Annotated in this window: 45 protein-coding genes, 1 tRNA gene and 1 pseudogene (1 of these 47 running past the window's edge); 17 read left to right on the top strand and 30 right to left on the bottom strand. The window is 70.5% G+C overall.

Annotation, left to right across the window (positions count from 1 at the left end; genetic code table 11):
• The 3 genes from ACFWV8_RS23430 to ACFWV8_RS23420 all read left to right on the top strand — a co-directional run.
• On the top strand, positions 1-1729 hold the 3' portion of the coding sequence (locus ACFWV8_RS23430) for an FtsX-like permease family protein (RefSeq protein WP_384205801.1). It extends 1691 nt beyond the left edge of the window; the window shows 1729 of its 3420 coding nt (coding positions 1692-3420); the start codon falls outside the window, past its left edge; it ends in the stop codon at positions 1727-1729.
• A gap of 133 nt (positions 1730-1862) precedes the next feature.
• Positions 1863-4667 (top strand): ABC transporter permease, encoded by a 2805-nt coding sequence (locus ACFWV8_RS23425; protein WP_384205939.1) that lies wholly within the window; start codon positions 1863-1865, stop codon positions 4665-4667.
• On the top strand, positions 4664-5704 hold the full coding sequence (locus ACFWV8_RS23420; protein WP_384205794.1) for an ATP-binding cassette domain-containing protein: 1041 nt from the start codon (positions 4664-4666) through the stop codon (positions 5702-5704). The genes ACFWV8_RS23425 and ACFWV8_RS23420 overlap by 4 nt, the downstream gene beginning before the upstream one ends.
• 59 nt (positions 5705-5763) lie before the next feature.
• Here the strand turns inward: ACFWV8_RS23420 and ACFWV8_RS23415 are convergent, their stop codons facing one another.
• The 7 genes and pseudogenes from ACFWV8_RS23415 to ACFWV8_RS23385 all read right to left on the bottom strand — a co-directional run bounded on the left by ACFWV8_RS23415 (position 5764) and on the right by ACFWV8_RS23385 (position 14676).
• Positions 5764-6456 (bottom strand): hypothetical protein, encoded by a 693-nt coding sequence (locus tag ACFWV8_RS23415; protein WP_384205787.1) that lies wholly within the window; start codon positions 6454-6456, stop codon positions 5764-5766.
• Entirely contained in the window at positions 6453-6878 is a 426-nt protein-coding gene (locus tag ACFWV8_RS23410; protein ID WP_329387570.1) for a thioesterase family protein, read from the bottom strand. Before ACFWV8_RS23410 ends, ACFWV8_RS23415 begins: the two co-directional genes overlap by 4 nt.
• Position 6879: 1 nt before the next feature.
• The gene (ettA, locus tag ACFWV8_RS23405) at positions 6880-8544 is read right to left on the bottom strand and encodes an energy-dependent translational throttle protein EttA (RefSeq protein ID WP_189107073.1); all 1665 of its coding nucleotides are present in this window, start codon (positions 8542-8544) and stop codon (positions 6880-6882) included.
• 280 nt (positions 8545-8824) lie between these two features.
• A complete protein-coding gene (locus ACFWV8_RS23400; protein ID WP_384205774.1) occupies positions 8825-10249 on the bottom strand; it encodes a Cys-Gln thioester bond-forming surface protein in 1425 nt (474 codons plus the stop codon).
• 358 nt (positions 10250-10607) lie between these two features.
• Positions 10608-11045: pseudogene (locus tag ACFWV8_RS23395) on the bottom strand (single-stranded DNA-binding protein); the annotation flags it as partial.
• A 170-nt stretch (positions 11046-11215) separates the two neighbouring features.
• Complete coding sequence (locus ACFWV8_RS23390; protein ID WP_384205769.1) at positions 11216-13078, bottom strand: GTPase; 1863 nt, start codon at positions 13076-13078, stop codon at positions 11216-11218.
• Positions 13079-13083: 5 nt separating this feature from the next.
• Positions 13084-14676 (bottom strand): dynamin family protein, encoded by a 1593-nt coding sequence (locus tag ACFWV8_RS23385; protein ID WP_384205932.1) that lies wholly within the window; start codon positions 14674-14676, stop codon positions 13084-13086.
• Positions 14677-15002: 326 nt separating this feature from the next.
• Here ACFWV8_RS23385 and ACFWV8_RS23380 point away from each other — a divergent pair.
• Positions 15003-15078, top strand: a tRNA-Arg gene (locus ACFWV8_RS23380).
• 409 nt (positions 15079-15487) lie between these two features.
• Here ACFWV8_RS23380 and ACFWV8_RS23375 read toward each other — a convergent pair.
• The 6 genes from ACFWV8_RS23375 to ACFWV8_RS23350 all read right to left on the bottom strand — a co-directional run bounded on the left by ACFWV8_RS23375 (position 15488) and on the right by ACFWV8_RS23350 (position 22214).
• Entirely contained in the window at positions 15488-16810 is a 1323-nt protein-coding gene (locus ACFWV8_RS23375) for an MFS transporter (RefSeq protein WP_384205766.1), read from the bottom strand.
• A gap of 115 nt (positions 16811-16925) precedes the next feature.
• Positions 16926-17759 (bottom strand): APH(3'') family aminoglycoside O-phosphotransferase, encoded by an 834-nt coding sequence (locus tag ACFWV8_RS23370; protein ID WP_384205926.1) that lies wholly within the window; start codon positions 17757-17759, stop codon positions 16926-16928.
• A gap of 127 nt (positions 17760-17886) precedes the next feature.
• Entirely contained in the window at positions 17887-18537 is a 651-nt protein-coding gene (locus tag ACFWV8_RS23365; RefSeq protein WP_384205763.1) for a hypothetical protein, read from the bottom strand.
• Positions 18538-18862: 325 nt separating this feature from the next.
• Positions 18863-19405 (bottom strand): DUF6630 family protein, encoded by a 543-nt coding sequence (locus tag ACFWV8_RS23360; protein WP_384205760.1) that lies wholly within the window; start codon positions 19403-19405, stop codon positions 18863-18865.
• A gap of 247 nt (positions 19406-19652) precedes the next feature.
• Positions 19653-20876 (bottom strand): DUF4032 domain-containing protein, encoded by a 1224-nt coding sequence (locus tag ACFWV8_RS23355; RefSeq protein ID WP_384205757.1) that lies wholly within the window; start codon positions 20874-20876, stop codon positions 19653-19655.
• A gap of 72 nt (positions 20877-20948) precedes the next feature.
• Positions 20949-22214, bottom strand: a complete 1266-nt coding sequence (locus tag ACFWV8_RS23350) for a damage-control phosphatase ARMT1 family protein (RefSeq protein ID WP_384205754.1) — start codon at positions 22212-22214, stop codon at positions 20949-20951.
• 152 nt (positions 22215-22366) lie between these two features.
• Here ACFWV8_RS23350 and ACFWV8_RS23345 point away from each other — a divergent pair, with 152 nt between their 5' ends.
• Complete coding sequence (locus ACFWV8_RS23345) at positions 22367-22840, top strand: PaaI family thioesterase (RefSeq protein WP_384205751.1); 474 nt, start codon at positions 22367-22369, stop codon at positions 22838-22840.
• Positions 22841-22885: 45 nt separating this feature from the next.
• Positions 22886-23758, top strand: coding sequence for a class I SAM-dependent methyltransferase family protein (locus tag ACFWV8_RS23340; RefSeq protein WP_384205748.1), 873 nt, complete (start codon positions 22886-22888; stop codon positions 23756-23758).
• Here the strand turns inward: ACFWV8_RS23340 and ACFWV8_RS23335 are convergent.
• Positions 23739-24212, bottom strand: a complete 474-nt coding sequence (locus ACFWV8_RS23335; RefSeq protein WP_384205744.1) for a DUF1772 domain-containing protein — start codon at positions 24210-24212, stop codon at positions 23739-23741. The two genes, ACFWV8_RS23340 and ACFWV8_RS23335, sit on opposite strands and share 20 nt — an antisense overlap.
• Before the next feature lie 183 nt (positions 24213-24395).
• Positions 24396-26030: a von Willebrand factor type A domain-containing protein gene (locus ACFWV8_RS23330; protein ID WP_384205741.1), complete on the bottom strand. Its 1635-nt coding sequence runs from the start codon at positions 26028-26030 to the stop codon at positions 24396-24398.
• Between the two features lie 297 nt (positions 26031-26327).
• On the opposite strand from ACFWV8_RS23330, the gene ACFWV8_RS23325 reads away from it, so the two are divergent.
• Positions 26328-27275 carry a DNA-binding response regulator gene (locus ACFWV8_RS23325; RefSeq protein WP_384205738.1) on the top strand — a complete coding sequence of 316 codons (948 nt, stop codon included), beginning with the start codon at positions 26328-26330 and terminating at the stop codon, positions 27273-27275.
• A 14-nt stretch (positions 27276-27289) separates the two neighbouring features.
• Here the strand turns inward: ACFWV8_RS23325 and ACFWV8_RS23320 are convergent, their stop codons facing one another.
• Together ACFWV8_RS23320 and ACFWV8_RS23315 are read right to left on the bottom strand one after the other, a co-directional pair.
• Positions 27290-28162 (bottom strand): ABC transporter permease, encoded by an 873-nt coding sequence (locus ACFWV8_RS23320; protein WP_329387517.1) that lies wholly within the window; start codon positions 28160-28162, stop codon positions 27290-27292.
• A complete protein-coding gene (locus tag ACFWV8_RS23315) occupies positions 28159-30804 on the bottom strand; it encodes an alpha/beta fold hydrolase (protein WP_384205735.1) in 2646 nt (881 codons plus the stop codon). Before ACFWV8_RS23315 ends, ACFWV8_RS23320 begins: the two co-directional genes overlap by 4 nt.
• A 177-nt stretch (positions 30805-30981) precedes the next feature.
• On the opposite strand from ACFWV8_RS23315, the gene ACFWV8_RS23310 reads away from it, so the two are divergent.
• Positions 30982-31398 (top strand): GNAT family N-acetyltransferase, encoded by a 417-nt coding sequence (locus ACFWV8_RS23310; RefSeq protein WP_384205920.1) that lies wholly within the window; start codon positions 30982-30984, stop codon positions 31396-31398.
• Here ACFWV8_RS23310 and ACFWV8_RS23305 read toward each other — a convergent pair.
• Positions 31395-32246 (bottom strand): class I SAM-dependent methyltransferase, encoded by an 852-nt coding sequence (locus ACFWV8_RS23305; RefSeq protein WP_384205730.1) that lies wholly within the window; start codon positions 32244-32246, stop codon positions 31395-31397. The two genes, ACFWV8_RS23310 and ACFWV8_RS23305, sit on opposite strands and share 4 nt — an antisense overlap.
• Positions 32247-32463: 217 nt before the next feature.
• Here ACFWV8_RS23305 and ACFWV8_RS23300 point away from each other — a divergent pair, with 217 nt between their 5' ends.
• Both ACFWV8_RS23300 and ACFWV8_RS23295 read left to right on the top strand, forming a co-directional pair.
• Complete coding sequence (locus ACFWV8_RS23300) at positions 32464-33399, top strand: aldo/keto reductase family oxidoreductase (RefSeq protein WP_384205723.1); 936 nt, start codon at positions 32464-32466, stop codon at positions 33397-33399.
• A gap of 109 nt (positions 33400-33508) precedes the next feature.
• Positions 33509-33880: a hypothetical protein gene (locus ACFWV8_RS23295; protein WP_384205718.1), complete on the top strand. Its 372-nt coding sequence runs from the start codon at positions 33509-33511 to the stop codon at positions 33878-33880.
• A 4-nt stretch (positions 33881-33884) separates the two neighbouring features.
• Here the strand turns inward: ACFWV8_RS23295 and ACFWV8_RS23290 are convergent, their stop codons facing one another.
• From ACFWV8_RS23290 to iolC, 5 genes are all read right to left on the bottom strand, one after another.
• The gene (locus ACFWV8_RS23290; protein WP_384205711.1) at positions 33885-35384 is read right to left on the bottom strand and encodes a CoA-acylating methylmalonate-semialdehyde dehydrogenase; all 1500 of its coding nucleotides are present in this window, start codon (positions 35382-35384) and stop codon (positions 33885-33887) included.
• A 24-nt stretch (positions 35385-35408) separates the two neighbouring features.
• Positions 35409-37295: a 3D-(3,5/4)-trihydroxycyclohexane-1,2-dione acylhydrolase (decyclizing) gene (gene iolD / locus ACFWV8_RS23285; protein ID WP_384205706.1), complete on the bottom strand. Its 1887-nt coding sequence runs from the start codon at positions 37293-37295 to the stop codon at positions 35409-35411.
• Positions 37292-38272, bottom strand: a complete 981-nt coding sequence (gene iolB, locus ACFWV8_RS23280) for a 5-deoxy-glucuronate isomerase (RefSeq protein WP_384205700.1) — start codon at positions 38270-38272, stop codon at positions 37292-37294. The genes iolD and iolB overlap by 4 nt, the downstream gene beginning before the upstream one ends.
• A gap of 80 nt (positions 38273-38352) precedes the next feature.
• Positions 38353-39234 (bottom strand): deoxyribose-phosphate aldolase, encoded by an 882-nt coding sequence (locus ACFWV8_RS23275; RefSeq protein WP_384205693.1) that lies wholly within the window; start codon positions 39232-39234, stop codon positions 38353-38355.
• Entirely contained in the window at positions 39231-40343 is a 1113-nt protein-coding gene (iolC, locus tag ACFWV8_RS23270) for a 5-dehydro-2-deoxygluconokinase (RefSeq protein WP_384205688.1), read from the bottom strand. Before iolC ends, ACFWV8_RS23275 begins: the two co-directional genes overlap by 4 nt.
• A 126-nt stretch (positions 40344-40469) precedes the next feature.
• Between iolC and ACFWV8_RS23265 the strand changes: the two genes are divergently transcribed.
• Complete coding sequence (locus ACFWV8_RS23265) at positions 40470-41381, top strand: sugar phosphate isomerase/epimerase family protein (protein WP_384205684.1); 912 nt, start codon at positions 40470-40472, stop codon at positions 41379-41381.
• 252 nt (positions 41382-41633) lie between these two features.
• Positions 41634-41831 carry a MerR family transcriptional regulator gene (locus tag ACFWV8_RS23260; protein WP_329387496.1) on the top strand — a complete coding sequence of 66 codons (198 nt, stop codon included), beginning with the start codon at positions 41634-41636 and terminating at the stop codon, positions 41829-41831.
• A gap of 114 nt (positions 41832-41945) precedes the next feature.
• On the opposite strand, the gene ACFWV8_RS23255 is transcribed toward ACFWV8_RS23260, so the two are convergent.
• The gene (locus ACFWV8_RS23255; RefSeq protein WP_384205675.1) at positions 41946-44246 is read right to left on the bottom strand and encodes an MMPL family transporter; all 2301 of its coding nucleotides are present in this window, start codon (positions 44244-44246) and stop codon (positions 41946-41948) included.
• Between the two features lie 154 nt (positions 44247-44400).
• Here ACFWV8_RS23255 and ACFWV8_RS23250 point away from each other — a divergent pair, with 154 nt between their 5' ends.
• Both ACFWV8_RS23250 and ACFWV8_RS23245 read left to right on the top strand, forming a co-directional pair.
• Complete coding sequence (locus ACFWV8_RS23250; RefSeq protein WP_384205669.1) at positions 44401-45144, top strand: TetR family transcriptional regulator; 744 nt, start codon at positions 44401-44403, stop codon at positions 45142-45144.
• A 144-nt stretch (positions 45145-45288) separates the two neighbouring features.
• Positions 45289-45543, top strand: a complete 255-nt coding sequence (locus ACFWV8_RS23245; RefSeq protein ID WP_384205666.1) for a heavy-metal-associated domain-containing protein — start codon at positions 45289-45291, stop codon at positions 45541-45543.
• A gap of 590 nt (positions 45544-46133) precedes the next feature.
• On the opposite strand, the gene ACFWV8_RS23240 is transcribed toward ACFWV8_RS23245, so the two are convergent.
• The 5 genes from ACFWV8_RS23240 to ACFWV8_RS23220 all read right to left on the bottom strand — a co-directional run bounded on the left by ACFWV8_RS23240 (position 46134) and on the right by ACFWV8_RS23220 (position 53459).
• Positions 46134-47423 (bottom strand): citrate synthase, encoded by a 1290-nt coding sequence (locus ACFWV8_RS23240; RefSeq protein WP_329387488.1) that lies wholly within the window; start codon positions 47421-47423, stop codon positions 46134-46136.
• A 223-nt stretch (positions 47424-47646) separates the two neighbouring features.
• Positions 47647-49881: an ATP-dependent RecD-like DNA helicase gene (locus tag ACFWV8_RS23235; RefSeq protein WP_384205657.1), complete on the bottom strand. Its 2235-nt coding sequence runs from the start codon at positions 49879-49881 to the stop codon at positions 47647-47649.
• A gap of 322 nt (positions 49882-50203) precedes the next feature.
• Positions 50204-50995, bottom strand: coding sequence for a sugar phosphate isomerase/epimerase family protein (locus tag ACFWV8_RS23230; RefSeq protein ID WP_384205913.1), 792 nt, complete (start codon positions 50993-50995; stop codon positions 50204-50206).
• Between the two features lie 86 nt (positions 50996-51081).
• Positions 51082-52311, bottom strand: coding sequence for a dihydrodipicolinate synthase family protein (locus ACFWV8_RS23225; RefSeq protein WP_384205652.1), 1230 nt, complete (start codon positions 52309-52311; stop codon positions 51082-51084).
• Complete coding sequence (locus ACFWV8_RS23220; RefSeq protein ID WP_329387479.1) at positions 52308-53459, bottom strand: Gfo/Idh/MocA family oxidoreductase; 1152 nt, start codon at positions 53457-53459, stop codon at positions 52308-52310. The genes ACFWV8_RS23225 and ACFWV8_RS23220 overlap by 4 nt, the downstream gene beginning before the upstream one ends.
• A gap of 124 nt (positions 53460-53583) precedes the next feature.
• Here ACFWV8_RS23220 and ACFWV8_RS23215 point away from each other — a divergent pair, with 124 nt between their 5' ends.
• From ACFWV8_RS23215 to ACFWV8_RS23205, 3 genes are all read left to right on the top strand, one after another.
• Positions 53584-54645: a LacI family DNA-binding transcriptional regulator gene (locus tag ACFWV8_RS23215; protein WP_384205644.1), complete on the top strand. Its 1062-nt coding sequence runs from the start codon at positions 53584-53586 to the stop codon at positions 54643-54645.
• Between the two features lie 179 nt (positions 54646-54824).
• Positions 54825-55793 (top strand): GNAT family N-acetyltransferase, encoded by a 969-nt coding sequence (locus ACFWV8_RS23210; RefSeq protein ID WP_384205637.1) that lies wholly within the window; start codon positions 54825-54827, stop codon positions 55791-55793.
• A gap of 13 nt (positions 55794-55806) precedes the next feature.
• Positions 55807-56607, top strand: coding sequence for a sugar phosphate isomerase/epimerase family protein (locus tag ACFWV8_RS23205; RefSeq protein ID WP_384205630.1), 801 nt, complete (start codon positions 55807-55809; stop codon positions 56605-56607).
• Between the two features lie 28 nt (positions 56608-56635).
• Here the strand turns inward: ACFWV8_RS23205 and ACFWV8_RS23200 are convergent, their stop codons facing one another.
• Positions 56636-57310, bottom strand: coding sequence for a class I SAM-dependent DNA methyltransferase (locus ACFWV8_RS23200; RefSeq protein WP_384205624.1), 675 nt, complete (start codon positions 57308-57310; stop codon positions 56636-56638).
• Between the last annotated feature and the right edge of the window lie 361 nt (positions 57311-57671).

Here is a 57671-nt window from a genome sequence, read left to right as displayed (position 1 = left end):
CTTCAGGACCGGCGCGTCGCTGCGGGTACTTGCGAACCGGCCCGGGGACCCCGGCCAGGCGGGGATCTACGCCGCGCTGCCGGGGGTACGGGAGGCGGCACCCGCGCACCGGGCCACCACCGAGTTGTCGGCGGACCGGACGGCGACCGTCCTGGCGCTGGACACGGGTCAGGCCGGCGAGCGGATGCTCCTGCGCGACGACCTGGCCGGCGGGGGCGGGGACGGCGAGGACCGGAACGACGACGGCGCGGCCCCGCTCCTCGACGCCGTACAGCCGCCGAAAACGGCGCGGCCGGGCCTCCTTCTGCCGGACGGGACCCGGCAGCTCCGGGTGACGCTGCGGATCACCGACACCTCGGCGGGCGACGGGGTGTCGCCGGCCGGCGGGGCTCCGTTCACCACGGTTGTGGTCGAGGACCGTTACGGCATCGGCTACCGCATGCTCGCGGGCGAGGTGCCCGTCGACGGCCGCCCGCACACCGTCACACTCGATCTGACCGGAGCCTCGGACTCCGTACGCGGTCCCCAGGCGGCGAGCACGCCGCTCACCCCGGCGGAACCGCTCACGCTGACCGGCCTCGTACTCGACACGAACGCCCCTCAGGGCCGGAGCGAGACCCACCGCCTCAGTGTCGACGCGCTCCAGTCCTTGGACGCCGAAGGCGCCGCGCGTACGGTGCGCGCCGACCCGGACTTCGCGTGGCAGGCGACGCGCCTCGGGTCGCTGGACGGCGAGGCCGACCCGGCGGTGCCGTTGAAGCCGGCCGTCTCGGCGACAGCGCCCCTGGTGCTCACGTACCGGACGGGGGTCAGCCCGCAGGCCGGCAGCTCCTACGACCCGGCGCGGAGCATCAGCGTCCAGGTGGGCGTGGAGCGGCCCGATCCGCCCGCCGTGCTGCCCGCGATCGCCACCGGGACCTTTCTGCGTGCCGCCGGTGCGAAGACCGGGCAGAGCCTGGACGTCCAGGTCTCGGGCAACAGGGTCCGGGTCAGGATCGTGCGCGCGGTCGACCAGTTGCCCACCACAGGTCCCGGCGCCCTGAGCGCGCAGGCCGCGACCGAGACCGCCGACGGCGGCCGTACGGGCGACGGCGGCGGGCTCCTGCTCGATCTGCGTGCCGTCAACCGGACGCTCGCCGACCGGCGGGAGCCGTCGCTGGCCCCGACCGAGTGGTGGCTGAGCGCGGCGCCCGGCCGCGCGCCGGAGATCGCCGAGACGCTGCGCAAGCGGTCCGACGTCGACCCGGCGCAGGTGATGGTGCGCGACGAGACCGCTGATGAGCTGCTGAGCGATCCGCTGGGTGTCGGCCCGCAGTCGGCGCTGCTGGCCGCGGCCATCGCGGCGGCGGCGCTGGCGGCCGTCGGCTTCGCGGTGAGCGCGGCGGGATCGGTACGCGAACGGGGCGCCGAATTCGCCCTGTTGCGGGCCCTGGGCACCCCGCGCCGCCAACTCGCGCGCCTGCTGGCCGCCGAACAGGGGTTGCTCCTCGCTGTCGCGCTCCTGGTCGGCCTCGCCCTCGGCGCCGTACTCACCAGGGCGGTCGTCCCTCTGGTCGTACTGACCGGCCAGGCAACCCAGCCGGTGCCGCACGTCCTGGTCGATCTGCCGGCCGGCCAGGTCGCCGCGCTGCTGGCGGGGGTGTCCGTGCTTCCGCTGCTGCTGATCGTGTACTTCACCCTGCGCCGTACGGACCCGGCGGTCACGCTGCGCGAACGGGGAGGCAACTGAGATGCGCGCCGGCTCGTCCCGTCCATCCCGTCCGTCTCATCCGTCTCATCCGTCCCGTCCGTCCCGTCCCGCGCGGGTCGTCGCGCCCTGGGTGCGGACACGGTTGCGGACCGCGCCCGGGGCCGCCGCGGCGATGGCCGTGCTGGTCGTGCTCACCGCGTACCTCGCCGCCGCGTTCCCCCGCTCCGTCGACGCCTACGAGACGAACGGCCTGCGCCACGACATCCGTACCGCCACGGCTGCCGAGAGCGTCCTGGAGGTCACCTCGGCGCCGCCCGGCCTCGGGATGCCGCAGCCGGAGCGGGAGAAGACCCTGCGCGCCGCCTGGGTGACACAGGCGCAGCGGAACATCACCCGGAGTCTGCCCGCGCCGATACGGGCCGACGACGGCAGTTCGGCGTACGGCGTACGGACCTCCGAGCCGGTCGAGGGCACCGACCCCTGGCTGCCCGCGCCGGACAGTCTGCCCCCGATGCTCACCCTCGCCGCCCAGGCCGTCCTCGACCGCCACTCCACCCTCCGCGAGGGCCGGCTCCCGCGCGCCGACGGCCCAGTGACGGCGGTCACCGGGGAGGTGGAGGCGGCGGTCACCGCCGAGACCGCGAAGTCGCTGCGGCTCAAGGTCGGTTCGGTGGTGCATGTGCCGGGTGTGGACCGGGACGAGCTCGGCGTACGGATCACCGGAATCATCGCGCCACGGCAGCCCGACAACAGCTACTGGTCCGTCGAGACCACACTCGGCTCCCCCGCCCTGGTCACCAAACCGACCAACGACCGCCCCCAGCCCCGCTACTGGCGCGCCTCCCTCCTGCTGGCCCCGGACGCCGCGCCCGTACTGCTCGGCACCACCGGAGAACCCCGGCTGTACTGGCGCATCGCCCCCGACACCACGGCGCTCACCGCCCGCGACGCACCTCAACTGGCCTCCGGCATCGCCTCGTTGGAGAACGGCCCCGAGCTGACCGAACTGCGCGCCCCGACCGTCGTCGGTCCCGCGGCCGTGGTGGCGACGGGACTTGACGAGATCGTCGCCGGGCACCGCTCGATGCGCGCGGCCATCGCTCCGGTCGTCGCGGTCGCCGCGCTGGGGATCGGCGCGGTGGCCGGTGTCGTACTGGTGATGGCGGGCGGCCTGACCGCGGCGCGGCGGCGGTCCGAACTCGCCCTGCTGCGCTCGCGCGGCGGCTCGTTGCCGGGGATCGGCGGCCGGCTTCTCGCCGAGACGGCGGTGATCGTCGTACCGGCGGCGGCCGTCGGTCTGCTGCTGGCCGTCCTGACCGTCCCGGAGGCCCGGCTGGGGCCCGCCGTGGCCGCCGCGGGCGGAGCGGCTCTACTGGCGTGCGCGGCGCTGCCGGTCCGCGCCGTGGTGGCGCACCGCAGGCCGCAGGCGCGCGGAGGCCGGGAGGATCTCGTACGGGCCAGGCCCTCCCGCCGCCGCACGATCGCCGAACTGACCCTGCTGGCGCTGGCCGTCGGCGCGGTGGTCGCACTGCGCCGGCGCGGCGCGGGCGGGCCTGCCGACGCGGCCGGTGTCGACCTGGGTGACGCGGGTGGGGCGGGCGATGTGGACTATCTCGTCAGCTCCGCGCCGGTGCTGGCCGGGCTGATCGCCGCGCTGGTCCTCGTACGGCTCTATCCGCTGCCGCTGCGTCTGGCAGGCCGTCCCGCCGGCCGGCTGCGCGGCGCCGTGGGCTTCCTCTCGCTGGCCCGCGCGGGCCGCGCGCCGACGTCGGGGGCACTGCCGCTGCTCGCCCTGCTGATCGCGCTGACGACGGCGGCCTTCGGCGGCTCCGTGCTCGCCGGGATCGACGGCGCGAGAGAGCGGGCCGCCGTGCTGGCGACGGGCGCGGACGCCCGGATCAGCCTCGTCGGTTCGTCGCCGGTGCTGCCCGACGGGCTGGCCGAGGCCGTGCGGAAGAGCGCGGGGGTCCGGGATGTCACCGCCGTACGGGTCGAGTACGGCGTACCGCTCCCGTCCGACAGCAAGGGGTTCCGGACGGCGCTCGGCGTGACCATGATCGGTGTGGAGCCGAAGGCGTACGCGCGGCTGGCGCGGGAGACGGGACTCGGCGAGTTCCCGGCCGCCGGGCTGAGGTCCGTGGGCGGGGGCGGGGTACGCGACGGCGGGTCCGACCCGGGGCGAGTGCTGCCCGCGATCGCGTCGCCCGCCGTCGCCGAGCGGCTCGGCGACGGGCCGCGCGACATCCAGTCGGCGGCCGGGGACTTCAAGGTGCGGGTGGCGGAAGTACGCCGGCACACCCCGGCGTCCCCCAGCGACGACTACCTTCTGGTGAACGCCGCCGATCTGACGCAGCGGGCGCCGACCACCCTGCTGGTCACCGGTGCGAAGCTGGACGGCGAGGCGCTGCGGCGGACGGTCACCGGATTCGGCGAGAGGGCCGGTGGGACGGGCGGTGGGACGGGCGGTGCGCCTTTCTCCGTGAAGCTGCGTACCGAGGAGCGGAAAACGTTCGTCAACACGCCCATGCAGGAGGGCGCCGAGCGGATCTACGCGGCGGCGATCGCGGCCGGCGCGGGCTACGCCCTGCTGGCCCTGCTGCTCTCGCTGTCGCAGACGGCCCCGGAACGTGTCACGTTGCTGGCGCGGCTGCGCACCATGGGTCTCACCAAGCGCCAGGGCCGCCAGCTCCTGGGCCTGGAGGTCCTTCCACAGGCGCTGCTCGCCGCCGTGGGCGGGGCTTTTGTCGGCTGGGCGACTGTCGTGCTGCTGGCGCCCGGGGTGGATCTCGTACGTCTCGCGCTCACCACGACGTCGGACATCCCGCTGGACGGGGCGCCCCTGCGGGCCGACGCGTGGTCACTGGTACTGCCGGCCGTGGGGGTGCTGGCGCTCGCCGCCGCGGTGTCGGTGGTGCAGGCGTGGTGGGCGGGGCGGCAAGGATCGATCAGCGAACTCAGGGCAGGAGACAGCCGATGACATCGTCGACCGGGTTCGGTGCGGGGGCCGATCGTTCGGCCGGGACGACGCTGGAGCAGTTGGAGCTGCGGGCGGGCAGCCATCGCGACCGGCCCTCGTACGGGCACGACGCGCTCATCGCCTGCGACCGGCTGGTACGGATCTTCACCGCCGACGGGGTGGAGGTACAGGCGCTCCAGGGCCTCGATCTGCTGGTGGCAGAGGGCGAGTTGATGGCTCTGGTGGGCGCGTCCGGCAGCGGCAAGTCGACGCTGATGAACATCCTGGCCGGCCTGGACGTGCCCACGGCCGGGGCCGCGAAGGTGGCGGGCCGCGATCTCCTGGGCATGGACGCGAAGGCGCGGCTGCGCTATCGGCGTGAGGCGGTGGGCTTCGTCTGGCAGGAGACCGGACGGAACCTGCTGCCGTACATGACGGCGGCTCAGAACGTCGCTCTGCCGATGCAGTTGAGCGGCCGGGGCGGCGGGGGTGGCCTGAGCGTTCGTGGCCGGGGCCGTGGCCGTCGGGCGGAGCGCGCCACGCGGGCCGAATCGCTGCTGACGATGCTGGACGTGGCGGACTGCCGCGACCGCCGCCCGCACCAGATGTCCGGCGGCCAGCAGCAACGGGTGGCGATAGCCGTCGCCCTCGCCAACTCCCCTTCCGTACTGCTGGCCGACGAGCCGACGGGCGAACTGGACTCGGCGACCGGGGAGCAGGTGTTCGCCGCGTTCCGCCGTGCGAACGAGGAGCTGGGCACGACGATCGTGATCGTCACCCATGACCAGGAGGTCGCGGGCGAGGTCCGCCGGACGGTCGCCATCCGCGACGGCCGCACCTCGTCGGAGGTCCTGCGCCGCAAGGAGGTCGACGCGACGACGGGCCAGGAGTCGGTGGTGGCCCGGGAGTACGCGATGCTCGACCGCGCGGGCCGCCTCCAGCTGCCCGCCGACTACACGAAGGCACTGGCCCTGGAACACCGCGTCCTGCTGGAACTGGAACAGGACCACATCCAGATCTGGCCCGACACCCAGCGGTCGGAGACCCGACCCGAGTGACCCGGGCCTCTTCGGACGCCCCGTCTCTCAGGTCTACGTCACTCCGGTCCCCGGCGCGCTCAGGTCGGAGTGACGCTCAGGGCACCGATGCCGCCGGTGCCCGTCTCCCGTACGGCGATGGAGCCGTACGGCGTCCGCAGGCGCAGCCAGCCGGCGGCCCGTAGCAGCGCCACCGGGGCACTCTCGGGCATCGGGCGCAGGAAGCCCACCGACTGCGCGGCGTGTACGGCGCGCAGCGGCAGCCCCGTGTCCCCGACCGTCCGGGACCAGATCTCGCGGCCGATCCTGTCCCGCTCGGCGCGGTCCCGGTGCGCCGCGGGCAACGCCTCGTCGCGCGTGCGGAATTCGGCGACCGCCGCCGCGACCGCCTCGCGCAGCGCGGCCGGTCCCGGCAGGCCGGGCACCCGCTGCCAGCCGCCGCGCGGTGGCAGCACCCCGGTCCACGGCGGCCCGGTGACGGCGGCGGGCAGTGCGAAGGCGCCCGTCAACTCGTCGATGGATTCCAGGAGTTCACCGGCGGACACGGTGACGTCGAGCCGCACCTCCGCCGCCTCCTCCCGCAACCGAGCCGTACGGATCGCGAGGACCTCCAGCGCCGGCGGCCGTCCGAACACCGCCACCGCTCCGGCGCCCACCTGGAGGCGTACCGCGGCGGCCCGGTCGTAGCGGATCAGCCGGCCGAGGAAGGCCGCCAGATCGGCCGCCTCCGCCGTGTCGGCGAGCCGCAGCGCCCGCACGGTCGTCGCCGTCATGCCGCGAGCGCCTCCGCGTCGTCCAGGTACTTCACCAGGAAGGACTTCTCCTCGGCCGTGATCCGCCGCGGCCTGCCCGCCTCAAGGTCGTACGGCACGACGACCGTCGAGGCCCGTACATACACCTGGTCCTCGTCCTTGATCTCGTACGCGATCGTGAGCGTCGCCGCGCCGATCTTCGTCACCCACAGCTCCACGGTCACCGGCTCGTGCCGGTGGACCAGCGGCAGCTTGTAGTCGATCTCGTGCCGGGCCACGACGGAACCGCCCGCGAAGGACGGCGACCCCTCCCCCGGCGCCAGCCGGAACATGAAGTCGATACGCGCTTCCTCCAGATAGCGGATGAAGACGACGTTGTTGACGTGCCCGAAGGCGTCCATGTCCGACCAGCGCATGGGGCAGCTGTAGTGGTGGCGGGCCATGTCAGCCTCGGGTCAGCTTCTTGTACGTGGCGCGGTGGGGCCGGGCGGCGTCGGCACCGAGCCGCTCCACCTTGTTCTTCTCGTACGACTCGTAGTTGCCCTCGAACCAGAACCACTTGGACTCGCCCTCGTACGCCAGGATGTGCGTGGCGACACGGTCGAGGAACCAGCGGTCGTGGGAGATGATCACGGCCGCCCCGGAGAACTCCAGCAGCGCGTTCTCCAGCGACGACAGCGTCTCGACGTCGAGGTCGTTGGTCGGTTCGTCGAGGAGCAGCAGGTTGCCGCCCTGCTTGAGCGTCAGCGCCAGGTTGAGGCGGTTGCGCTCACCACCGGAGAGGACACCGGCCGGCTTCTGCTGGTCCGGGCCCTTGAAGCCGAACGCGGAGACGTACGCCCGCGAGGGCATCTCGACGTGCCCGACGTTGATGTAGTCCAGCTCGTCGGAGACGACGGCCCACAGCGACTTCTTCGGGTCGATGTTGGCGCGGCCCTGGTCGACGTAGCTGATCTGGACGGTCTCGCCGACCTTGATGTCGCCGGAGTCCGGCGTCTCCAGGCCCTGGATCATCTTGAAGAGGGTGGTCTTGCCGGCGCCGTTGGGGCCGATGACACCGACGATGCCGTTGCGCGGCAGCGAGAAGGACAGGTCGTCGATCAGGACCTTGTCGCCGAACGCCTTGTTCAGGTGCTCGACCTCGACCACGACACTGCCCAGCCGCGGCCCCGGCGGGATCTGGATCTCCTCGAAGTCCAGCTTCCGCATCTTGTCGGCCTCGGCCGCCATCTCCTCGTAACGGGCCAGCCTGGCCTTCGACTTGGCCTGGCGCCCCTTCGCGTTGGAGCGGACCCACTCCAGCTCTTCCTTGAGCCGCTTGGCGCGCTTGGCGTCCTTCTGGCCCTCGACCTTCAGACGGGTCTGCTTGGTCTCCAGATACGTCGAGTAGTTGCCCTCGTATCCGATGGCACGGCCGCGGTCGAGCTCCAGGATCCAGCCCGCGACGTTGTCCAGGAAGTACCGGTCGTGGGTGACGGCGACGACGGTGCCGGCGTACTTGGCGAGGTGCTGCTCCAGCCACTGCACGGACTCGGCGTCCAGGTGGTTGGTGGGCTCGTCCAGCAGCAGCAGGTCGGGCGCTTCGAGGAGCAGCTTGCAGAGCGCCACGCGGCGGCGCTCACCGCCGGACAGGTTGGTGACGGCCCAGTCGCCGGGCGGGCAGCCCAGCGCGTCCATGGCCTGCTCCAGCTGGGTGTCCAGGTCCCACGCGTTGGCGTGGTCGAGGTCCTCCTGGAGCTTGCCCATCTCGTCCATCAGGGCTTCGGAGTAGTCGGTCGCCATCAGCTCGGCGACCTCGTTGAACCTCTTCAGCTTGCCCATGGTCTCGGCGGCACCGTCCTGGACGTTCTCCAGCACGGTCTTGCTCTCGTCCAGCGGCGGCTCCTGGAGCAGCATCCCGACCGAGTACCCGGGCGAGAGGAACGCGTCGCCGTTGGACGGCTGCTCCAGCCCGGCCATGATCTTCAGCACGGTGGACTTACCGGCGCCGTTGGGGCCGACCACACCGATCTTCGCACCGGGCAGGAAGCTCAGCGTCACGTCATCGAGGATGACCTTGTCGCCGTGCGCCTTGCGCGTCTTGCGCATCGTGTAGATGTACTCAGCCAAGAGAAACCGTCCGGCAATCGAGAAGGGCCAATGTGCGGCTCCGCCGCGTGAGGGCAGATAGAGCCATCTTGCCGCACGTCCCTCCCTGGGGAGAAACCGATAGTCCAGGCCTCGGACACCCCGTCCCGGCCTGCGGGCCCCGCGGGCACGCGTGCCGGTCCGCACGCGGCCCCGGCGCGCGACCGGATTCGTCTGCGCGTCGGAGCCGCAGTCAGTGACGGCCGGTGCCTGACCGGTCGGTGCCGACCCGGTGGGTGGGACGTGCGATTCCCGGGGCGGGTCAGTCCTCGGTGGAAGGGTCTTCCTTCTTACGGAAGAAGAAGACCGCCGCGCCGCCCAGCACGACCAGCCCGATCGCGACGCCCGCGATCACCGGGGTGGCGTTGGAGGCACCCGTCTCGGCGAGGTCGAGCCCGTCCGTGCCGACGGTGCCGCCGGCCGTCGCGGGCGCCAGCTGGGTGGTGGTCCCGTCGGTCGGCGAACCGGGGTTCCCGCTGGTCCGGCAGTCGAGAACGCCCTGGAAGTTCTTGGCGAGGCCACCGGGCCCGGTGATCGTGAAGTCGTACGCCTGGTCCTCGGCGACGGGCACGGTGACGATCCTGGACTTGCCCGCCTCGACCGTGTACTCCTGACCGGCGAGCGTGAAGGTGAACGGCTCGTCGCCCCTGTTGACGGCAGTGACGTCCACGCCGCCCTTCGCGCAGTTCTTCTCGGCGGATATCGCCGGCATCGCGCCCTTCGCGGCCCAGGTGGCGGTGGCCGTGGCCGAGACCGTGGACTCGCTGGAGCCGGCCAGGATCTGCGTCTGGCTCTTGGTGACCCCGGCGAACGCCCTGCCCACCGGCACCGATGTGGCTGTCTGCACGCTCAACGCGGCCGTGCCGTCGGCGGCGTCCTCGGGTATGTCGAAGAAGAGCTGGGCGCCGTCGGCCGCTTCGGTGACGGGCTTGCCGTTCTTGTCGGTGATCTTGATGCCCATGGCGGCGGCGTCGGCCGGCGGGGACACCGCGACACTGTCCGCGTCGGTACGGACGGTGACCGGCCCGAGACGCTCCCCGCTCCGCCCGGAGACCGCGCCCGGCTCCAGGGTGAGTGAGGCCTTGGGCTCACCGAGATGGTCGGCGCTCCGCTCCAGCCAGTCCGCCAGCTTCTCGGCCTGCGGGTCCACGGCGTCGACGTCCGCGTTGTCGGAGTGCCGCCAGATCGCGACCTGCGTACCGGCGGCGGCCGTCTGCGCGGTGAGCGGCCCGGTGCCCGCGCTCTCGGCGAGAGCCGCGAGGTCATCGACCTGAGGGTAGGAGTTCTGGAGGATCCAGCGGATCTTCCCGGCGTTCTTGTTCGCGCCGAGCGAGGTCTGGGCCCAGGGGGTCTCCAGGTACTTCGCCTGGTCCTGGGTGGGGTTGTGGATGTCGATGCAGTACGTCTTGAGCTTGCCGCCGCCGTCCACGGTCATCTCGAAGAGCCCGGCGGGCAGTTCGTGCGTCTGGCCGTCCGAGTGGAGCACGGCCTTGTCGTACGTCATGAGGCCGTCGAGCGTGGCGGTGGCGCCACCACGGTGCTGGAGGGTGTCGTCGGCAACAGCCGCACCAGCACCGGCCAGGGAGCCGCCCACGACGAGGCCCGAGGCGACGACCGAGACGGCGAGACGGGCGGCGACCCGCCTACGAGCGGTTGGAGCGAAGAACTGATACAGCGCAGACAACACAGATTTTTCCCTCCGTGCGAGGTCCTCCGCGTGAGACGCGTGGGGGGATTGCCTCGCCAGCAGACTCAAGTGCCCATGAGTACCTGGGAATCCTATGGACGGCGGAGAGCGCCGATGCCCGTTCGTACGTTCCGATAACCGTTCCGAATCGGAATCGTTATCGCGCGTACCTTCGAGCCTGTTCCTCTATCGACAAATCTGCACAACTCCCCTGTCAGAGGGGCCCGGCCGACGCCGCGACCGCACCGGCCCGCGCCGTCGGCTCGTCCTGTTCGGTCAGCCACGGTTGCGTATGCACCGGTTTGCCGACCGACCGCGTGTCCCCATCCGTACCGGCACCGCTCCCCGAGGCGGCGTTCGCGGCCGAAGCCGCTGCCGAATTCGCCGCCGAAGTCGCTGCCGAGGCGTCCGCCGGACGTTCCGTCAGCGCGGGGTTCGCTCGTGCCACCCGTTTGAACGCCGAGGTCCCCCATGTCAGATCGTGACCGATCGACACCGCGTCGATGTCCACGAACGTCCTGCGCTGCCCGTCCTTCGCCTCGTCCCGCACGCGCAGCTTGCCGTGCACGACCAGCGGATCACCGACATTGACCGACGCGGTGAGATTCGCCCCGAGATTCCGCCACGCGCAGACGGTGTAGAAGCTCGTACTCCCGTCCGTCCAGACCGAATTCCGGCGGTCCCACCGGCGGGGAGTCACCGCGAACCTGAACCGCGCCACCCCGCCCGTCGGCGTTTCCCGGTATTCCACCCCCGTCGCCGCGTTTCCCACCAGCGTCACCACGGTGTCATTCATGACGGCTCCCCACTTCTCCGGCTCATCGGCCCCGTCGACCGACCACTTCATGCTGGACCGGACGGGAAATTCCTGCCGACGCCTGTGGATTACTCGCCAGTTGTGAATAACTTCGCCACCCGTACGTGGTCCTCCGCTTCCAGCCGCCCCGCGCCGGGGCCCCGGGGGAGCTACCTCGTCACGCCGGACACCGTCGAGTACTGCTCCCGCACCTCCCGGTACCGCATCAGCTCCGCCGAGATCGGATCGAGCACCTTCGCCCGCCCGCACCCGGCCGCCGCCTCGCGCAGCCGACGCTCGGCGTCCTGCCCGTACCGTCTCGCCGGGCCCCGTGCCGCCGCCGCGCACGCCCACTCCACCAGCGGCCCGCCGACGATCCCGGCCAGCATCACCAGCACGGGCGGGACGATGCCGGGCTGAACCACGCCGATGATCTGGCCGACCAGCCAGAGCCCGCCGTAGATCTGAAGCAGCGTCATGGCCGCCTGCGCGAGCACCGCGGCCGGCCACCAGGCGGGACGGGCGGGGCGACCGCTCGGCGGCGCCGCCGACACGGCCAGCTCGTCCAGCGCCTCCGGCAGCCCTCTGGCGCCGCGTACCGCCGCCTCGCGCACCGCCTGGGCCCATGGCCTCGGCAACCCGGCCGCCGCGTCCTCCGCGACCGTACGGACGGCCTGCTCGACCCGCTGTCTGGCGGTGAGTTCGTCCTCCACGAGCACCTCGGCGCGCCGCACGCCGCCGCCGGGCGTCCGGGTGCGCTCGTACCAGCGCCACAGCCGCAGCCACGGCGTCCCGCACGCGCGCCCCGCGTTCCGGCGCCACTCGCGCTCGGCCGCCTCGCCCGTGGCCACCGCGCCCACCGCCCAGGCGAGCCGCTCGGCGAACTCCTCGCGGGAGCGTTCGCCGAGGCCCGTGCGTCCGTCGGCGACGTACACCGAGCGCAGCCGCGACGCGGCGGCGTCCACGTCGGCGGACAGCCGCCGGGCGGCGGCGTTCCGCTCCTGGACGAAACGGCCCAGCAGCTCCCGCAGTTCGCCCACACCCTGCCCCGTGAGCGCAGAGATCGGCAGCACGGTGGCGCCCGGCTCGCCGTGCTCGCCGAGCGCCATGCCGTCCTCGTCCAGCAGTCTGCGCAGATCGTCCAAGACCTGATCGGCGGCCTCCCCGGGCAGCCGGTCGATCTGGTTCAGGACGACGAAGGTGATCTCCGCGTGGCCGGCGAGCGGTCGCAGGTAGCGCTCGTGCAGGGCGGCGTCGGCGTACTTCTCCGGGTCGACGACCCAGATGACCGCGTCGACCAGCGCCAGTACGCGGTCGACCTGGTCCCGGTGCGCGACGACGGCGGAGTCGTGGTCGGGCAGGTCGACCAGGACGAGACCCTGGAGTTCCTCGTCCCCGTCACCTCCCGCCAGAGGCCTGCGACGCAGCCTCCCAGGGATGGCGAGCCGGTCGAGCAGCCCGGCGGCGCCCTCGGACCAGACACAGGCGATGGGCGCGGATGTGGTCGGCCTGCGCAGCCCCGTCTCCGAGATCGGCACCTCCGCCAGCGCGTTGAACAGTGCCGACTTCCCACTGCCGGTGGCGCCCGCGATGGCGACGACGGTGTGGCGCGACGAGAGCCGCTGCCGCGTGGAGGCCTCGTCCAGCACGCGTCCGGCCTCGGCGAGCGTGGTCCCCTCGATTCGGGTCCGGGACAGCCCCACCAACTCGCGCAGGGCGTCGAGCCGTACCCGTAGCGGACCTTCGTAGGCGCCCCCGATGGGCTGGTGGGCATCGGCCGGGGTCGCCGCCGTTCCGTCCTCCCCGTCGATCCCCTCGACGCCGACGGTGACGGCCACGCCGGACGCGCCCTTGCGCCCGGCCGCGTGCCGGGCGATCAGCCCGTCGTTCCAGCGCCGGCCCGTACCGCCCGCACCACGACCCCTGCCGCCCGCGTCAGCCCCGCCGGCCTCTGCCTGCCGGGCGCCTGTCCGCCCCGAACCGGTCTCACCGGGCCCGTCCGCCAGCGTCGTCACGTCCGTCGCGTCCGCCATGTCGGTCACATCTCCCTCTGCAGTACGGAAAGCGCGGCGATGAGCTCCGACTGCGGCTCCGGCGCCACTTCGAGCGCGTCGAGGGGAGCCAGCCGCCGGTCCCGTTCTCCGTGCAGTACGTCGTCGATGTACGTCGCCACCAGGTCACCGCCCTTGTCGCGCAGCCGTAGCGCACCTTGCGCCCCGATGCGTTCAGCGAGCCGCTCCCCCGCGACCCGGGTGCGGTGCCCGCCCAGGAGGACGGCGCCCAGAAGCGCGGCGACGGTCTCGGGGTCGGGCGCTGCGCTGCGTTCGAGGAGCCGTACCTCGTCCTCGGCCAGCTCCTCCAGGACCCGGCGCCACCGCCGTACGGCCATCCCGATCCGCTCGGACACCTCCCGGTCCGGCCCGGATGTCAGGACGGCCGCAGCGGAGGGCTCGCGCCGCCACGCGTCGGTGACCTGCTCGTCGGCGGCGGCCACTGCGCACTGGAGGAGCGCGGCCAGGCTCTCGACCAGCGAGTCGAGCAGTTCGCGCGCCGAGCTGTCCCTCGGGTATCCGCGCCAGCGTGTCCGCGCGTCCCCCGCGAGCACGGCCCCGGCCTTGAGCCGCTTGCGCACCCGCTCGCGCTCCTTCGCGTACGCCTCCTCGACGGCGCCCGTGAGGCGTACCGCGGCGGCGTACTGCGCAGCGACGGCGCCGGCGAGTTCGGGCATCCGTACGTTGAGCGAGCCGATGACACCGGCCGCCGTACGGACGACGGCCTGCTGACGCGCCGCCGGGTCCCGCACCCGGTGCGTCAGCCAGGTGAGCAGCGGTGCGACGGCCGTGGTGGGCAGCAGGCCGCTGCCGCCGCCGGCCGACTCGGGCAGTTCGGGGATGGTGAAGCGGGGTACGTCGCCGAGGCCCGCCTTGGTGAGCAGCGCCGCGTACTGACGTGACACCTCGTCAATCATCTGGTGCGGCACCCGGTCCAGGACGGTCACGAGCGACGCGTCGTACTCCTTCGCCGTACGGAGCAGATGCCAGGGCACCGCGTCGGCGTACCGGGACGCGGTGGTCACCATCACCCACACGTCGGCGGCGCAGATCAACTCGGCGGCGAGGACGCGGTTCCGCACGACGAGCGAGTCGATGTCCGGCGCGTCCAGGAGCGCGAGGCCGCGGGGCAGCGCCACGGAGGTGTCGATACGCAGCGCGTTCTCGTCGTCCCCGCTCCAGGCCCCGGCCGCGCCGTCCTCCTCCTGTTGCGTCATCCAGACACGTGTCAGCTGTGGCAGGACGCGTACGCCGTCGAACCAGTGGCAGTCGTCGGGGTGGCACACCAGCACGGGGGTACGGGTCGTCGGCCGCAGCACGCCCGCTTCGCTGACCCGGCGCCCCACAAGGGAGTTGACGAGGGTCGACTTCCCGGCCCCGGTCGAGCCCCCCACCACCGCGAGCAGCGGCGCCTCCGGGTCCCGAAGCCGTGGCACCAGATAGTCGTCGAGCTGCGCGAGCAGCTCCTCCCGCGTCTGCCGGGCGCGCGGAGTCCCGTCAAGGGGGAGTGGAAGACGCACGGCGGCGACACGGTCGCGCAGCGCGGAAAGTGCGTCGATCAGCTGAGGCCGTACGTCCAAGGTCACCACATGCGAAGAATGCCCAACTTTGGAGCCTTTTTGAAGCGTATAGCCATCTCCTGCGCGCCGGTCAGGGGCGGGGGACAGACGGGACGAGTGGGGCACAGGCATAACGAGTGCACAACACCCGCAGCTTCAGGCGCGAAAAGCACTGCACGAATCGCACCTGCCTGCGATTATCGGTTCGCTTCACTGAACCTCCACATCGTGCCACGCAGGTGAAGCAACCGGGCCAGGGTGAGCGGAGCCCTATCCTTGTCCCGACACAGGTCGCGGACCGCACGGACTGCCCCACCGGCACTCCGGGCCCCCGAGGCCACGTTCCGGCCCCCGTAGCTCAGTGGATAGAGCAGGCGCCTTCTAAGCGCTTGGCCGCAGGTTCGAGTCCTGCCGGGGGCGCCACCGACACTTCGTCGGACGGCCCGCGTTGCCGCAGGTCAGAGCGGATGAATCCGCTCCCCGCCAAGAAATCGGACTCCTTCCTTCCGCCAGCGCGAAAGCCCGGCCGAAGTCCGCCGGATGTCGCCCGGAATCAGCGCTTCCGCAGGCCACGCGGCAGTCCCCCACTTCTCCCCCGTGGGCCACCGATAAGGTCCGGACCGGCGCGAACGGGACGTCCTCCTTGGGAGGCGGCCGGGGGCTATCGCCGTCGTGCGCCGCGCACGCGCCGGTCGGATCGAGATCGGCGCCGGGCCCCCCTGTTGACAGCCGAGCACCGGCCCCAAGAATTTGAAGATCACATTCCATTTGTGAAGAGAGGCGCCAGGAGGGGCGGACGGACAGCGATCAGCCGTCTCACAGGGCACACGGGTCACCGGGGGTCATTGGGCGTCGGAAGCTCCTTCCCCAGGCGGGCGAGGGGTGAGAGCGCCATGAACACCGGAGAGAGAACCAGACCGATGGCCGCCACCAGCAGGCTCGTTCGCGGATCCCATGTCGCGGTCAGAAAGCCGCCGAGGAGCGAGCCGAGGGGTGTCAGGCCCATACCGACGAAATTGATGGTCGCGACGGTTCGGCCCTGTATCGCCGGCGGCGTGATCGACTGGCGAACGGCCATGACCGTGACGTCGACCAGCTGGCTGAAGACGCCGAACACGAAGTTGACTGCCATGAGGCAGGCGATCGTGCGGGCGGTCGAGCCGTGCAGTGCCGGTACGAGAAGCATCACGCCGTCGGCGAGCGCCGCCGAGAACACGAGCACCACGCCGTACCCGAATCTCTTCGGCATTCCGGCGGAGAGTACGGAGCCGACGAGCGCTCCCGGGCCCATGGCCGCGAGCACCAGCCCCACCTCGGCGCCGGACAGATGCAGCGTGCGGGGCAGGAAGAGCAGATAGACCGTCATCAGGGCGGCGAAGGAGAACTGGAAAATGGCCGAGGCGAGCCCCACGGCCCGCAATGACGGATCGCCGGCGACGAAGCGGAGACCTTCGAGGATCTGCCGCCGCATGCGGGCTGGCCGAACTTTCGCGGGTTGAACTTTCGCGGACTCTGTTGTCGTGGGCCGGGCGATGTCCGGCGACAGCGGCTCACGGTGACGTATTCGGCGGATCGACAGGAACGACACGGTGAAGAAGAACGCGCCCGCGACGACGGCGATCGGCGCCGACAGGAGCGACACCAGTGCGCCACCGAGCGCGGGCCCACCGATCTGCGCCGCGGATCTGCTGCCCTCCAGCGCACTGTTTCCCTGCGCCAGCTGATCCCGTTTCACCAGCCTTACGAGAGCGGCCTGGTAGGCCACGTCGAAGAACACCGTGAGTACGCCGACGAGGAAAGCGAGGACGAGCAGCAGCGGCATGCCGAGTACGCCGAGGAGAAAGGCGACCGGAATGGCGGCCAGAGCCACCGCCCGGCCGAAGTCCGCCCGCACCATCACGTCGCGGGAGCGCCAGCGGTCCACCCACACGCCGACGAAGATCGAGAACAGCAGGATAGGGACCTGCTGGGCCGCGCGCAGGGCACCGAGTTGGGTGGCGTCGGCGTTCAGCGCCACCACGGCCAGGAGCGGAAGGGTCACCTGACCGGCCTGCGCCCCGAACTGCGAGGCGGTCTGGCCTGCCCAGAGACTGCGGAAGTCGCGATCACGCCACAGGCTCGGCGGGCGCGACGGATCGGAGGGTACGGACGGCACAGAGGCCCCTTGGCTCGCCGGGGGAGGAAACCCGCCTGAACAGGGCGGGGAAGGTTTCGCTGTGCCGCAGTTGGAAGAGCAGCACGCGATGACGGGTCGGTCGCGACCTACGACGTCAACGCGCGCTCGGGTGACCGGGCATCTCAACTCCTTCGCCCCAGGTGAGAGGGTCGAGATGGAGATAGAACGCCTCCCGGTCACGGTCGAGCACGATGCCGTACCGCTCGGCGAAAGCCTCGTCCGCGGCGCTCGCCCGCCGGTCGTCGGCCCAGGTCTCACGGGAGTTGGCGAGGAGCAGAGCGATATCGGCGTACGGGTCGGCCCGGCCGAGTCGGCCGAGATCGATGAAGCCCGCCACGTCCAGGGTCTCCGGGTCGAGGACGATGTTGGGCAGGCACAGGTCCCCGTGACAGACGACGGCCTCGGCGGCCTCCTGAACGAGGCGCTGTTCGAGCTGGGGGGCGAGGCGCGCGAGCAGTTCGGTGGGCGGCGTTCGCTGCTGGTCCTCCGGGAGGAACTCCGGATTGACCGCGCCGCGCGCGACGACATCGCGCGCGGTCGCGAACATCCGTGTGAGGTCGCGGCTGAACGGGCACGTCCGCACGGGCACGTCGTGCAGTCGGCGCACCGCGTCCGCGATCTGCCGCCACGCCGCCCGGAGTTGGGGAGCCGTGACCTGGTCGGCGGGGACTCCCACGACCGTGCTCGTCACCAGGCAGGCGGCATCGGCGGTCACGCGCCAGTCGAGGACGCGCGGTCCGGGGATGCCCTGACCGCTGACCCAGTCGACGCGGTCGCGCTCTTCCTCCAGCGAGGCCGCGGAGGGGGCGGGCACGCACTTGGCGTACCGCGAGCCGTCGGCGGAGCGGAAGACACTTGCCTCGGACTCGCCGTCCGTGACGGGCTCCCAGCGGCCGTCGTGAGCGGCGGCCAGCAGCGTCCGGAACATCGCGTCGATCACAACGACAGACCCTAGCCAGCGCGGCCCTCACCGGACCTCGTATTAAACGCGGGGCGGGGTGGTACGTGGCCGGGGCCCTCCCCCCGTGGAAGAACCCCGGCCACAGTCTGAGGGTTCACGCCGTACGCAGCGCGTCCGTCGCCATCCCGCGTACGCGCTCGTCGCCGACCGCGAGCATGTACGCGCCGAGCCGCCGTACTTCCGGCGCCCCGGAGCGGTGCAGCACCGTGACCGCGTGCACCAGCGCCCGCCGTGAGGGCTCGACCTCCAGGACGGTCGTGGCGAGCCGCGCGGCGAGGGCCCCGTCGACCAGCGCGACCGCACCCGCGAGATCGACAAGCTGAGTGGCCAGGTCGAATCTCGGCCGCACGTCGGCCGCCCCGGTCAGGGAACCGACCCCTCTGTCCACCGTCTCCGCGATGTCCGTGAGCAGCAGACGCACCGTCGATTCGTCCATGAGATCGCCGAGTTGGTCCTCGAAATACTCAGTGTCGGCAATTCTCACGAGTGCCTGGAAAGCGGAATCCCGGTGTGTGACCGTCCCTTTCTCCTCCGCCATCTCCCTGCTGTCGCCCAAAGCGACGGCGAGTTGGGCGAAGGTGCTGTCCACCGAGTATTTCCGGTCGACGAGAACGTCGTACCAAGGAGCCCGCTTACCGCATACGGCGGCCTCGACCACCGCCTGATATCCGGCCGGCTCCCCCCACGTCGTCAGGGCCACGCAGGCCAGGAAGCGCTCCTTGCCGGGTGCCGCCCGATCACCCATGACCGCGATGAGCCCCGGAACCCTCTCCCGGTGCTCAGGGTGGTCGAGTCCCCCGTAAATTATCTGGTCTGTGTCGGACGTCGGACGATGGTAGAAATCAGTACCGAGAAACTGGTCCAACCGCGCCATCGCCGACCTCCTTCCGTAAAAGACTCCGCTTCCTCGACATCCCCGTCATCCCCGATCTCCCGAACGCTCTTTGTGCGTCAGCGAATTGGCCAAAGTCACAACACGTACACGTGGAGCACCACGCACATTAGGCCGGGCCCCGGGCCCAGAGACAGGGCTCAAGGGCCCACGGGGGGCCCAGGGCCGGGAGGGCGCCCTAGGCCTTGGGGACGCCCAGCGGCCAGACGGCGAAGCCCGCGCCCTTGGCGAGCGATATCAGCTCGTCGGCCCGCCTCGCGCGCACGCACGCCACCGGGTAGCAGTCCGACTCGATGTCGAGCACCACGAGCGCCGCGCCGACCTCGCGGTAGTGCCGGCCGCACGCCTCAAGGAATTCATAGGTCGGCAGGTCCGTCTCGCCGTCCTCGAAGAGCACCCAGGGGTCGACGGACGGACGCGACGCCAACTCGCCCAGCCCGCGCCGGATCTCGTCCGCGTCCTCCTTCCAGTCGAACTCGGCGAGCCGCTTGTGCTCGGTGAGCGCGTCCACGAGAGCTATCCACGGGAGACCCGGGAACGGCTCGTCGATGCCACGGTCGTCCAGCCGGTCCGCGTACGTACTCACGTAACCCTCGGGGTCGGTGTGCGCGCGACGCGTCTGCTCGGCGACGGCGGGCTGGTCGGGCGCCAGCAGTGCTGCCACCGCTGTCAGGGAGTCAAGGACTCCGCCGGCGTCGGGACCGGGTCCGGGACCGGACATGGGCGTGCTCCTCCTGCGGCCAGGGATCAACGAGTAGCGAGGTGCGCGTCGTTCGGCACCTGAAATCACCTTGCCACAGGGGTACGACAACGGCCCTCGGCCGCGGAGCTGTCACCGCGGAAGTCCACGAAGAAGTACCGATGGCGACAAGTGGCCCCCGCCACACGAATCCTCAGGTGTAACCCGCGAACCGCAGGGCATTCGCACTCCAGGTCCCGCCGCGTTTCCCCCGTCGCGGCGGGGCCGCTCACTCCACCGGCCGGCCCGGCTCACCCGGCAGTACGTTGGCGACGTAGTCCTCGATGGTCGTATCCAGCCCCACGTCGTGCCCGGCGCTCTCCGACAGGTACCACCGGTGTTCCAGCAGCTCGTGGTAGATCTGCGCCGCGTCCGTCGTGCGCCGCAGCTCCAGCGGGACGGCCCGTACGGTCGGCCGGAACACATCGCGTACCCACCGGTGCGCCAGGACCTCGGGGCGGGCGCCCAGCGGGTCGCCCGGCGCGTAGTCGTCCTGGCCGGCCATCCAGCTCTCCAGGTCGTTGAGCAGGCGCCTCGACTGGTTCTCCTCCGCGTCCAGGCCCGTCAGCCGCAGCAGTTGGCGCTGGTGGTGGCCCGCGTCCACCACTTTCGGCAGAAAGGTGACGGTGTCGCCCTTGGGCGACCGTTCCATCTGCATCTCCGCGACGTCGAAGCCCAGTTCGTTGAGCCGACGTATCCGGCGGTCGATGTAGTGGCGCTTGTCGACCGGGTAGACGGACTCCCTCGTGAGCTCGTGCCACAGATCCTCGTAGCGCCGTACGATCGCCGCCCCGAACGGCACCGGGTCGACCGACGGATGCAGCGAGCCCGCGGCCTCCAGGTCCATCAGCTCCCCGGCGATGTTCACGCGCGCCAGCTCTATGTCGTAGTCGCGCTGGCCGGCGCTGAGCGTCGGCTGGATCTCGCCGGTCTCGGCGTCCACCAGATACGCGGCGTACGCGCCCGCGTCGCGCCGGAAGAGCGCGTTGGACAGCGAACAGTCGCCCCACGCGAAGCCGGTCAGATGCAGCCTCACAAGGAGGACGGCGAGCGCGTCCATCAGGCGCCTGACCGTGCTCGGACGCATCGTGGACTCGAACATCGAGCGGTACGGCAGCGAGCCCTTGAGGTGCCGCGTGATCAGCGCGGACTCCAGCGGCCTGCCGTCCGCGTCGACCCGACCCGTCACCACCGCGACCGGGTCGACCGCCGGTATCCCCAACCGGTGCAGATCCCTGAGCAGACCGAACTCCCGCACCGCGGGGCGCTCGGCGATCTCCTTGACCGCCAGCACCTCGGACCCTGCTGCCGCGAAGCGCACCACATGGCGCGAGATACCGCGTGGGAGCGCCACCAGACAGTCGTCGGGCCACTCTTCGAGCGGGATGCCCCAGGGCAGGTCGAGGAGCACGGCCGGCTGCTCCGGGTTGGTCGCGCTGATCTGGAGCGCCATGCCGCCTGCCTCCGAGGTCCGTTCCTGAGTTTCTGAGTTCCTGGGCTTGTGGGCTTGTGGGCTTCTGATTGCCTACGTTCCCGCGTTGCCCGGCGCGACCTGGACGAGCGCGTGCGTCCCGCTCGTACGCCAGGCGCCCCCGCTCGCGCCCTGTTCTTCGAGTCGTGCCAACGTGCGCGGGTCGAGGCCGACGATCACATCGGACTTCAGGGTACGCAGGGCCGCCGCCGGCCCCGGAAAGTGGGCCGTTCGCTCCGCGAACGACGTGGTCGGCGGCCAGAGCCGGTCGCCGACGAGGCGGCGGTAGTTGAGGTCGCCCTTCACGATCGTCAGGGCGGCCCCCGCGAACTCGCGCCGGAGATCGGCGGGCATCTCGCTGTACGGGAACGGCGCGCAGTAGAAACCGTGCGCACGTACGTCGAGCCGCCCGTCGCCCATCGCCGCCCAGAGCCGCTTTCCCGCCTCGCCCGCGCTGCCGGACGCCTGGGCGATACGGCGCGCGCAATCGACGACGTCGGCCATGGTCGCGTCGGAGACGTAGTACGGATACGGCTTGACGTGCAGGACGGCCTCGTCCGCGCGACCGGTGGTCAGGAGATGGTCGATGAGGACGAGGTCGGGGATCAGCTCGCGGCCGGAGTTGTCCGCGATGACATGGACGGTCCGCGCGGAGCCGGACGAGCCACGGCGGGCCAGCCTCTCGGCGGGCGTCCCCTCCGTAGGAAGCAGCGACCACAGCACCTCGCTGTCGTCCGCCACCAGAGGCCGGGGATCGTCACCCCGTGTCGCGCCCGCCGCGCCGACCGTGGGCGCCGCGCCCGGGGAACCGACCGCGAAGCCGAGGTCCGCGCGGTTGCCCCAGAGCGAGGCCTGGAGGTACGCGGCGGCCCGCTCCTCCACCGGCCGTTCGGCGAGGGCGTCGAGCGCGGAGAGTTCGTCGTCGACGAGCGAGCCGCGCAGCTCCGCCCGCTTGAAGGGCGCGAACGGGTCGGTGCCGTGCCAGGGCCCCGGCGCGAAGTAGCCGACCGCTTCGAGGAGTCGGCGGTAGAAGTAGCTCTCGGACCAGAGGAACGGCACGTCGAACCACGACCTGCCGAAGTACTCACCGCCCCACGCGTCCCACTGCTCACGGTCGTGCGCCCCACGATCCAGCGGTTCGATGACGCCCTCCGTACAGGAGCGCAGCAGCGCGTCGAGCGCATGGTGCCGCTCCGGGGACCACGGGAAGGCGTCCCGTACCTGCTGGATGAGGGCGGGGTGGCGCTCGGCCAGCACGCTCCGCGCGAACGAACCGGGCGTGCTGCTCACGATCACGGGCGCGTCATCCACTTCGGGCATGGTTTCCCTGTCCTCCGGAGCCGGTCGGTGTCGCCTCGCTGTCGCCGCCGGTCACAGGAGCGGCCACCGTCGCACCGTACCCTCCATGATTTCGCCCACTCGTCATGTCACCGTCGCCCCTCTCGGACCCCAGTCGGGCAGCCTGGTTCGCTGTGGATGTCACCGAGCAGGCCCGCGCCCTTCTGGAGCCCGTACCGGCCCATCGGACGGCCGGTATCGAGGTGCTGCGTGCGGCCGACGGCGCGGCGGAGGTCGCGCTGACCACGCCCCACGAGCTGACGAACGTGATCGGCTCGCTGCACTCCGGCGGGCTGGCCGCACTGATCGACGCGGCCGGACTCGCCGCGATCATCGCCGCCGGGGAGAGCGAGGACGCGTTCCAGGGGGACGTACCGCTCGGCGCCCACGCCTCCTTGGAGTTCCTCGCGCCGGCGCGCGGCAGGCTCGTGGCGACGTGCCGCCTGGACGACGAGGCGTCGCGCGCGCTGCGTCCGGTCCTCGCCCGTGAGACGGACAGGGCCCGCCTGACCACACACACCGAGGTCGTCGACTCGGCGGGTGTGCCGGTGTGCCGGGGCAGTTTCGAGTGGAGCGTACGCAGAACTACTCACGCGCCGCCCGAGTAGCCGCGCGGATACCGAGGCCCGCGCTCCGGGCCGACGCTGTTGCGCATGACGAAGACGAGCACGACCCAGGAACCTCAGAGCCACCCGAACCTGACCCCTCGCCAGCGGACCGGTCCGCTCAACCGCGCGCGGTGGGCAGCGATGCGCGTACTCCTCGGCACCGTCGGCCGGGCGAGCGCAGGGATCCGCATCGGATTCCGGCACGGCTTCGACAGCGGATCGATGCTGGACTACGTGTACGTCAACAAGGCCGGCGGATTCCCCGTCGTGGGGCACCTCATCGACCGCGTATATCTGAACGCCGTCGGATGGCGCGCGATCCGGGCCCGCCGCGAGCTGCTGAAAGATGTCCTCCGTAAGGAGATCGCACGGCGCGGCGGCGCCGACGGTGGTGCGAACGGCGGTCTGCGCGTACTGGACGTGGCGTCGGGGCCCGGACGCTACCTCCAGGACCTGCTCGCCGAGTACGCGCCCGGCTCCCTGCACGTCGAGTGCCGCGACCTGGACCGCGCGGGTCTCGCGCAGGGAGAGCGACAGGCGGCCGAGCGAGGGCTGACAGGGATCTCGTACGTCCATGGAGACGCCCTCGACCCGGCCCCCGGCTCCCACGCGCCCGACGTCATTGTCGTCTCGGGTCTCTACGAACTGCTGCTGGACGACGCCGTCATCGCCGCGTCCGTGGCGCGGCTGCGGGAGTTGCTCGCACCGGGCGGCGTGCTGGTCTTCACGACCCAGACCCACCACCCTCAGCTGGAGTTCATCGCGAACGTGCTGCCGAACCGTGAGGGCGTTCTGTGGGAGATGAAGTGCCGGCCCGTGGAGCTGGCCGAACAGTGGGCCGCTCAGGCCGGGTTCACGGAGGTCGCCAGTCGGCGGGAGTCGGTGGGGCTGTTCACCGTCACGACAGCGAGGCGCTGACGAGCAGCGCGAACCCCGCGACGGCGAAGAGGGTGCGGACGGCGTGGAAGCGGTTCCAGCGGCTCTCGAAGGCCTCGCGGACGGCGGAGTCGGGGTAGGTCTCGGGTGCCGACTCCGAGGACGCCAGGGCGTTGTTGAGCGGGATGTTGCCGGCGATGGTGACGAGGTGGTTGACGACCACGCAGACCAGCCCGGCCACCAGCAGCCACAGCTGGGTGTCCGAGCGGTCGTCGACGGGGACGGCGAGCGCCGCGATCGGGAAGGCCACCTCGGCGAGGAACACGAGCAGGAACAGCCCGCGCGGGACCTCCTCGTTGAGCCTGCGCATGGCCACGACGAACTGCCCGTCCGTCAGCCGCGCAAACGCGGGCATGATCCCGGTGAGGAAGATGAGCATCATCCCGGCGTACAGACCGGTGAAGATGACGGCGAGCGCGAGCAGGACAGAGGCCATGCCGCACATCATGGCGCGTCGCGAGGGGCGGCGCAGCACCGTTTTCGCGGGCATTCCACGGAGGTCTCACCGCGCCGCCGCGCGACTTCCGCGGAGCCACTCCGGGACTTGCCGCAGGGCGCTCCCGCGGCGGTTCCCAGGGCCGGACCTCCGGCGGCCCCCGGCCCTGGGAACAGCGCGTGTTCAGCCCCGCGCGCGGCTCGCCTGACCGATCGCCTCCGCCAGCTCCTTCACCGATCCGTCCTCCGTGGAGGCGGCCAACGTCCGCGCCCGCTTCTCCAGTTCACCGAGACCGGGCGCGCCGGGCAGACCTCCGTGGGACATCGCGTCTCCGCCCGAGGACTCTCCCCGAAGGGACTCCGCGAAGTACGCGGCGACGGCCGTGACCTGAAGGCGCGGCTCGGCGTCACCCCAGAGCCGGGCGTCGACCGCGCTCACGCCGATGGAGCCCGACCGCTCGCGCGGCGTCCGGGTCCCGGGATCCAGCCAGCGCACCGTCGCCTTTGCCACCTCACCGCTCGCGCCGGGCCGCAGCTTGACCGCGTACAGCGCCGTCACCGTGTGTCCGGGACCGACCTCGCCGCCGTCCACCCGGTCGTTCCGGAAGTCCTCGTCGGCGACAGCCCTGTTCTCGTAGCCGATCAGCCGGAAGCGCTCGACCGCGTCGCTGTCGAACGCGACCTGCGCCTTGGCGTCCCTGGCGCGCAGTTCGACGTTCATGGGGAGCTGGTCGACGAAGACCTTCCTGGCCTGTTCCCTGTCGGAGACGTACGTCGTGTGTCCGTCGCCCTTGTCGGCCAGCTGTTCCATCAGGGCGTCGCCGTAGTCGCTGCCGACCCCGACGCCGAAGAGGGTGATGCCGTGCTCGGTCCGCTCGTCCTCGATGCGTTCGAGGATCGCGTCCGCCTGCGTCTCGCCGGTGTTGGCCAGCGCGTCCGACAGCAGCACGACCCGGTTGGTCGCGCCGCTCCTGCGGCCCGCCACGGCCTCGTCGTAGCCGGTCTCGACACCTGCCCCGACGTTGGTCGACTGGGCGGGTTCCAGTTCCTCGATGACGTCGTGGATCCGGGAGCGGCTGTCGGCGACACGGGTCATCGGCAGCCGGGTCTCGGCCTGGTCGCTGAAGGTCACCAGGGCGATCGAGTCGTCGCCGCCCAGCTCGTCCGTAAGGATGCCGAGTGATTCCTTGACGAGGTCGAGACGGCCGGGCTCGGCCATGGAGCCGGAGATGTCGATGACGAACGTCAGTGCGGCAGGCGGGCGTTCGCCCTTGTGGTCGGCCTGGCGGGTCGCCAGCCCGACGCGCATGAGGGACCAGTCGTCGTCCGCTCCCGGCGCTGCCGCGCCGTCGACCGTGACGGAGAAGCCGTCGCCCTCGGGACGTTCGTAGTCCTGGCGGAAGCTGTTGACGAACTCCTCGGGCCGTACGGTGCCCGGGTCCGGCAGCCGTCCCTCGCCGAGGGTGCGCAGCGCGTATCCGTAGGAGGCGGTGTCCACGTCGAGGGCGAAGGTCGACAGGTAGTCCGGCTCGGGTGCGAACCGCCCTTCCGGTTGGTCGTCACGCTGTTTCTGTTCTCCGTCCCGCTGTCCCTCGCCCTGTTCGACCCCGTCGGCCGGGCCGGCGGCACCGGAGCCCGCCGCTGACCCCGCGCCCGCTCCCGTGCCGGGTGCCTCGCGGGCCGACGCGTCGATCGCCTTCGTGTTCTGTCCGTCGTCGCCCGAGCAGCCGGTGAGCAGCAGACCGCCGGCCAGCAGCGCGACCAGCGCTCCTCGATACGTCCGCGTGTGGAGTTTCGTCCTCGTTCGGAGCTTCGTCACGGTCCCCCCTGGAATCGTCAGCACGTGTGAATGTGACGGCCGAGGGGGCCGGCCGGACCGCCACCGGAGGTTGCGGATGAATCTCGATGCGGCAACGGGCCAGAAGAGTCGCCCGTCACCGCCCGGTCGTCTCCGCCGTCATCGCGTGAAGTCGTATACCGACCCGCGCCGTTGATACGTGAATCGACCACGTTGGCATGGAGTCGCCACTCTCTGAACTGGCCTTGTCACAGTGCGCAGTCTCGTGAGTACATTAAGTGGCGTACGGCTCCAAGGGGATGGCGGGGGTGGTCGGCCGTGGCACATGTTCCAGGTTCGGTACTCGACAGGTCGGCGCCGGCGAGAAGCACACTGCGGGAGGACGCGGGGGACACCGTGGAGGCTCTCCGGCCGGCGGGCAGGCCGGTCCGCGGCACCCACCAGGTGGCCGCCGCGCTGGCGGCGCTCGTCCGTTCAGCGCGCCAGGAGTTGCTGGCGTTCGACGATCCGGGCAGTTCGATGGGGAAGTGCCTCCCGTTGCCGTTCCTGGAGTTCGCCACCGCGTGCGTACGCGCTGCCGCGGAACGGGCGGCCCCGCAGGCGCGGCACGAGACCCAAGCGGAGACGCACACCGATGCCGGCTCCGGAGCGGGCTCCGAGGGAGCCGACGGCTCCGAGCGCTCGGCGGTCTCCGACAGCGGTACCGCTCCCCTGCCCGCGCTTCCGCTCACCGTCCGCCGGATCGTGCCGCGCCGCAGCCTGGCGGTGCTGCCTCCCGCGCTGCGCGCCCTGGCCTGCGGCGCGCGGCAGACGGAGTCGATCCCTTTCAAGATGGTCCTCGTGGACCGTACGACGGCCGCGGTCCCCCTGGACTTCGATCTCCACTTCAACGGGGTCCTGTTGATCAGGGACCCCGTCGTCGTCGGGGCCCTGGTCCGTATCCATCAGCACTGGTGGGACAGCGGCGAGGATGTTCACGTGGCGGCGGACCCGCCGGAGGGTTCGCTCCGCGACCCGGTGACGGGCCCGGCGCCCGTCGACGCGGAGACCGGACATGGCGCGAACCTCGAACCGGGCGTTCTCCCCCAACAGTTACGGCCCGTCCTCGATGCCATGTTGTGCGGGCTCACCGACGAGGCGGCGGCAGCGCGGCTGGGCATGTCGCCCCGTACGTACAGCCGTCGGGTCGGCGAGCTGCTCACCGCCCTCGGCACGACGAGCCGCTTCCGCGCGGGGGCGGAAGCGGCTCGTCGGGGCTGGGTATGAACGCGGCCGGGCGCTCAGCTCACGATGTCCTTGCGGGAGAACTTCCTGAACGCGAGCGCGAAGAGCACCAGGGCGTACGTCACGGAGATCGCCGAGCCCTTCAGCATGCCGCTCCACTCCAACTGGGGCTGGAGCGCGTCCGCCCAGGCGAACTGCCAGTGCGCCGGCAGGAAGTCTCGCCAATTCCCCAGCGCCGTCACCTGGTCCAGGACATTGCCGATGATCGTCAGACCGACCGCGCCACCGACCGCACCGAGCGGGGCGTCGGTCTTCGTGGAGAGCCAGAAGGCGAGGCCGGCGGTGACCAGTTGGGAGACGAAGATGAAACCGACCACGATCGCCAGCCGTGGCACGGCGTCCGCCGTCGCCAGGGACCCCCCGGTGGGCAGCTCCAGCGGCCCCCAGCCGTACGCGGCGGTGCCCGCCGCCAGCCCGACGAGCGGCAGCAGCACCATCGCCGCCAGACTCATCGAGAGCGCCACCGCCAGCTTGCTCCACAGGAGGCGGGCACGCGGCACGGGAGCGGCGAGGAGATAGCGGAGCGAGGACCAGCTCGCCTCGGAGGCCACGGTGTCCCCGCAGAAGAGCGCGACGGGCACGACCAGCAGGAAGCCCGCGGAGACGAAGAGGCAGGTGGCGGCGAAGTTGGCGCCGGACGAGGTCGCGGTGTCCATCAGGTTCAGCCGGCTGCCGCCCCCGCCGCCCCCCTCGTCTCCTCCCGGCGTCCCGCCGATGGCGAAGGCCACGATCAGCACGAAGGGCAGCGCGGCGAGCACTCCGCCCATCGCGATCGTCCGTCTGCGCTTGAGCTGTCGTACGAGTTCGACACCGAACGGGAGGGTGCGCCCCGCCCGGTAGCCCGGAGCCGATTCGGTCAGCGTGCTCATGCGGAGGCTCCTGAGATGAGAGTGAGGAAGGCGTCCTCCAGACGGCGGTGCGGTCCGACGCCGGTCAGCGCCACGTCCAGCCGCATGAGTTCGGCGACCAGGGTATTGGTGCTGGCCCCGTCGAGATGTACGAGCAGCCCCTCGTCCGTACGGATGGCCGACGCGATCCCGGGCATGGCGGCGATCTTGTCGACCACCGGGTCGGGCACCTGCCCGGCCGTGGTGACCAGCACGGTGTCGCCGGAGCCGGTGATCTCGGCGACGGGCCCCGCCTGGACGAGCCTGCCGCGGTCCATGACCACCAGGTGCGTACAGGTCTGTTCGACCTCGGAGAGGAGATGGCTGGAGACGATGACGGTCCGGCCGTTGGCCGCGTAGCGGATCATCACGTCGCGCATCTCGCGGATCTGCGGCGGGTCGAGGCCGTTGGTCGGCTCGTCCAGGATGAGAAGGTCCGGCAGGCCGAGCATCGCCTGTGCGATCGCGAGGCGCTGCCGCATGCCCTGTGAGTAGGTGCGTACGGCGCGGGCGAGGGCGTCGCCGAGTCCGGCGATCTCCAGGGCCTCCTCGATGTGCGAGTCCTCGGCGGGGCGGCCGGTCGCCCGCCAGTACAGCTCCAGGTTGTCCCGCCCGGACAGGTGCGGCAGGAAGCCCGCGCCCTCGACGAAGGCACCGACATGGGACAGGACCGGGGCGCCGGGCCTGATGGCGTGCCCGAAGACCCGGATGTCTCCGCCGTCAGGGGTGATGAGGCCCATCAGCATGCGCAGGGTCGTGGTCTTGCCCGCGCCGTTCGGGCCGAGGAGCCCGAGCACCTGGCCCTTCTCGACACGGAAGGAGAGGTCCCGTACGGCATAGCGGTCCGCGGACTTGGCGTAGCGCTTCGACAGGTCCGTGATCTGAAGCGGTACGTCGCCCAGTGCCGGATCGGGTGCCGGTGCGCTGACGCGGCGGCGCGCGGTGAGGAGCAGCACCGCGGCGATCAGCGCACCCGCCAGCGGCAGGCCCCAGACCCACCAGGCGAGGGTCGGCGCGGCCGTGGCGAGGGCGGGCGCCCTGGGTACGGACAGGTCGCCGTCCACGGTGACGGTGTAGGTGGCAGGGGCGGCCGGTGAGGCGTAGGCGAGGTCGGTCGCGGCGAAGACGACCCGCAGCCGGTGCCCGGCCTCCACCTTGTGGTCGATGGCCGGCAGCGCCACGTCGACGGTCCTGCCGCTGCCTTCCTTGACGCCTTCGACCCGGATGGGGGCCACGAGTTGTGAGGGCAGTACCTGCTGGCGGCCGTCGGACCCGACGTCGTAGACCTTGCCGAAGAGCACGGCGTCGTCGGTGTCGGCCTTGACGCTGACCCGGACGGTCGGTGAGCCGGTGACCTGGAGCGAGCGGTCGAGCGGCGCGGAGTCGAAGCGGGCGTACTGCCCGGGGAAGTCGAGGGCGATGCCCAGGCCGAACGTGGTCAGCTGGGACAGTCCGCCGCCGAGGCCCGGCACGGTGGAGATGGCGGGCGGGCTCGCGCCCGCGGGATTCTCGAACGACTGCGGGGAACCTGACAGCGGGACGTCCGTCGTCCCGCTCCGCAGCCCGGGATAGCTGTCGCTGGTCGCGCCTCTCAACAGCGCCTGGCCGTCGGTCGAGTCGACGCCGCCGGTCCTGCTGACGCGGAACGCGGGCCCGGTGTCGGTGCCGGTGTCCTTCTTGAGATAGCGGTCGAACCAGGAGGAGATACGGCTCTCGATGCGGCCGGTCTCGGCGGTTCCGCTGTCGTGGCCGCCGGCCATCCAGTCGACGGAGACAGGGGCACCGTTGGCCTTGATCGTCTTCGCCATGACATCGGACTGGCCGAGCGGGAAGAGGGAGTCGGTCTGCCCCTGGATGATCAGCGAGGGCACCTTGATGCGGTCGCCGATCGCGGACGGGCTGCGCTCCGCGAGGAGTTCACCGGCCGCCGCGTCGGGCTTCCCTGCGACGGCGACCCGCTCGTACATCTCGCAGAGCTGCTTCTCGAAGGTGTCGCAGCCACCGCCGGTGGAGAAGAAGATCCCGGCCCAGAGCTTCTTGAAGACGCCGTTGGGGAAGAGGGAGTCGGCGAGATTCCAGTAGGTGATCACCGGCGCTATCGCGTCGACGCGCGGGTCGTATCCCGCGCCGAGCAGCGCGATGCCTCCTCCGTAGGAGGCTCCGCTCATGCCGACGCGCGGGTCGCCGTCGGCATCGAGCTGGACCTCGGGACGCTCGGCGAGCCAGTCGATCATCCGGGAGACGTCTTTTACCTCGTGGGCCGGGTCGTTGAGTCCGATCTTGCCGGTGGATTTCCCGAATCCCCGTGCGGACCAGGTCAGCACGGCGAATCCGTCGCGCGCGAGCTTCTCGGCCTGCTTCCGTACGTCGTTCTTGCTGCCCCCGAACCCGTGGCCGAGCAGGACCGCCGGCCTGCGCTCGCCGCCGCCGTCACCCGCGGTGAAGTACGAGGTGTCGATCCTGGCGCCTGGCATCTCCATCATCTGGTCGGCTCGGTGCACGGTCGGTGCGCTGTCCGAGGCGACGGCGGTCCAGGTGCCGGCGCCGACGAGCACGGCAGCCGCGGCCATGCCCGCGAGCCATCGTTTGCGCAGCCGTGGCCGCCGGGGGGTTGGGATCTCCATCCTTGAACCCTAAACGGCACCGCGAGCCGCCCGCGCTTACACCGGTCGGAACTCAGGAACCTCCTCGGGGAGTACGCGGTAGCGTCGCCGTACACCGGGCGCGGTACGCGGCCCCCGAGGCTCCGTAGGGGTCTGCGCGCCCGGCGACGCGTAAGGGAGACGAGCCATATGACCGGCATGGAGATCCGCCGAGCGACGACGGTCGCCGAACTCGCCGCCGCCCAGCATCTGTACGACAGCCCGGCGCGGCCCGAGTGGGCGGAGCGCTTTCTCGCCGCTCCGGGTCATCTGCTGCTGATGGCCTATGTCGAAGGGGTCCCGGTCGGATTCGTCTCCGGCATCGAGATGCTGCATCCGGACAAGGGGGTCGAAATGTGCCTGTACGAGCTGTCGGTGGACGAGCGATACCGGCGGCGGGGCATCGGACAGGCGCTGACGGACGCTCTGGCGGACATCGCGCGCGAGCGCGGCTGCTACGACATGTGGGTGGGCGTGGACACCGACAACGATCCGGCGCTGGCGACCTACCGCGCGGCCGGTGCGCGTGACGAGGGTCGCTTCGCGATGCTGACCTGGGAGTTCCCAGCTTCCTAGGGCCGCTCGGCGGTGACGAGCCACAGACGGCTGGTCAGATGTACCCCCTGCCGGGTCTCGAAGGCGTGGAAGGCTTCCGTTGCCGCGTCGTGCGCGCGCGTACGCGTCCGCTCGTCGGCGTCGGCCAGGGTCAGCCAGTGTTGCAGCGGCCCCCATCCCATGAGGAACGCGGAGGCGTCGGAGGCGTCCTTGCCCCAGTGCTGGGTCAGCGCCAGGGCACGCAGCCCGATTCCTTTGAAGCCCGCCTCGCTGAGGACCCGCTCGGTGTGCGCGGGGTCGGCGAAGGAGGCGGGCTGGTGCCTGTTGTCCTCGTTGACGGCGGGCAGGGTGACCTGGGTGCCGATCGCCGCGAAGATCACCGCCTGGTCCATGAGGCTGAACGACTGCGGACAGACGAAGGCGAGCCGTCCACCAGGCCGTAACGCATTGCCGATGTTGCGGAACGCGGCCGCCGGATCGGCGAAGAACATCACCCCGGAGCGGCTCACGGCGATGTCGAAGGACTCCTCCTCGAAGTCGTACACCTGCGCGTCGCCCTGGACGAACGTGACGTCCTCGACCTCCTCCGCCACGGCGGACTCCCTGGCCCGCGCCAGCATGGGCGCCGACAGATCGATCCCGACGGCCCGAGCCCCCCGGCGCGCGGCGAGCCGGGTGACCCGACCGTTCCCACACCCGACATCGAGGACCCGATCACCCTCCTTTATGCCGGCCGCTTCGAGCAGCGGAGCATTGGCAGCATCGTTCAGATTGTCGTACCGATCTTGGTGCTCTACCCAGTGCCTGCCCTCATAGCCGTTCCACGCCTCGGCCTGGGCTGAATTCACCATGTCCGTCATGCCTTCCATACTGCCGCTCCTCCCGGCTTGCGCACATAGCATGGCGAGAACTCGACTTGCCCGGCGCGCCGGTTTCAGGCGGGCGATCGCGGAGCAGGGGGACGCGGCTTCGGGGGCCTCATCGGCGTAGCGTCACAACGCGCTGCTCGGCACCGATGGATCCTCCGCCCTCTACAGTGGCTCCGTTTGTACCGCGCAGATCTGAACACCCGAAAGGAAAGCCGTCGTGAAGACCTTCACCATGCCCGGCACCGACATCCTCGCGCCGAACGTCGTACTCGGCCTAATGCGTATCGCCGACAAGACGGACGACGACGTCCGCGAACTCGTCCGCACCGCGCGCGACGCGGGCATCGACTTCGTTGACCACGCCGACGTCTACGGCGGCGAACTGCACGGCTGTGAACGGCGCTTCGCCGAGGCTATGGCGCTGACCCCGTCGCAGCGCGACGAGATCACGATCCAGACCAAAGCGGGAATCGTGACGGACGGGCCGTACTACGACTTCTCTTACGAACACATCGTCAAATCGGTCGAGGGCTCACTCGCGGCCCTGCGGACCGACCGCATCGACATCCTGCTGCTGCACCGCCCCGACGCGCTTGTCGAGCCCGAAGAGGTTGCCCGCGCCTTCGACGAGCTCGAATCCTCGGGCAAGGTGCGCGCCTTCGGTGTCTCGAACCAGACCCCACGCCAGATCGACCTGCTGCGCAAGTACGTGCGTCAGCCCATCGTGGCCAACCAGCTTCAGCTCTCGATCACACACGAGCCGATCATCGCTCAAGGGGTCGCCGCGAACATGCTCGCGGAGCAGCAGGCGGCCACCCTCGACGGCGGAGGGATCGTCGACTACTGCCGGCTGAACGACATCACCATCCAGGCGTGGTCCCCCTTCCAGGCCGGCTTCTTCACGGGTGTCTTCCTCGGCTCGCCGGACTACCCCGAGCTCAACGCCGTCATCGACCGCCTCGCCGGCAAGTACGACGTCCCCGCCATCGCGATCGCGACCGCCTGGATCACCCGCCACCCCGCTCGGATGCAGGTCGTGCTCGGCACCACCAGCCCGGAGCGCGTCGCGGGCGCCGCCCAGGGTTCCGAACTCCAGCTCACCCGGGCCGAGTGGTACGAACTGTTCCGCGCCGGGGGCCACCTCGTTCCCTGAATCCGGATGCGGGGCGGCACCTGAGCCAGACGCCGGAAGATTCCCACCCGAGACCCGCGTCATCGACAAACAACCCTGAGACGGAGCGACCGGCGGGCAAAATGGCCTCATGACAAAGCTGTCCGTACGGTCGGTCCGCCCTCGCTCCTCAGTTTCAGCGCTTTCGTTGTGGTCTCAGGACTCGGTGTTGTCGATCGGCTCGGTGGGATCGGTGCTGTCCGTGGGGTCCGTCGGGTCGGTCTTGTCGATCGGCTCGATCGGAAGTGCCCTGTCGGTCGGCTCGATCGGGTCCTCCCTGTCGCTGATCTCCACCGGGTCGTGGCTGAGTACAGGATCGTTGTTCTCCGCGCAATCGCGGTGGTCGGTACTGTCCTGGCGCTCCTCCCGCGGTTTCCTGGCCGTGGGAGCGGTAGGGGCGGCGGCGGGAGGCGCCCTGCTGATGGCTCAGCTGCTGCACCAGGCCAGAACCGGCACCGAATAACGGGTCAGTGGTTGCGGGGGAAGCCCAGGTCCACGCCCGACGGGGCGTCCGCCGGGTCCGGCCAGCGGGTTGTGACGACCTTGCCTCGGGTGTAGAAGTGCACGCCGTCGTTGCCGTAGATGTGGTGGTCGCCGAAGAGCGAGTCCTTCCAGCCACCGAAGGAGTGGTAGCCCACCGGCACCGGGATCGGCACGTTCACGCCGACCATCCCCGCCTCGACCTCCAGTTGGAAGCGGCGGGCCGCGCCGCCGTCGCGGGTGAAGATCGCCGTGCCGTTGCCGAAGGGTGAGGCGTTCACGAGGGCGACGCCGTCGTCGTACGTCTCGGTGCGCAGCACGCAGAGCACCGGGCCGAAGATCTCGTCGCGGTAGGCGTCGGAGTCGGTCGAGACGTGGTCGAGGAGGGACAGGCCGATCCAGTGGCCGTCCTCGTACCCCTCGACGCGCAGGCCGGTGCCGTCCAGGACGACTTCGGCGCCTTGTGCGGCGGCGCCCGTCACGTACGACGCGACCTTGTCGCGGTGGGCGGCCGTGATCAGCGGGCCCATCTCGGAGGCCGGGTCGGTGCCGGGGCCGATCTTGATCTTCTCGGCGCGTTCGCGGATCTTGCTCACGAGTTCGTCGCCGATGGCGCCCACCGCGACGACCGCCGAGATCGCCATGCAGCGCTCGCCCGCGGAGCCGTACGCCGCCGAGACGGCCGCGTCCGCCGCCGCGTCCAGGTCGGCGTCGGGGAGGACCAGCATGTGGTTCTTGGCGCCGCCGAGGGCCTGGACGCGCTTGCCGTTGGCGGAGGCGGTGGCGTGGATGTAGCGGGCGATCGGCGTCGAGCCGACGAAGGAGACCGCAGCGACGTCCGGGTGCGCGAGGAGGGAGTCGACGGCCACCTTGTCGCCGTGGACGACGTTGAGGACCCCGTCCGGCAGGCCCGCCTCGGCGGCGAGTTCGGCCAGCAGATTGGCCGCCGACGGGTCCTTCTCGCTCGGCTTCAGTACGAAGGTGTTGCCGCAGGCGATGGCCAGCGGGAACATCCACATCGGTACCATCGCGGGGAAGTTGAACGGCGTGATGCCGGCGACGACGCCCAGCGACTGCCTGATCGAGGAGACGTCGACCCGGTTGGCGACCTGTGTCGACAGCTCGCCCTTGAGCTGGGTGGTGATCCCGCAGGCCAGCTCGACGATCTCCAGCCCGCGCGCGACCTCGCCCAGGGCGTCGGAGTGGACCTTGCCGTGCTCGGCGGTGATCAGCGCGGCGATCTCGTCCCGGTGCGCGTCGAGGAGCGCGCGGTAGCTGAACAGGATGCCGGTGCGTGTGGAGAGGGAGGACGTGCCCCAGGTGCCGTACGCGGCCTTCGCCACCGTGACTGCGGCGTCCACCTCCTCCGCGGAGGCGAGCGCGACCTGTGTGGTGACCGCGCCGGTCGCCGGGTCGGTGACCTGGCCCCAGTTGCCCGACGCGCCCTCGACGGTCTTGCCACCGATCCAGTGGTTGACGGTCTTCATTGCCTGCTCCTTCGGGTCCATCGGTCAGAGGTGGCGGCGGCGGGCGGCGGCCTTCCGGTCGTACTCCTCGCGTGCTGTGACCGCCGGCGCGCGGGTCGCCGTCTCGGCCACGGGAACATCCCACCACGCCTGCGCGGGGGGCGCGCCCGACACAGTGTCTGCCGTTTCGGTCTCCGCGTAGACACATGTGGGGACGTCGGACGCGCGCGCGAGGGCGAGGGCTTCTCGCAGGTCACGGATGGTCTTGGCGCGGATCACGCGCATCCCGAGCGAGGCCGCGTTGGCGGCGAGATCGACCGGGAGGGGATCGCCCGTGTAGGTCGGCGAGCCGACGGTGTCGGCCTCCCGGAAGCGGTACGCCGTACCGAACCGTTCCGCGCCGACGGACTCGGAGAGACCGCCGATCGACGCGTAGCCGTGGTTCTGAAGGATCACCAGCTTCAGTTGGAGGCGTTCCTGGACGGCGGTGACGATCTCGGTGGGGTTCATCAGATACGTGCCGTCGCCGACCAGTGCCCAGACCGGGCGCCCCGGGTCGGCCAGCATCACGCCGATGGCGGCAGGGATCTCGTAGCCCATGCACGAATAGCCGTACTCGACGTGGTATTGGTCGCGGGAGCGCGAGCGCCACAGCTTGTGTAGGTCGCCGGGGAGCGATCCCGCCGCGTTGATGACGATGTCCTCGTCCGTGACGAGCGCGTCGAGCAGTCCGAGGACCTGCGGCTGGGTGGGCCGTACCAGGTCCTCCGAGGTGTCGAAGGCCGCGTCGACGCGGTGCTCCCAGCGCTCCTTGTCCTCCGCGTACTCGGTGGCGTAGGCGGCGTCCACGCGATGGTCCGAGAGGGCCCCGGTGAGTTGCTCCAGGGCGGTGCGGGCGTCGGCCACGAGGGGGGCGGCGGCGAGCTTGTGGGCGTCGAAGCCGGTGACGTTGATGTTGAGGAAGCGGACGGCCGGATTCGAGAAGAGCGTCGCGGACGCCGTGGAGAAGTCGGACCAGCGGGTGCCGACGCCGATCACCAGGTCGGCGGTGCGGGCCAGTTCGTCGGCGGTGGCGGTGCCGGTGTGGCCGATCCCGCCGACGTCCGCCGGGTGGTCGTGGCGCAGGGAGCCCTTGCCTGCCTGGGTGGACGCGACGGGGATGCCGGTCGCCGTCGCGAAGGTGGCCAGCGCGTCCTCGGCCGCACTGTGGTGGACGCCGCCGCCCGCCACGAGCAGCGGACGCCGCGCGGCGCGCACGGCCTCGGCGCCGTCGGCGAGTTCGTACGGATCGGGGCCCTGCCTGCGCACCCGCCAGACGCGCTCGGCGAAGAACTCCTCCGGCCAGTCGTACGCCTCCGCCTGTACGTCCTGCGGCAGTGCGAGGGTCACCGTGCCGGTCTCGGCGGGGTCGGTGAGGACCCGCATCGCCGCGAGCGCGGCCGGGATGAGCGCCTCCGGCCGCGAGACGCGGTCGAAGTACTTCGACACCGGGCGGAGCGCGTCGTTGACGGAGACATCGCCCGCGTGGGGCACTTCGAGCTGCTGGAGGACGGGGTCGGCGGGGTGCGTCGCGAAGATGTCGCCGGGGAGCAGCAGCACGGGCAGCCGGTTGATGGTGGCGAGGGCCGCCCCGGTGACGAGATTGGTGGCGCCGGGGCCGATGGAGGTGGTCACGGCGTGAGTGGAGAGGCGGTTGCTCTGGCGGGCGTAGCCGACGGCGGCATGGACCATGGCCTGTTCGCTGCGGCCCTGGAAGTACGGCATGTCCGGGCCGGCCTGGACGAGCGCCTGGCCGATGCCCGCCACGTTCCCGTGGCCGAAGATGCCCCAGGTGGCGTCGATCAGCCGGCGGCGGCTGCCGTCGCGTTCGGTGTACTGGCGGGACAGGAAGGCGATCAGTGCCTGGGCCACGGTGAGGCGGCGCGTACTCATCGGTGGGTCTCCTCGTCCTTGTCCTTGTCCTCATAAGGAGGGTGACTCGGCGGTCCCTGCGGCGCCGGCTGTCGCGGCGCTCCGTACATCGGCAGCCGGGGATCGACCGCCTGTCCGGGCCAGGTGTCGCGGATCCAGCCGTGGTCGGGGTGGTCGCGGATCAGCCACTGTCTGGTCTCGCCCGGTCCGGCCATCACGTTGAGGTAGTACATGGTGCGGCCGGGGGCGGCGATGGACGGGCCGTGCCAGCCGTCGGGGATGAGGACGGTGTCGCCGGTCCGGACCTCGGCGAGGACATCCGTACCGCCGGGCCTGGAGGGCGAGACGCGGTGGTAGCCGAGGCCGCCGTCCTCGATCTCGAAGTAATAGATCTCCTCCAGCTCCGACTCGACGCCGGGGTGGTTCTCGTCGTGCTTGTGCGGCGGGTACGACGACCAGTTGCCGCCGGGCGTGAGGACTTCGACGGCGATCAGCCGGTCGCAGTCGAAGGTGTCGGCGGCGGCGAAGTTGTTGACCTGGCGGGAACAGTTGCCGCTGCCCCGCAGTTCGACCGGAACCTCCGGTGCGGAGCCGTAGCGAGCGGGGAGTCGTCGCTCGCACTTCGCTCCTGCCAGGGCGAAGCGGCCTCCCGCACCGGAGGCGATCTGGGCGTGGGCGTCACGCGGAACGTACGCGAAGTCCGTGACGGAGCTGAACACGCTTTCTCTGCCCAGCAGTTCAAAGATCTCGCCTTGCGTGTGCACCGTACAACCGCCGTTGAGCGGAAGCACGATCCACTCACTGTCCCCGCTGTCCAGCGTGTGTGTACCGCCGGGCGGCAGGTCGAGGACGCGCAGGGCGCTGTGTAGCCAGCCGGCCCGGCGCGGCTCGATGTCGAGCGCGTACGGTCCGTTCGGCGCGCTGCCCGCGCGCACGTGCCGTTCCAGGAACTCACCGTCGGAGCCGGTGTCCGAGCCGGTGTCGGTGTCCGTCGTCATGGTCGTTCCGTATCCCTCCGCACGTCTGCCTACTCTCCCCGCGACCCCTACAGCCGCTCCGTCCGCCGGCCCCGGGCCCCCTACAACAGGCCCACGGCGGTGTCGACCGCCGCCCCCACGTCGCCGTCCACCGGATAGAGGAGCGAGCGCCCCACGACCAGGCCCTGCACCGTGGGCAGGCGCAGCGCCTTGCGCCACTTCTCGTACGCGCCCTCCTGGTCGTCGCCGATCTCACCGCCGAGCAGGACGGCGGGCAGGGTGGACGTCTCCATCACCCGGGCCATGTCGTCGGGATTCTCGGTGACGGGCAGTTTCAGCCAGGTGTACGCGGAGGTGCCGCCGAGGCCGGAGGCGATGGCGATGGAGCGGGTCACCGCCTCGGCCGTCAGGTCGTTGCTGAGCCGTCCGTCCCTGCGGCGGCAGATGAACGGCTCGACGAAGACCGGCAGCCGGCGCTCCGCCATGGCGTCCACGGCGCGCGCGGCCGACAGGAGGGTGTCCGCCGAACGCTCGTCCTCGTAGTCGATACGCAGCAGCAGCTTGCCCGCGTCGAAGCCGAGACGGGCGATGTCCTCGGCGCGGTGACCGGTGAAACGGTCGTCCAGTTCGAAGGCGGCGCCGGCCAGGCCGCCTCGGTTCATGGAACCGACGACGACACGGTCCTCCAGGGCACCGAGGAGCAGCAGGTCGTCGAGTATGTCGGAGGTGGCGAGGACGCCGTCCACGCCGGGGCGGGACAGCGCGAGGCAGAGACGCTCCAGCAGGTCGACACGGTTGGCCATGGCCAGCCGGCGGTTGCCGACGGCCATGGCGCCACGCGCCGGGTGGTCGGCCGCGACGATCATCAGCCGCCCGCCGGGGCGCAGCAGGGGGCGGCGGCTGCGGCGGGCGGCGGCCTCGGCGACCGCCTCGGGATGGTGCGCACGGATCCGTACGAGATCCGACGCGTCGACTCGGGTCACAGGGCAGCCTCCGGGGGCAGCGTTCCCGGCGTGGGGACCGGGCCGCCGCCAAGGACCTGGACGACTTCCCGGGCGTACGGCATGGCGGACGAACAGGCAAGCCGGGCGGCGACGATGGCACCGGCGGCGTTGGCGTACCGCATGACGCGCTCCAGGTCCCAGCCCGCCAGCAGCCCGTGGCAGAGGGCGCCGCCGAAGGCGTCCCCGGCGCCGAGGCCGTTGACGACCTCGACGGGGACGGGCGGCACCTCGGCGGTCGTGCCGTCGCGGTGGACGGCGAGAACGCCCTTGGGGCCCTGTTTGACGACGGCCAGTTCGGGTCCCGCGGCGAGGAGCGCTTGGGCCGCGGCGTACGGTTCGCGCTCTCCGACGGCGACTTCGCACTCGTCCAGATTGCCGACAGCGACCGTGGCGTGGCGCAGGGCCTGCTCGTACAGGGGCCGGGCGGCGGCCATGAGGGCTCGCGGATCATCGGGTGCGCCGGTGGGGGCTGAGTCCTCGGAAGCCGGGGCGCCGGAGCCATCGCCGGGTGCCCTCCAGAACATCGGGCGCCAGTCGAGATCGAAGACGGTGACGGCGGTTCCGGGCCGCTGCCCGGACTGACGCTCGTCGGCGTTGCGTGCGCGTGCCTCGCTGCGCGTACGCAGCGCCGTCAGCGTGGCGGCCCTGCTGGGCTCCTCGCACAGGCCCGTACCCGTCATCCAGAAGATCCGTGCCGACCGGATGGAGTCCAGGTCCAACTCGTCCGGGTGGATCTCCAGATCGGGCGCCTTGGGCTGCCGGTAGAAGTAGAGCGGGAAGTCGTCCGGGGGAAAGATCTCGCAGAACGTCACCGGGGTGGGCCACCGGTCGACCGGTGTCACCCACCGGTCGTCCACCTCGAACTCCCGCAGGGCGTGGTGGAGATAGTCGCCGAACGCGTCCCGTCCGGTGCGGGTGATGACCGCGCTCCGGCGGCCGAGCCGGGCGGCGGCCACGGCCACGTTCGTCGCCGAACCGCCGAGGAACTTCCCGAAGGTGTCGACCTGCGCCAACGGGACTCCGATACGCAGCGGATAGAGGTCAACGCCGATCCGCCCCATGGTGATCACGTCGTACGGCTCAGGCATGCGCGTCCCCTCGTTTCGACGGCCCGACCCAGGTCTAGTGCTCCCTCCCGACCTCTGTCAACGTTTTGTCCTTACATTCGGACGAAGGCTTGACACTCTTCTCGAGCGGCCGGGAGGCTGACCGCCATGACCTCCTCCGTACCCCCGCTGGACCGCATCAGGGTCGGGTCGGCACCTGACTCCTGGGGCGTGTGGTTCCCCGACGATCCCCAGCAGGTTCCCTGGCAGCGTTTCCTCGACGAAGTGGCCGAGGCCGGATACGAGTGGATCGAACTCGGCCCCTACGGCTACCTCCCCACCGATCCGGCCCGCCTCGCCGAGGAGACGGCCGCGCGCGGTCTGAAGGTCTCGGCGGGCACCGTGTTCACCGGACTCCACCACGGCCCCGCCGTCTGGGACACGACCTGGGCGCATGTCGCCGACATCGCGGCGCTCACCAGGGAGATGGGCGCGGACCATCTGGTCGTCATCCCGTCCTTCTGGCGTGACGACAAGACGGGGCAGGTGCTGGAGGACCGGACGCTGACCTCCGCGCAGTGGCACGACCTGACGACCCAGACCGAACGGCTCGGCCACGAGGTGCGCGACCGCTTCGGGCTGAACATCGTGGTCCATCCGCACGCCGACACCCACATCGACAGCGAGGAGAACGTCAGCCGTTTCCTCGACGCCACCGATCCCGATCTGGTGTCACTGTGTCTGGACACCGGGCACTACGCGTACTGCGGCGGCGACAGCGTCAAGCTGATCGAGACCTACGGGGAGCGGATCGGCTATCTGCATCTCAAGCAGGTGGATCCGGAGATCCTCGCCGATGTGGTCGCGGGCGAAGTACCGTTCGGGCCGGCCGTCGGACGGGGCGTGATGTGCGAGCCGCCGACCGGAGTGCCCGCGCTGGGACCGGTGCTGACGGCGGCCCAGAAACTGGGTGTCGATCTCTTCGCCATCGTGGAGCAGGACATGTATCCGTGCCCGCCAGACAAGCCCTTCCCGATCGCTGAGCGCACGCGCCGCTTCCTGCGCTCGTGCGGCGCCTAACTCGGCACCCACGTCGAACAGTTGGACCATTGGTTCACCCTTTTCCGATGCGTCGCTTCTGTCACAGACGTCCGCTCGACGTCACGCTTATCTCCATTACGCGGGTTTTCCGTCACAGTGGCGCGACAGCCCCTCCCCCACGGTCACTCTGCGTCGTTCAACGGGCACAGGCTCAGTGATCACCAGCGTTTGAGTCGCAGCCCAGCGGACGGCCCCGGCCGCCGCTGCGGCGGACTCAGGGAGGTGCCACGCATGACGGACAGAAATCTCTGGTCCTACAAGGAGATCGCCGCACACATCCGGGTACAGCCGGACACCGTCCGTTCGTACCGCAAGCATGGTCTGCTTCCGCGGCCGGACCATGTGGAGAACGGCAAGCCCTACTGGTACGCGGACACCATCCGCTCCTGGGTGGCCAAACGCCCGGGTAACAGAGGGCGCAGAGAGTGAGGCCCGGGATCTGACCCCGCGCCAGCTCTGTACGGCGACCGGTTCCGAGGGCCTCGTACCCCACACCCCCGTGGTGGGGTACGAGGCCCTCGGCCCCGTACCGTTCAGACCGACTCAGACCCTGGCCTTGTCCCGCTCACCGGCCCCGGACACAGACCCGTCAGGCCCGTCGGATGCCCCGGCCCCGGCGGCGCCGTCCGTCACGGCCTCCGGACGTGCCTCGCCCTCGCTCACCCCGAACCGGTCGTGGAAGCGGCGCAGCGGCCCCGGCGCCCACCATGTCGCCCTGCCCGTCAGCTTCATGACCGCCGGGACCAGCAGACTGCGCACCACCATCGCGTCCATGACCACGGCGAGCGCGATCCCGAGCCCGAGCATCTTGGTGTTCGTCACCCGCGAGGCGCCGATGGCGACCATGACCACCGCCAGGATCACCGCCGCCGCCGTGATCAGCCCGCCGGTGCGCTGAAGCCCGAATATGACCGAGCGCTCGTGGTCACCACCGCGGTCGTACTCCTCCTTGATCCGGGATATCAGGAAGACCCCGTAGTCCATGGAGAGCCCGAAGGCGACGCAGAACATCAGCACCGGAAGCGTCGTCTCTATGTCGCCGGTCGAGGTGAAACCGAGCAGTCCCGAGAGATTGCCGTCCTGGAAGACCCAGACGACCGCCCCGAACATCGCCGTAAGACTGAGCGCGTTCAGCGCCACCGCCTGTATCGGGATGAGGACGCTGCCCGTCAGCAGGAAGACCAGCAGCAGCGTCACCAGGACGATGATGCCCGCGGCCAGGGGCAGCCGGTCCGCGATGGCGTCCTTCGAATCGACCAGTACGGCGGCGGTGCCGGTGACGGAGGTGTCGAAGGCCGCCGGCTCGGCACGGAGTTCACGGACGAGCCTCTGCGCCTCCGGGCCCACCGCCTCGCCACGCGGCAGCACGGTGAAGTACGCGTGGTCGCCGGAGACGACAGGGCCGTCGACCCGCAGCACGTCCGGCAGACCGGCCACCCGGTCGCGGTAGTCCGCGTACTCGGCGGAGGTCGCCCCGCCCTCGCCCAGCACTTCAAGCCCGCCCCCGGGACTGCCGGAGAAGCCACTCCTGATGTCCTCCTGGACCACCCGGGACTCCGCGCTCGTCGGCAGCTGCCGGTCGTCGGCCGTGCCGAACTTGACGCCCAGGAAAGGCAGTCCGAGCAGGACCAGAGCCGTGGCGGTCCCGACGGCGAAGAGCGGAGCCCTGCGCATCACCAGCGCCGCCGCACGCCCCCAGCCCCGGCCCGCCTCCCCCGCCTTCGCCGCTCCCGGCCGGGATCCGTCCGCCGTCGCGTCGCCGGGCGCCGAACGCTTGCGTACGCGGGTGAACAGCCCTCGCAGGTCGAGGGAGTTGATCCGATGGCCGAGCAGCATCAGCGCGGCCGGCAGCAGGATCAGCGCGGCAGCGGCGGCGAGCAGCACCACCGCTATCCCGGCGTAGGCGAACGAGCGAAGGAAGTATTGCGGGAAGACCATCATGGCCGCGAGCGACACCGCCACCGTCAGCGCGGAGAACAGCACCGTCCGGCCGGCGGTGCGCAGCGTGGTCCCCACCGCGTCCCGCACCTCGGCGCCATCGGCCAGCTCCTCCCGGAATCTGCGCACGATGAACAGCGCGTAGTCCACGGCCAGTCCGAGCCCCAGAGCCGTGGTGAGGTTCTGTGCGAAGACCGACACATCCGTGATCTCGGTGATTCCGCGCAGCACGGCGTTGGTCCCGAGGATGGCGACGATGCCGACACCCAGCGGCAACAGGGCCGCGACCGCGCTGCCGAAGACCATCACGAGCAGGACCAGCGTGACCGGAAGGGCTATCAGCTCGGCCCGGAGCAGGTCCTCCTGGATGATCGTCTGGATGTCGTGCCGCACGGCGACCGGCCCGCCGACCGAGACCTCCAACAGGCCCTGGGTGCCACGGAATTCGGGCGCGATCCGCTCCAGGGTCTCACCGGCCTCCTTCTCCTCGCCCACGATCCTGGCCGCGATCAGCGCCTCGTCCCCCTTTTCGGCGCGCAGAGCGGGCGTCCGCGTCTGCCAGTACGACCCGACGCCTACAACACCCTTCTCGGCGGACAGCCGCTCGGTCAGCCGCTCGGCCTCGGCGGCCACAGCGGGGTCGTCCACCCCTCTGTCGCCCGCGTCGACGAGGAGCAGCAGATTCGGCTGGGAGGCCGGGAACTCTCGCTCCAGCGCCTTCGTGGCGTACGTCGACGAAGCGGCGGGGTCCTCCCACCCTCCGCTGCCCATCCGGTCGCCGACCCCGCTCCCCGCGAAGACCGCCAGCGCCGTGATCACCAGGGCGACCAGCAGCGAAAGCCGTGGACGCGCCGTGACGAACCGGGTCCAGCCGCCGATTCGCGGCCCCCCGTTGACTTCGGACATAGTGCGGTGTCCCCTTCACCATGACCCACGGGCATGGGTCAGCGACTGCCATAGACTGGAAAACACGAGCGACCGCTCGCATTCACCAAGAATGCGAGCGGGGACTCGCATTTGTCAACCACCGCCAACCGATCGAGGGATCCTGGGAGTTCACGTGCCTGAAGCGAGGAGAGGCGGAGCCGTGGAGCGAGGCGTCCAGGACAGCGCGACCAAGGCGGGCGGCGACGGCGGCGACTCCGCCGACGCGGGGAGGCCGCGCCGCCGCCAGGCCCGCGGCGAGCGCCGTATCGCACAGATCCTGGAAGCGGCGGGCCGCGTCTTCTGCACGAGCGGCTACACGGCGGCGAGCACCAACTCCATCGCCCGGGAAGCGGGCGTCTCGCCCGGCACGCTCTACCAGTTCTTCCCGAACAAGGAAGCAATCGCCGTCGAGCTGGGCGACGTACTCCTCAATCGCTGGCGTACGACGTACGGCCGGGCACTCACACCGACCCACATGGATCTGCCGCTCCCCGAGCTGCTGGACGCCGTCCTTGATCCGCTGATCACGTTCAACTGCGAGAATCCGGCGTTCCCGGTCCTGATGCACGGATCCGAGATCCCGGGGCAGGTGACGGAGAAACACGCCGTCCTGCACTCCACCCTGCTCACCCGGGTCGAGGAGATGCTGGGCAGCTACCTGCCCGACACACCGCAGGCGGAGCGCACGAGGACGGCGGAGTTCACCTTCGCCCTGTTCATGGGCGGCATGGATCTGATCCTGGCGCACGAGGGCGAGGAGCGGGAGGCCTACATCGGGGAACTGAAGACCGCCATGTTCCGCTATCTGGAACCTGTCGTGGGCGACGCGCTTCCCCGTTGCCCGGCGCCGCAGAGAACAGCGACACCGGGCTCCTGACTCCGTACGCCGGCCCGGCACCGCTGCTTAGACTCGCCATCCATACCCCCTAGGGGTATAGTCGGACGTATCGGCGGGCTGCGGCGTTCACACAGCCCTCCGACGCACCCTTCTTTCGCACGCTCACCCCCGGAGGAGAACGCCATGACCGCAGAAACGAAGATCGAGACGGAGACAGCGACAGGCGCCGTCACCACGGTGTACGCGGTCACCGGAATGACGTGCGGGCACTGTGAAGGCGCGGTCACGGACGAGATCTCCGCACTGGACGGCGTCACGTCCGTGAAGGCCGAGGCCACCACCGGCCGCGTGACCGTGATTTCCCAGGCCCCGCTGGACGAGAGCGCCGTGCGCGCGGCGGTCGACGAGGCGGGTTACGAGCTGTCGGGCCAGGCCTGACCGACCTCGCCCCGGAGGCCGCAGACGACCGGATTCGACCCCGGCCGCGTGCGGCCTCCGGTCGTTTCTACCGCCCTCCGGCCACAACAGCCCAGCTCAGCCGCGTTATCAGCGGGTTTGGCACCCCACGTTTTCATCTGTTTTCGTAGCAACGAACAATTTGCGATCCGGCTCCTTCACATGAGGCACAGGACCTTCACAAAGAGATCTAGATCACATAGATTTGGGGGTAACCATCCGGGCAGCTCGCGAGTCTAAGAGGCGATGCCGAGAACGTCTTGGGGGACGTTCATGAGATGTCTTGGGGGATGTCTCAGGCAAGCGTTGGCCGGGGGACGTGCAACTAGGGAGCTTTGAGCGGCCCCCCTGGTTCGTACGTACCCCGGCAGACCGCGTGAAACTGGCTTCTGCCGGCAACCGCAGACGCCCGGCCCGGATCCCGTGGGGGGAATCCGCTCCGGGGATATGGGAAGCGCCCCGCTATACCGACCCGTGGGGGGATCGGGAAGCGGGGCGCTTTCTGCTGCGCAGCGGCGGCCTCCGGTTCGCGGTGGCCGGCGGTCCGGCAGCGAGCACCGTCGGACGAGGGTTCAGCGGCTCTCGACAGGGACGAAGTCGCGCAGGACCTCGCCGGTGTAGATCTGGCGGGGGCGGCCGATACGGGAACCGGGCTCCTTGATCATCTCGTGCCACTGGGCGATCCAGCCGGGGAGCCGGCCGATCGCGAACAGCACGGTGAACATCTCGGTCGGGAAGCCCATGGCCCGGTAGATCAGACCCGTGTAGAAGTCCACGTTCGGGTAGAGGTTGCGGGAGACGAAGTAGTCGTCGGAGAGCGCGTGCTCCTCCAGCTTCAGCGCGATGTCCAGCAGTTCGTCGGACTTGCCGAGCGCCGAGAGGACATCGTGCGCCGCCGCCTTGATGATCTTCGCCCGGGGGTCGAAGCTCTTGTAGACGCGGTGGCCGAAGCCCATCAGACGGACGCCGTCCTCCTTGTTCTTCACCTTGCGGATGAAGGAGTCGACATCGCCGCCGTTGGCCTGGATGCCCTCAAGCATCTCCAGCACCGACTGGTTGGCGCCACCGTGCAGCGGGCCCCACAGGGCACTGATGCCGGCGGAGATCGAGGCGAACATGTTTGCCTGCGACGAGCCGACCAGACGCACGGTGGAGGTCGAACAGTTCTGCTCGTGGTCCGCGTGCAGGATCAGGAGCTTGTCGAGGGCCGAGACCACGACCGGGTCCAGCTCGTACTCCTGGGCGGGGACCGAGAACGTCATACGCAGGAAGTTCTCGACGTAACCGAGGTCGTTGCGCGGGTAGACGAAGGGGTGACCGATCGACTTCTTGTAGGCGTACGCCGCGATCGTCGGCAGCTTGGCCAGCAGCCGGATCGTCGAGAGATGACGCTGCTTCTCGTCGAAGGGGTTGTGGCTGTCCTGGTAGAACGTCGACAGCGCGCTGACCACGGAGGACAGCATCGCCATCGGGTGCGCGTCACGGGGGAAGCCGTCGAAGAAGCGCTTCACGTCCTCGTGCAGCAGCGTGTGCTGGGTGATCTCGTTCTTGAAGGACGCCAGCTCGTCGACCTTCGGAAGTTCCCCGTTGATGAGCAGGTAGCCCACCTCAAGGAAGGTCGAGCTTTCGGCCAGCTGTTCGATGGGGTAGCCGCGGTACCGGAGGATGCCCTGTTCACCGTCAAGATAGGTGACGCCGGATTTATAGGCGGCGGTGTTGCCGTAGCCGCTGTCCAGAGTCACCAGGCCGGTCTGGGCCCGCAGCTTCCCGATGTCGAAGCCCTTGTCGCCGACGGTGCTGTCGATCACCGGGTAGGTGTACTCGCCATCGCCGTACCGCAGTACTACAGAGTTGTCGCTCACGTCATCCCTCACCGACGTAGTGCCTCTTCTTCGAGGTGCCCTGACTGTCTCTACCATCCCCCATTTGGCTCAGGAGAGTGCACTCGGGGTCGACCATTAGGCCTATTCGCGGCACTGAGTGCCGCCAACTTTCACATCCTGCCCCCTTCGCCCCGGTTCCGAAAGTCCGGGACGGTCATTGTCGGCGCCGACGCGGGCGCCGACTTGATCCAAACGACGGACTCTAAATGTCCCGCTGGAAGCTTCGGGTCTGGAGGCTGCCCGAGAGCCGGTGGTCGAGCGCGGTGAAGCGGCGGCCGGCCGAGACCGTGCGGACGGCCTGCCCTATCGCCTTCCGGGAGCCGACCAGGACCACGAGCTTCTTGGCCCTGGTGACAGCCGTGTAGAGCAGGTTGCGCTGGAGCATCATCCAGGCGCCGGTGGTGACCGGGATGACCACCGCCGGGTACTCGCTACCCTGCGAACGGTGGATCGTCACCGCGTACGCGTGCGCCAGCTCGTCCAACTCGTCGAAGTCGTACGGCACTTCCTCGTCCTCGTCCGTACGCACCGTCAGACGCTGGTCGTCCGGATTCAGTGAGGTCACGACCCCGACCGTGCCGTTGAAGACTCCGTTCTGCCCCTTGTCGTAGTTGTTTCGGATCTGGGTGACCTTGTCCCCGACGCGGAAGACCCGGCCGCCGAGCCGCTTCTCCGGCAGCTCGGGCCGGGCGGGGGTGATCGCCTGCTGGAGCAGCCCGTTGAGCGTGCCCGCGCCGGCCGGGCCGCGGTGCATCGGGGCCAGCACCTGGATGTCGCGCCTGGGGTCGAGCCCGAACCTTGCGGGGATGCGGCGGGCCGCGACATCCACCGTGAGCTTCCCGGCCTCCTCCGTCTCGTCCTCCACGAAGAGGAAGAAGTCGCTGAGGCCCTGAGTGATGGGCTGGACCCCGGAGTTGATGCGGTGGGCGTTGGTGACCACGCCCGACTGCTGCGCCTGCCGGAAGATCCGGGTCAGCCGCACCTGCGGTACGGGGCCGTCCTCGGCCAGCAGGTCCCGCAGCACTTCTCCCGCCCCCACCGAGGGCAGCTGGTCCACGTCACCGACGAGCAGCAGATGTGCACCGGGTGCCACGGCCTTGACGAGCTTGTTGGCGAGCAGCAGGTCCAGCATGGACGCCTCGTCGACCACGACCAGATCGGCGTCGAGCGGCCGGTCCCTGTCGTACGCGGCGTCCCCGCCCGGTTTGAGTTCCAGCAGCCGGTGGACCGTGGACGCCTCGGCGCCGGTGAGCTCGGCGAGGCGCTTGGCCGCCCGTCCCGTGGGCGCCGCGAGCACCACCTTGGCCTTCTTGGCCCTGGCCAGCTCCACGATCGAGCGGACCGTGAAGGACTTCCCACAGCCCGGCCCGCCGGTGAGGACGGCGACCTTATGTGTGAGGGCGAGGCGCACCGCGGCTTCCTGCTCGGGCGCCAGCTCCGCGCCCGTACGCCCCGCGAGCCAGGGCAGGGCCTTCTCCCAGACGACGTCCTGGAAAGCGGGCATCCGGTCCTCCCCGGCGCGCAGCAGCCGCAGCAGCTGGGCGGAGAGGGACAACTCGGCGCGGTGGAAAGGCACCAGATAGACGGCGGTGACCGGCTCGCCCCCGTCGGGGGCCGGCACCTTCTCCCTGACGACTCCCTCCTCCTCGGCGGCGAGCTCGGCCAGGCAGTCGATGACAAGACCGGTGTCGACCTGGAGGAGCTTCACCGCGTCCGAGATGAGCTGCTCCTCGGGGAGGAAGCAGTGGCCCTGGTCGGTGGACTGGGAGAGCGAGTACTGCAGTCCGGCCTTGGCGCGGTCGGGGCTGTCGTGCGGGATGCCGACGGCCTGGGCGATGCGGTCGGCGGTGAGGAAGCCGATGCCCCAGACGTCGGCGGCCAGCCGGTAGGGCTCGTTCTTCACGACGGAGATCGAGGCGTCGCCGTACTTCTTGTAGATGCGGACGGCGATCGAGGTGGAGACTCCGACGCCCTGAAGGAAGATCATGACTTCCTTGATGGCTTTCTGTTCCTCCCAGGCGGCGCCGATCATTTTCGTCCGCTTGGGTCCGAGGCCCGGGACCTCGACGAGCCGCTTGGGCTCCTTCTCGATGATCTCCAGGGTGTCCACGCCGAAATGGTCGACGATCCGCTCGGCGATGCGCGGGCCGATGCCCTTGATCAGACCGGAGCCGAGATAGCGGCGGATGCCCTGGATCGTCGCGGGCAGGACCGTCGTGTAGTTCTCCACAGTGAACTGCTTGCCGTACTGGGGGTGGGAGGCCCAGCGGCCCTCCATGCGCAGCGACTCCCCCGGCTGCGCGCCGAGGAGCGATCCGACCACGGTCAGCAGATCGGCGCCACGGCCGGTGTCGACGCGGGCGACCGTGTAGCCGTTCTCCTCGTTGCTGTACGTGATCCGCTCAAGAACGCCTTCGAGCACGGCCAGATTGGACATGATCCGACGCTACCGCCCGGGTACGACAGCGGGACGCGCCTGTGGACAACTCCCCGTCGGGCAGGGCCCCGAGAAGGTCCGGACAGCTTCAGGGGCCCGGTCCCCAGGACCGGGCCCCGCGCGCTCCCCCCTCCGGACAAGGCTTCCCGATCCCCCCGGACCCCTCCCCGGAAGCCTTGATGCCCTATACGACCGCCGTCACCGCGAAAGGGTTGCACGATTGCGGGCGGTAATTTTTTCTGGCGTAAGAAATAACGACAGAAGATGACAGAAGTGAACATTTACCTATGAGATCGCCTTCGTCGCGACAGGGTGGCCCCCCTTACAGCGCATGCCGCACATACCGCTCCGCCACATCGGCCAGCAGCTCCGCGCCGTCCCGCACCCACAGGGTGTCGTTGAAGAGTTCGACCTCGATCGGTCCGTCGTACCCGGCCGCGTCGACGCGTTCGCGCCAGGCCCCCAGATCGATCGCCCCGTCGCCGATCAGACCGCGGCCGTTCAGCACACCGGCCGGCAACGGGGTGGTCCAGTCGGCCAGTTGGAAGGAGTGGATCCGGTCCGCCGCCCTGGCGATCGCCGCCGGGGCCCGGTCGTCCCACCACACGTGGTACGTGTCCACGACGACCCCGACCTGATCGGCGGGGAAGCGTTCCGCGAGATCCAGCGCCTGATCGAGAGTGGAGACGACACAGCGGTCGGAGGCGTACATCGGGTGCAGCGGCTCGATCGCCAGCCGTACGCCACGCTCCCCGGCGTACGGCGCCAGGACCTCCAGCGCGTCCGCGATCCGTTCCCGCGCGCCGTACAGATCGCGGCTGCCGGGCGGGAGCCCGCCCGACACCAGGACCAGGGTGTCGGTGCCCAGGGTCACGGCCTCGTCGATCGCCGCGCGGTTGTCGTCCAGGGCGTCCGCCCGTGCCGCGGGGGCGATGGCCGTGAGGAAGCCGCCGCGGCACAGGGTGGTGACGGCGAGACCGGCGTCGCGCACGAGCTTGGCGGCGGCATCCAGGCCGTAGGCCTGTACGGGCTCCCGCCACAGGCCGACACCCGGCACACCGAGGCGTACGCACGCCTCGATGAGCTCGGGGAGGGTGAGCTGTTTGACCGTCATCTGGTTGATGCTGAAGCGGCTGAGGTCGCCCGGAGGTGTGCTCGCGGTCGCGTCGGCGGCTGCCTCGGTCGGCTCGTCGATGTCCGTCACTGGTCCACTCCGTACACACCGAGCAGGGACTTCATCCGGGCTTCGGCCACCGTCGGGTCCGGGAACAGGCCCAGCCCGTCCGCCAGTTCGTAGGCCCGCGCGAGATGTGGCAGCGAACGCGCGGACTGGAGGCCCCCGACCATGGCGAAGTGGTCCTGGTGCCCGGCCAGCCAGGCGAGGAACACGACACCCGTCTTGTAGAAGCGCGTGGGCGCCTGGAAGAGATGGCGGGACAACTCGACAGTCGGGTCGAGCAGTTCCCGGAAGCCCTTCGTGTCACCCGTGTCCAGGACACGTACGGCTTCGGCGGCGACCGGCCCGAGCGGGTCGAAGATACCCAGCAGCGCGTGACTGAAGCCGCGTTCGTCGCCCGCGATCAGCTCGGGGTAGTTGAAGTCGTCGCCGGTGTAGCACCGCACGCCCTGCGGGAGCCGCCGGCGCAGCTCGACCTCACGGCGCGCGTCCAGCAGCGAGACCTTGATCCCGTCGACCTTGTCCGGGTGTTCGGAGATCACCTGGAGGAACGTCTCGGTGGCCGCGTCGAGATCCGCGCTGCCCCAGTAGCCCTCCAGCGCCGGATCGAACATCGGGCCGAGCCAGTGCAGCACGACGGGTTCGTCCGCCTGCCGCAGCAGATGGGCGTAGACGGCCAGATAGTCCTCGGGACCCCCTGCCGCGGCGGCGAGCGCGCGTGAGGCCATGAGGATGGCCTGGGAGCCGGTCTCCTCGACGAGCGCGAGCTGTTCCTCGTACGCCGCCCGCACCTCCTCCAAAGAATGTGCTCCCGGCGCCAGTTGGTCGGTGCCCACCCCGCACGCGATCCGGCCGCCGGTCGACCGCGCCTCCGCCGCCGAACGGCGGATCAGCTCGGCCGCTCCAGCCCAGTCCAGACCCATGCCGCGCTGCGCGGTGTCCATCGCCTCCGCGACCCCGAGGCCGTGCGACCACAGATGGCGGCGGAAGGCGAGCGTGGTGTCCCAGTCGACGACGACCGGCGCTCCGGGGCTGCTGTCGGCGTACGGGTCGGCGACGACATGCGCGGCGGAGAAGACCGTACGGGAGACGAGCTGGGCCGCGGCGGCGCCCTTGGTGGTGAAGGCGGCCGGTTCACGGCGCGGCTGGTACGTGCGCAGCCGGCCGTCCGCGTCCGGGAGCCGGAGTCCCTGCCCCGGCTTCCTTACGGAGGCCGGGGCGGGCTGTGTGGAGGGTGGGGTTCGGGTGGTCACAGCGAGAGCTCCGGCACGTCGAAGCGGCGTCCCTGCTCCGAGGACTTGAGCCCGAGTTCGGCGAGTTGTACGCCCCGCGCGCCGGCGAGCAGGTCCCAGCGGTACGGCTCGCCGAGTGTGATGTGACGCAGGAAGAGCTCCCACTGCGCCTTGAAGCCGTTGTCGAACTCGGTGTTGTCCGGGATCTCCTGCCACTGGTCACGGAAGGACTCGGTGGCGGCCAGGTCCGGGTTCCAGACGGGCTTGGGGGTGGCGCTTCGGTGCTGGACGCGGCAGCGGCGCAGTCCGGCGACCGCCGAGCCGTGGGTGCCGTCGACCTGGAACTCGACGAGCTCGTCCCGGTTGACGCGTACCGCCCAGGAGGAGTTGATCTGCGCGACGATGCCGCCCTCCAGCTCGAAGATCCCGTAGGCGGAGTCGTCGGCGGTGGCGGCGTAGGGCTTGCCCTGCTCGTCCCAGCGGCGCGGGATGTGCGTGGTGACGTGCGCCGACACGGAGTTGATCCGGCCGAACAGCTCGTGCAGGACATACTCCCAGTGCGGGAACATGTCGACGGTGATGCCGCCGCCGTCCTCGGTCCGGTAGTTCCAGGACGGCCGCTGCGGCTCCTGCCAGTCGCCTTCGAAGACCCAGTAACCGAACTCGCCCCGTACGGAGAGGATCTGGCCGAAGAAGCCGCCGTCGATGAGGCGCTTCAGCTTCAGCAGGCCAGGAAGGAAGATCTTGTCCTGGACGACGCCGTGCTTGATGTCGGCGCTCTGGGCGAGGCGGGCCAGATCGAGGGCGCCTTCGAGGTCGGTGGCGGTGGGCTTCTCCGTATAGATGTGCTTCCCGGCGGCAACGGCTTTCTTGATGGCCTCGACCCGCGCGGAGGTGACCTGGGAGTCGAAGTAGATGTCGACGCTGTCGTCGGCGAGGACGGTGTCGAGGTCCGTGGACCACTCGGTGAGGCCGTGCCGTTCGGCGACCTCTCTGAGCGCGTGTTCACGGCGGCCGACGAGGACGGGCTCGGGCCAGAGCACGTCACCGTCGCCGAGGTCCAGTCCGCCCTCTTCGCGGATCGCGAGGATGGAACGCACCAGGTGCTGCCGGTACCCCATCCGCCCCGTGACGCCGTTCATGGCGATCCGCACTGTCCTGCGTGTCACGAAGTTCCCTCCATACGGCGGTAGCAAGCGCTTTCTATAAGGTATGAAGCTAGCCTGCCGAAAGCGACCGGACAAGAGTCCGGCGCCGATCCGCCGCGTCACCCACCTTCCGGAGGAACAGCCGATGACCGTCACCCTGGCCGATGTGGCCGCCCGCGCCCGGGTGTCGCCCGCCACGGTCTCCCGCGTACTGAACGGCAACTACCCGGTGGCCGCGTCCACCAGGGAGCGCGTGCTGCGGGCGGTCGACGAGCTGGACTATGTGCTCAACGGGCCGGCCAGCTCGCTCGCCGCCGCCACGTCCGACCTGGTCGGAATCCTGGTCAACGACATCGCCGACCCGTTCTTCGGGATCATGGCCGGGGCCGCGCAGACCGAGATCGGCGGTCTGGAGGGAAGCGGACGGGCGGGCGGCGAGAAGCTCGCGGTCGTCTGCAACACGGGCGGCTCCCCGGAGCGGGAGCTGACCTATCTCACCCTTCTCCAGCGCCAGCGGGCCGCCGCCGTGATCCTCACGGGTGGCGCCCTCGAAGATCCGGGGCATATCGCGGCGATGTCGGCCAAGCTGACCAAGCTCGCCGACGCGGGAACGCATGTGGTGCTGTGCGGGCGGCCTCCGCTGCCGGGCAGCAGCGCGGTCCTCGCGTCGCTGGCGTTCGACAACCGGGGCGGCGGGCGGCGGCTCACCGAGCATCTGCTGGCGCTGGGACACCGCAGGATCGGATACGTCGCGGGGCCGGCGGAACGCACCACCACCAGGCACCGGCTGGAGGGCCATCGGTCGGCGCTGACCACGGCGGGAGTGACGGACGAGCAGGATGAGCTGACGGTGCACGGCCCCTACGACCGGCGCTCGGGCTACGAGGCGACGCTTGAGCTGCTGCGGCGCGCGCCGGATCTGACAGCGGTTGTCGCGGCGAACGACACGGTGGCTCTCGGCGCGTGTGCGGCGGTGCGCGACCAGGGGCTGCGCATTCCGCAGGACATCTCGGTGGCGGGCTTCGACGATCTGCCGTTCTCGGTCGACGCGGTACCGGCGCTGACGACGGTGCGGCTGCCCCTGTACGAGGCGGGGGCACGGGCCGGCCGGCTCGCGATGGGGACGGAGGCTCCGCCGCCGGGCGGGATCGCGACGATCGCCGCGGAATTGATGGCGCGGGCTTCGACGGCGCCGCCGCGGGGCTGAGGACGGGTACGGGGCTGAGGAAAACCGGGGCGGGGCCGAGCGGGGCCAGCGCGGGCGGGACGGGGCGGGACGAGCACGGGGCGGGTTCACCCGATCGAGTGTCTTGCCGATCTTGGCGACCCCGGCGTACCGTTGACTCAGTCAAGAAAAATATACGAGCGAAGGGTCGGGGGACCTCCATGAGCATTCAGGAGATTCGCGCGTTCAACCGCTTTTATACGAACCTCATCGGCGCGCTGAATTACAGCAAGCACCTCTACACGCCGTACACGCTGACCGAGTCGCGGCTGCTGTACGAGCTCGCGCACACGCCACGTACGGACGCGGCCGAGCTCCGTGCCGAACTGTCGCTGGACGCGGGCTATTTGAGCAGAATGCTCACCAAATTCGAGCGGGACGGACTGGTCGAGCGCACCCCGTCCGAGCAGGACGCGCGGCGGCAGCGGGTCACACTGACACCGCAGGGGCGCGGGACCGCCGCGCTGCTCGACGAACGTTCGCGGGAATCGGTCGGCGCCCTGCTGGACCGGGTCGAGCCGGACCAGCGTCCGCGTCTCGTGGAGGCGCTGCGGACGGCCAGGGAGCTGCTGAGCGTCCACGAGGACACCGACGCGGGCCGGAAGGCCGGCCGGCGTGACGGGCCGGTGCTTCGCGAGCCGGCCCCCGGCGATCTGGGCTGGATCGTGCAGCGGCACGGCGCGGTGTACGCGGCGGAGTACGGGTGGGACAGCGCTTTCGAGGGACTGGTCGCCAGGATCGTCGCCGACTTCGCGGCGGATCAGGACGAGCGGCTGGAGCGGGTGTGGATAGCCGAGCTCGACGGCCGTCCGGTGGGCTCGGTGATGTGTGTACGGGACGAGTCCCCCGGCACAGCGCGGCTGCGGCTCCTGCTCGTCGAGCCGGAGGCGCGGGGGCACGGGCTGGGCGAGCGGCTGATCGGAGCGGTCGTGGATTTCGCGCGCGAGGCGGGGTATCGGGAGGTGGTGCTGTGGACCAACGACATCCTGACCGCCGCCCGGAAGCTGTACGTGCGGGCCGGGTTCACCCTCGTCGCCGAAGAGCCGCACCGTTCCTACGGAGCGGATCTGGTCGGCCAGGACTGGCGGCTCCCGCTTGTCGACGAGTCGGAGGCAGGCCCTCTGTCGTGAAAGGAAAGACGGAATGAAATTCGCCTTCTCGACCCTCGGCGTCCCCGGTCTTCCGATCCCCGAGGTCGTCGCCCTGGCCGATCGGACCGGCTATCAGGGTGTGGAGCTGCGCGCCCATCCGGAGGAGCCCGTGCATCCGGGCATCGGAGCAGGTGAACGGGCCGCCGTGGTCGATGAGTTCGAGCGTCACGGGGTCGAGATCCTGACGGTGGCGGGCTATGCGCGGGTGGCGGCGGAAGGGGGTGACGAGGAGGAGTTGAGCCGGGAGCTGGACGAACTGATCTGGCTGGCGCGCGACCTGGGCGCCTCGTACATACGTGTCTTCCCGGGCGGCGGTGACCAGGACCCCGGTGCCGCCGACGCCACGGCCGCCCGTCGGCTGGCCGCGGCGGCGCCCCTCGCCGCGGAGTCGGGGGTGCGGATCCTGCTGGAGACGCACGACTCCCATCGCACGGGCGCGGACGCGATGCGGGTGCTCGGTCTGGTCGGACACCAGCAGGTGGGTGCGCTCTGGGACGTGATGCACACCTGGCTCGGTGGTGAACGCCCCGTCGCCAGCCATGCGTCGTTGTCGCCGCACCTCGGCTACGTGCAGGTGAAGGACATCGCGTCGGCGGAGGACACCACGCCGTTGGCGCTGGGTGCGGGGGTGCTTCCGCTGGGTGAGTGTGTCGGCCTGTACGCCGGGGACGGCGACGACGGATGGCTCTGCTGGGAGTACGAGAAGCGCTGGTACGCGGACGCGGCGGACCTCCCCGGCCTGCTCGTCCCCGGGCGCGAGCATCTGGAGGCGCTGCTGGCGCGGGGGCGCTGACGGAGGCCGGGAGGTCCGGGATCAGCGGTCAGGGCTGCTCGGGCCGGGGATGCGGGGGCTTGCGGGCCAGGAGGTAGGCGTGGGGGGTCGGCTCCCCGCCGTAGGGCTCGCGCAGGAGTTGGGCGGTCGCCTGAAAGCCTGCCCGGTCCAGCAGTTCGGTGATCCGGTCGGGGGACAGCCTGCGGAAGTCGAGGCAGACGCGGTGGCCGAACGCCTCGTCGTAGTGCCGGGGCTCGTCGCCCACCTGGAAGGCGAGGAGCAGCCGCCCGCCGGGGGCCAGGACCCGGTGGAACTGCGCGAAGACGTGGGGCAGTTGCTCCGGGACGATGTGGATGATCGAGTACCAGGCGACGAGGCCGGCGAGAGAGCCGTCCGGCAGGTCCAGGTCGGTCATCGACCCTTCGTCGAACCGCAGCTCGGGGTAGGTCCGGCGGGCCATCGCGACCATCACCGGCGACAGGTCGATACCGGAGATGTCCAGGCCGAGCGTGCGCATATGGGCGCTCATCTGGCCGGGTCCGCTGCCCACTTCGACGACGGGACCGGCGCCGTCGGCCCGTACGTACTCGGCGAAGGTGCCGAGGATCGCGCGCCCCAGGGGGTCGGCCTCCGGATGGGACTTGCTGAGTTCGGCGTAGTCGGTGGCGATGGCGTCGTAGCCGGCTCGGGTGTCGCGGATGAAGGAGGGCTCGGGTGCGGTCATGGGCGAGGAGGTTAACCGGCCGCCTCCGGAACGCGGTTGAGGGGGTGGGATTCCCGACGGCTCAGTACCCCTAGGGTCTGTCGTTTGGATCAGGCCGGATCAGGGAGCGCCCGCCGCGGCAGCGGCTGATGTCCCGTTGGTGCGTGCGATCGCAAGGCGGAGGAGGGAGACAACGCGGAGGGGGCACCTCCCGTGCCCCCCTCGGGGGCTACGGGGGAGAGCGCGCGTGCCAGGGACCGCGAGCCCGGCAAGATCCAAACGACAGACCCTAGGTGTATTGATCACGAGCGTTGTTGACACTGGTCGGGCTTGATCATGGCGAAGACCTCCGGTGTGGTGGAGCTGTCTAGGACTGCACCAC

It is taken from the genome of Streptomyces sp. NPDC058665 (assembly GCF_042714995.1).
In the GTDB taxonomy this organism is placed as follows: Bacteria; Actinomycetota; Actinomycetes; order Streptomycetales; family Streptomycetaceae; genus Streptomyces.
This window is presented reverse-complemented; position numbering and strand designations above follow the sequence as displayed.

What these genes read in the sequence shown, in the direction of transcription:
- ACFWV8_RS23245 (WP_384205666.1), top strand. Translation starts at nt 45,289, where the DNA reads ATGACCGCAGAAACGAAGATCGAGACGGAGACAGCGACAGGCGCCGTC.
- ACFWV8_RS23310 (WP_384205920.1), top strand. Translation starts at nt 30,982, where the DNA reads ATGGAGATCCGCCGAGCGACGACGGTCGCCGAACTCGCCGCCGCCCAG.
- ACFWV8_RS23205 (WP_384205630.1), top strand. Translation starts at nt 55,807, where the DNA reads ATGAAATTCGCCTTCTCGACCCTCGGCGTCCCCGGTCTTCCGATCCCC.
- ACFWV8_RS23215 (WP_384205644.1), top strand. Translation starts at nt 53,584, where the DNA reads ATGACCGTCACCCTGGCCGATGTGGCCGCCCGCGCCCGGGTGTCGCCC.
- ACFWV8_RS23340 (WP_384205748.1), top strand. Translation starts at nt 22,886, where the DNA reads ATGACGAAGACGAGCACGACCCAGGAACCTCAGAGCCACCCGAACCTG.
- ACFWV8_RS23210 (WP_384205637.1), top strand. Translation starts at nt 54,825, where the DNA reads ATGAGCATTCAGGAGATTCGCGCGTTCAACCGCTTTTATACGAACCTC.
- ACFWV8_RS23230 (WP_384205913.1), bottom strand. Translation starts at nt 50,995, where the DNA reads ATGACGGTCAAACAGCTCACCCTCCCCGAGCTCATCGAGGCGTGCGTA.
- ACFWV8_RS23415 (WP_384205787.1), bottom strand. Translation starts at nt 6,456, where the DNA reads ATGACGGCGACGACCGTGCGGGCGCTGCGGCTCGCCGACACGGCGGAG.
- ACFWV8_RS23420 (WP_384205794.1), top strand. Translation starts at nt 4,664, where the DNA reads ATGACATCGTCGACCGGGTTCGGTGCGGGGGCCGATCGTTCGGCCGGG.
- ACFWV8_RS23320 (WP_329387517.1), bottom strand. Translation starts at nt 28,162, where the DNA reads ATGAGCACGCTGACCGAATCGGCTCCGGGCTACCGGGCGGGGCGCACC.
- iolB (WP_384205700.1), bottom strand. Translation starts at nt 38,272, where the DNA reads ATGACGACGGACACCGACACCGGCTCGGACACCGGCTCCGACGGTGAG.
- ACFWV8_RS23365 (WP_384205763.1), bottom strand. Translation starts at nt 18,537, where the DNA reads ATGGGTGATCGGGCGGCACCCGGCAAGGAGCGCTTCCTGGCCTGCGTG.
- ACFWV8_RS23235 (WP_384205657.1), bottom strand. Translation starts at nt 49,881, where the DNA reads ATGTCCAATCTGGCCGTGCTCGAAGGCGTTCTTGAGCGGATCACGTAC.
- ACFWV8_RS23370 (WP_384205926.1), bottom strand. Translation starts at nt 17,759, where the DNA reads ATGTTCCGGACGCTGCTGGCCGCCGCTCACGACGGCCGCTGGGAGCCC.
- ACFWV8_RS23360 (WP_384205760.1), bottom strand. Translation starts at nt 19,405, where the DNA reads ATGTCCGGTCCCGGACCCGGTCCCGACGCCGGCGGAGTCCTTGACTCC.
- ACFWV8_RS23390 (WP_384205769.1), bottom strand. Translation starts at nt 13,078, where the DNA reads ATGGCGGACGCGACGGACGTGACGACGCTGGCGGACGGGCCCGGTGAG.
- iolD (WP_384205706.1), bottom strand. Translation starts at nt 37,295, where the DNA reads ATGAGTACGCGCCGCCTCACCGTGGCCCAGGCACTGATCGCCTTCCTG.
- ACFWV8_RS23355 (WP_384205757.1), bottom strand. Translation starts at nt 20,876, where the DNA reads ATGGCGCTCCAGATCAGCGCGACCAACCCGGAGCAGCCGGCCGTGCTC.
- ACFWV8_RS23350 (WP_384205754.1), bottom strand. Translation starts at nt 22,214, where the DNA reads ATGCCCGAAGTGGATGACGCGCCCGTGATCGTGAGCAGCACGCCCGGT.
- ACFWV8_RS23315 (WP_384205735.1), bottom strand. Translation starts at nt 30,804, where the DNA reads ATGGAGATCCCAACCCCCCGGCGGCCACGGCTGCGCAAACGATGGCTC.
- ACFWV8_RS23255 (WP_384205675.1), bottom strand. Translation starts at nt 44,246, where the DNA reads ATGTCCGAAGTCAACGGGGGGCCGCGAATCGGCGGCTGGACCCGGTTC.
- ACFWV8_RS23295 (WP_384205718.1), top strand. Translation starts at nt 33,509, where the DNA reads ATGACAAAGCTGTCCGTACGGTCGGTCCGCCCTCGCTCCTCAGTTTCA.
- ACFWV8_RS23265 (WP_384205684.1), top strand. Translation starts at nt 40,470, where the DNA reads ATGACCTCCTCCGTACCCCCGCTGGACCGCATCAGGGTCGGGTCGGCA.
- ACFWV8_RS23425 (WP_384205939.1), top strand. Translation starts at nt 1,863, where the DNA reads ATGGCCGTGCTGGTCGTGCTCACCGCGTACCTCGCCGCCGCGTTCCCC.
- ACFWV8_RS23290 (WP_384205711.1), bottom strand. Translation starts at nt 35,384, where the DNA reads ATGAAGACCGTCAACCACTGGATCGGTGGCAAGACCGTCGAGGGCGCG.
- ACFWV8_RS23200 (WP_384205624.1), bottom strand. Translation starts at nt 57,310, where the DNA reads ATGACCGCACCCGAGCCCTCCTTCATCCGCGACACCCGAGCCGGCTAC.
- ACFWV8_RS23305 (WP_384205730.1), bottom strand. Translation starts at nt 32,246, where the DNA reads ATGGAAGGCATGACGGACATGGTGAATTCAGCCCAGGCCGAGGCGTGG.
- ACFWV8_RS23260 (WP_329387496.1), top strand. Translation starts at nt 41,634, where the DNA reads ATGACGGACAGAAATCTCTGGTCCTACAAGGAGATCGCCGCACACATC.
- iolC (WP_384205688.1), bottom strand. Translation starts at nt 40,343, where the DNA reads ATGCCTGAGCCGTACGACGTGATCACCATGGGGCGGATCGGCGTTGAC.
- ACFWV8_RS23410 (WP_329387570.1), bottom strand. Translation starts at nt 6,878, where the DNA reads ATGGCCCGCCACCACTACAGCTGCCCCATGCGCTGGTCGGACATGGAC.
- ACFWV8_RS23335 (WP_384205744.1), bottom strand. Translation starts at nt 24,212, where the DNA reads ATGGCCTCTGTCCTGCTCGCGCTCGCCGTCATCTTCACCGGTCTGTAC.